Source organism: Fictibacillus arsenicus, assembly GCF_001999465.1.
In the GTDB taxonomy this organism is placed as follows: Bacteria; Bacillota; Bacilli; order Bacillales; family Fictibacillaceae; genus Fictibacillus; species Fictibacillus arsenicus.
The window spans coordinates 346028-403698 of record NZ_MQMF01000001.1 but is presented as its reverse complement, the minus strand read 5'-3'; the positions used below and the strand labels follow the sequence as shown (position 1 = coordinate 403698).

Sequence of the window (57671 nt, the reverse complement as noted above, 5' to 3'; positions counted from 1 at the left end):
TCATTTGTTCCTATGACTGTTAAAGAAGTAGGATGAAAATTTAATACGGCAACACCAAAGGGACCTCCGGCGAAGAGGTTCTTTTTTTATGTATACTTTTTACTTTTTCGAACACGACCTGTCGGCTTTGGGGGTTACTTCAATTTTTATGGTAAAAAAATTAACATTTTTATATACTTATAGTAGAAATTAGAATTTTTTGATAGTTTAACTTAATTATCGAGGAGACTAAAGTATGTTTCGGATAGAAGATCAAACAGAGATTAACACATTATTTAATGGATTTCTCGATATGATGTTTTTAATGAAAGTAGTGGATAAAGGAAAGAGATTTCAATATGCAGCAGCAAATGATTCAGCTCTTAAGTATGCAGGCATCAACAGAGATGTTATTGGCAAGTTTATGGATGAGGTACTTGATAGGGCGCTAGCAGAAGAACTGCAAGCGGTTTATGAACAAACCGTATTCTCAGAAGAATCGATTCAGTTTGAAACAGAAACTTTCCAAGATGGCATGCGCCAAACTGCCGTGACAAATTTAACTCCTATACATAATCAGCGTGGCGAGTGCACCCATTTATTAGCATCTGTTAAAGACATTACTGAAACAAAGATCATCGCAGAAAAATTAGAAAGATCTGAAGAACAATATCGTATTCTTTATGCAGAACAAAAAAATGCTGAATCTTTGCTTATCGGCCAAAAACTAATTTTGGAGATGATTGCGAAAGGAAGCAGCTTGCAGGATGTATTTAAAGCTATTTCTTTAAATTTCGAAGCAGCGATGCCGCAATCAGAAGTTTGCATTCACTTGGCTAATGAGCGGGATAAGAGACTTGAGTATGTATACTCAGCTAATCTGTCTGAATCATTCATTCAAGATATTCATCAGATTGAAATAAGTTCTGCTGAGGAGAGTTGCGGCAGAGCGGCGTTTACATACCAGCCAGTTATTTTAATGGACATAGAGAAGGAATTAAAAAATGATAAAAAGAAACGAATGGCTTTGCAGCATGGGGTAAGAGCCTGCTGGAGCAATCCGATTCTTTCATCTTCAAATCAGCTGCTTGGAATCTTAGCTGTATACTTTAATGCACCCTCTTCGCCTGATGAAAAAGATTGGGGAACAATGGAAGCGTTTACGCATCTCGCAGGTTTAGCGATTGAACAAAAGCAAAAAGAAGAGGCGCTTCGAAAAAGTGAAGCTAAATTCAGAGCAATGACTGAGAATGTAACTGACCTTATCGTTACACTTGATATGAGCGGAAAGGTCAAATATACATCGCCTTCTTACAAGCTTATTTTTGGAGCAGATGCCAATCTGGGGAACTCTTTTCTGACTTATACACATCCTGAAGATATTCCTGCAGTATCAGAAAAATTTAGAATTCTTTTAAAAGATAAAAAGCCGTCAGAAGTGCAGTTTCGTTACCTTCACGCTAGTGGGCATTACGTCACGATTGAAGCTAGAGCCATGCCAGTGCTGAAAGAATCAGGAGATATTGAGAACATTGTGGTCGTGGCGAGAGATATTACTGAAAGAAATAAGCACGAAGAACTCATAAAAAAAATGGCCTATCAGGACCAGCTTACAGGCTTGCCAAATAGAAGGTCATTTACAGAAGAATTTGAAGGTCATATACGCAGTGCTGAAAAAAAGAGCCAGCAGCTGGGAGTCCTGTTTTTAGACTTAGATCGTTTTAAATTTATTAATGATTCCCTCGGGCATTCCTTTGGAGACCTAGTCTTAAAAGAAGTTTCTTTAAGGCTATATCAGTTTACTAGAGGTTTTGGCAGAGTGTACCGCATGAGCGGAGATGAATTTACAATCATTCTTGAAGATATAAATAAAGAGAAGCTTAAGCAGAAAATGTCAGCACTTCTAGAAATATTTTCGGAACCTATTTTTATTAAGGACGAAATGATACATATTACAGCGAGTATTGGAGTATCTATATTTCCCTTAGATGGTCACGATCCGAAAGCTTTATTGAAGAATGCCGACCTTGCGATGTACAGGGCTAAGGAAGATGGTAAAAACACGTATCAATATTATAAAAGTACACTTGACAGCAACAGTTATGAAAGACTGCTTATGGAGAATGAACTGCACGGAGCAGTTGATAATAATGAACTGCTGCTTCATTACCAGCCAAGGTTTTCAATAGATCGAACATCTATCATTGCTATGGAAGCCTTAATTCGGTGGAATCATCCGAGATGGGGACTGATTTCTCCTGGGGAATTTATTCCCTTAGCTGAAGAAACAGGGCTGATTACTAAAATAGGAGCCTGGGTTATTCGCACTGCTTGCAGACAAACGAAAGAGTGGATGGATAGTGGATATCCCCCTGTAAGAATAGCGATAAATCTGTCTGCTAGGCAATTTTTACAAAGAGATCTTGTTGCATTCATTCAATCGGTTCTGAAGGAAACGGGTTTGCCTCCGGAATGTGTAGAGCTTGAGATTACTGAAAGTACATTAATGAAATATGAAGAAACTATACTTTACTCCATCGAGCAGCTAAAAAAAATGGGTGTGCATTTTGCGCTCGATGATTTCGGCACGGGGTATTCCTCAATGGGATATTTAAAGAAATTTCATATTGATACTTTAAAGATCGATCAATCCTTTATAAGAGGAATTGGTACGGAAACAGATGATTCTGCCATTGCAACTGCTATCATCACTTTGGCTCACGCATTAAAAATGAACGTGGTAGCTGAAGGTGTTGAAACGGAAGAACAATATACTTATTTAAAAGAGAAGAACTGCAATGAAATCCAAGGATACTATACATGCAGACCGATGGAAGCTGAAAAAATTGAGTTGTTGATGATGAAACATTTGAGTGGGGTAGAAGCAAACAAACCTATTACTGTATAAATAAAAAAGGGGCTTATTACAAAGCTCCTTTTTTTACGCTTTCTTTTCTTTTTCTGTTTTTTCTTTTAGTTCTTCCATTTCATCTGTAAATCTTTTTGTAAGAGAGTTTTTATTCCCGTATAGAAAAATCATATCTCCTTCTTGTATTTCAGTTGTATAACTATCTTTTCTTAAAGTAACATCACCGCGTTTAATGAATAGCACGAGCATATCATCTTCCATTTCAATAACGTTTTTTAATTTCTTGCCGATGACCGATGAGTTTTTATGGATTGGCAGTTCAATCACGACGTCATCTTCATCAAAATACATAACCTCACGCAGTGGCAAATCAGCTAGGTTATATTGTTTTTCAAGATGTCCCTCAAACGATTTTTCTAGATAACTTTTAAACTTCGGGGTAATAAGAATGAGATAAAGGCCTATGAGAACCAATGTAATTATGCCAAGTTCAATGGAACGGAATTCATCAGATAACATATTGCTGATCGAAGAAATGACTACAGCAAGAGAGAATACTCCAAAAAGAATGAGAAAAGTGCTCAGCCTTCTTCGGATTGGATGTTCTAAAATTAATTCTGATTCTCCAGTAGTAAATCCTGTCGCAGTAAACATAGAGATAACCTGAAAACGGGCAATTTCTTTTTTTAATCCTGTAAGTGTAAATAAAACAACATTAATTTCAATTACGACCGCAATAATTGTGAAATAGATTAAAGTAAACAATAGACCCACAAAGGCACCTCCGACTTATACTTTCTATCCTCTTATACCCTAAAAAATCTATATGTATTGATTTATTTTCCCTTTTTTCATAAAAAATTGCTGCTTCACATATAGTTTGGTACAGGAGGGGATGTAGATGACAGGCTTTCTTATTGCTCTATTACCCGCAGGACTATTATGCGGAGGAGTTGCTTTGCTCATACATTCATTTGTGAAAAAGGACACCTATCACTATGATAAAGATTACCTTTGGGAAGATGCACCGCAAACCTCAGAAGATTATCGTATTAAATAACACATTCATGACTTGATATTTTCCTCCATTATGGTAAAAAGTAATAAAACAATAATTAGAATTGAGGACGCAATGTGAGGAAAGTATCAAAAAAGTGGCTAATTGGAGGAGCAATACTTGCCATCCTTTTATTTGCTATTTTTCAAGCAGGAAAAACAGAAGGTTCTAATAAGATAAAGACAATAAAAATAGTCGCACTTGGTGATTCATTAACGTATGGCGTAGGGGACCCTTCAAAGACCGGATATATTGGCGTTGTACGTCAAAATATCCAGAAGCAAACCGGAAGAAATGTAATTGTAAATAATTTTGGAATTAGCGGACAACGATCAGATCAGCTGTTACGTCAATTGGACAATGGCGTCGTAATAAAAGCCCTCAAGCAGGCTGAATATGTGTTTGTATTTATAGGAACAAATGATTTTAGGCATGCTGCTGGCTGGAACTTCCGTCAGCTTCCGGAGCAGCCGCTATTGCTTGGAAAGGAAAAGCTTCAGAATAATTTAAGTAAAACACTTTCTGTTATTAGGGATAACAACTCTTTTGCACAAGTATATGTCTTAGGGTTATATAATCCCTATTTCGGTGAGGAGTATGACAAAAAAGCTCCTGAGAGTATACGATCGTGGAATGAAGCAATTATTGAAGCGAGTAAGGAAAGCACATTAACGAAATACATCTCTACGTATGAACTTTATGAAAATATTGATAAAGAAATGTATTTTGCTGATTCCTTGCATCCGAATCGAAGGGGTTATTATAAGATGGGGAACTGGGTATATAATCAGTGGAAACCATAAGAAAAAGCTGACCAAATCGGTCAGCTTTCTTCATACTATTTTTTAAATTGAGCATCTAATTTGCCATTCATGTCAATTAGGAATCCAATTTCGCGGCCTAATAACTCACCGAGTTCTTTAGCTTTTTTTTCACTTTCATTTTTTATCTGCTCAATCGTTAATTCACCTTTTAATTTGGAAGCACCAACGATAATGCTTAAATCACCTTTTTCATAAAATACGATCTTCATTTACAATACCTCCCTGAAAAATAGAACCTTTTACATAATTCGCTTACACGTTCTTGCTTATGGGGTAGAAAAGAAGTTTTGGAAAAACCTTCATGATAAAACATTTAAATGGAATAAATATGCATGTTCAGAAATCTTGACAAGTTTTTATGTATGTTGATAAGATTAAAGTACGTTAATATGATTCGCTGAATTCTTTTGTTCTATTCCGAACTAAAAAGAAGCGGGGGAACCACAACTATGGCACTAAAGCCTTGGGATGAATTTGTTAAAAGCAGAAGGGATAACTCTCAATTCCCTAATCCGACAGCTAACCTCGTAAGCGTTTTTGGAGAGAGAGCTTATATACATGGGCTAAGTCTATGTGTTGCAGTGTACCCCACGGAAAATTCCTCTCTACTTTTCGTGGGTTTTTATATGCAAACAAAAATTTAGGCATGTATTAGGACACACTCCTCATACTATAGTAACAATAGTAAGAATTTTCTAATAAAGGGGGATGCGTTTATGAAGTTATCAACAAAAATCTTGATTGCATTGGCACTTGGGGTTGTTGCGGGACTTATTCTCAACTTAGCCTTGCCTGATGCTTTCGCGACACTGGATAAGTATGTATTAAAACCAGTGGGAACATTATTCTTAAACCTTATTAAAATGCTCGTTGTACCTATTGTGTTCTTCTCAATCGTACTAGGTACCGCAGGTTTGGGTGATCCAAAAAAATTAGGACGTATCGGTGCAAAAACAATCGGTTTCTTCCTTGCAACTACAACAATCGCCATCATTATTGCTATGGCTTTAGCACTTATTTTTAAACCTGGCGTAGGTGACTTTGAAACCGAAGGAGCAAAATTTGAGGCTCAGGAAGCTCCGGCTGTAACAGATACATTGTTAGGAATTATTCCAACTAACCCTGTTCAAGCTATGGCTGACGGAAACATGCTTCAAATCATTGCATTCTCAGTATTTGTAGGATTCGCTTTAACGATGCTGGGAAGCAAGACAAAGGGTATTATGGATTTAATTGAGCAAGGTAATGATATAATGATGTACCTTGTTAATCTCGTAATGAAGTTCGCTCCATATGGTGCTTTTGCCTTAATTGCTTCAGCAATTGGAAGCCAGGGTATGGATGCAATTAAAGCGATGGGTCTTTATATGACTATTGTTATTGCAGCACTTGCGATTCATTCTATTGTCACATACGGTGGATCTGTTGCGCTATTAGGTAAAATGAACCCTATTGCCTTCTTTAAAGGGTTTGCACCAGCAATGTCTGTAGCATTCAGTACGTCGAGCTCAAATGCTACATTGCCGATCTCAATGAAAACAGCTCAAGAAAACCTGGGAGTTCGTAAGTCTGTAAGCGGTTTTGTTCAACCGCTTGGTGCTACGATCAACATGGATGGAACAGCAATAATGCAAGGGGTAGCAACGATCTTTATTGCACAAGTGTATGATGTGAACTTAAGCATCGGTGCAATGCTTACTGTTATCTTAACTGCAGTACTGGCAAGTATCGGTACAGCAGGTGTACCAGGGGTTGGACTTATCATGTTAGCGATGGTCCTAAACTCTGTAGGATTGCCTGTTGAAGGTATCGCATTAATTCTAGGTGTAGACCGTCTACTGGATATGCTTAGAACAGCTGTTAATATCACTGGAGATGCTGCTTGTGCAGTTATCGTTGACAAAGGTGAAGATAAGCATGTTGGGGAAAGAAAAGAAGAAGCGACTGCTTAATAATAGTCATTACGAGCCGCAGGAAATCCTGCGGCTTTTATTTATGCCTAAATCCCTAGTTTAGTTAAAATGAGTAAATAAATGTAAGCATAATCGGAACTTCATGTTAAAATAGATAAATACATAATGATGTTTCGGAGTGATATTTTTGGAAAAGTGGCTTGAATTAATTGTACTTGCTGGAAAAGTAATTTGGGTGCAGCTGCAAACAGTTCTTAATCCCGTTGTTGAGTTAATGGAAAGTGGTATGAATTCTTTTTGGTTCGTGTTTGCGTTAACTGTAATAACAGGTTACATCATCTTGGAGATGCTTTATAAAGCTATAACTTTTTATCAGGCTCATAATTTCATTCACCGTAAGATGGTAAAGGAACCTGTCCGTGATATTGAATTTAGCCTCTTTATAAAGACTCTTTGGCAAACAGACAGATCTAAGGGGTTAGTAGCAAATGCTAAAGCGGCTAAAAGCCGATATTTACAATTTAATTTACAAGAGAGACTTTTTATTCAGAATAATTTGCAGCAGCGAATGAGATTTCTTAGAAATAATCACCCCCTATTTTTATTGGCGGCACTTTTCGCGGGATTACTCTCGAGCATTGCAGCAAATGTGCTGCCTATCAACTCTGTTAGTTTTACCGGCGAAAGTGTTTTTAAAACTGTCTTATTCTTACTTGCTTGGCTTTTTATCATGCAATCAAAATATGTTTCCATGAAAAAGCAGACCTATTATCACCTTGCATGGATGCAAGAAACGAACAGGACTGCAGCTGTTGATTTAATCCAGGAGGATGCAGCTGTATCAATCAATGAAAGCAACCCTACGTATTAACGCGATACGTAAGGGTTGTTTTTTATCCAAAAACGATAAGGAAAATGTACTGCTTCTTCCGCGTATTGAATGCCTATCCTTGGTCCAGACTCTATTTCATGTGACTGAATCTCCATTTTTTCTTTAATGCTTATTCCGCCCATGTTCATTTTTTGACCTGAATGCTCTAGCGAAAATCCCATACTTTTTGAAAGCTTTCCAGGACCATTTGTGAGCTGTACCTCTTTTTTTACTTTACCTCTTCTTTCTTTCATGATTTCTATTCCTTTAACAGGCTGAATAGCTCTTATTAAAATTGCTTCAGGTTTATCTACCGGACCTGACACGATATTGAAGCAAACATGCATGCCGTATATGAAATAAGTATAAATTGTTCCTGCTTCATGAAACATGACTTCCGTTCTGGGGGTTCTCCGGTTTCCAAAAGAATGGGCCGCACGGTCTTCGGGGCCTAAATATGCTTCTGTTTCGACAATTATGCCAGAAGTTAATTCATGTTGATTTTTATGGATAAGTTCCATCCCAAGAAGTCTTTTTGCAAGTTCTAATGTTGGCAGATTCCATAAATTCATTTTTTTCTCCTATTATGTATGACATAACAATGAAAATAGTAAAATAACTTATAAATTTTGTAGTATTATGTTACCTTTTGTCGGAGTTTTACAAACGTAAAAAAAAGGAAATCATAAGTTTAGAAAGAAGTTTTTATAAAGCAAATAAATAGGAGGCGTTTAATGTGGATGGTTGGGTTAATGAAACAGGAATTTATGAGAATCTCTCCAAAAGACGCTGGGAATACTGGGAAGTGAGCCAGCACGGAGTAAAAACAATGGTTTCATGGCTTTGCTGGAATGCGCCTAATTCTGTTTATGAACAATGGAGTAAATCTGTCTTACATTAAACAAAGTAATTTTTAAAGTTCCTTTCTTATGGAAGGAACTTTTTTATTTCTCTTGAATGCTTGAGTCTTCTTTAATGTGGTTAAAATGGTTAACAAAAAGGAGATTGAGGAATGAATCATAATAAGGGTCAATTGAGGAGAGCTGTAGAAGGAAGAAAACAGCGTTTGATTCAGCATCTTATTCATAAAGGGTTGTACGGCTACGAAGATCATAGACACTTAACAGAATTTACATTAACAGAGTTAGAATCAGAGTGGAAAAATGCTCAGCTTTTAGGAAGAGAAGATCATATCAGTTAAATATTTTTTAAATATTTAAAAAATAGGTACTTCTTTACTTTGTTTTTGGTATAATAATCCTATGGGTAGGGAAAAGGATTTATTTTTACGACAAAATAACAGAAGAAATACCATAAATCGTTTGATAAAGGCAAATTCACTGAAAAGTGGGGACGCAAAGCTAAAGGGGCTTCATTTGTTAACAATATGCCAGCCAGCTACCTTACGAACATTATCCTTCGATTTATGAAGTAAAAGAAGGAGGATATGTATATGGAAAATCAAATTTTGTTCTTATCCTGGTCTGTGATCGGTTATTATTTAGCTATATTCTTTTGTTTTGGATTGCTTCTGTATTTTACAGCGACCATGGTTAAAAAAGATACAAGGATTATTGATTATTTTACTAATGTACTGATAATTATAGGTGCTATTGCTTGGGTGGTTATTACGAGTTAGTATTAGATTAGAAATTTCCAAATTTTTAGTAAGGATATACTGGAAAGCCCCGCGTTATAATGGATTCATACATGGAAGGGGGCTAAAACATTGAAATATAAAGAAAAACTTAATTTATCTGATGAAGATAAGGAACTACTAGTTGAAGCGTTACTTAGCCAAGGTTATGCATATGAGGTTGTAGATTCTGAATTAAAAGATCTTGAATATGAGCTGAAACCTGGTTATGAATCTAAAATGAGAAAATTGAACGTATTATTAAAAAAATTACATAGTTAAAAAATAAAGCAAAAGACCTTTTGGATCTTTTGCTTTTTACTATTTTTATATTAAGTATCAAGTAATCCTTTTCTTCTAGCTTCCATCCGCCATTCAGCTTCTTTGACTAATCTTCTAGGGAGTTTTCCTCTATTTTTCAAGAAAGACCAATATGTTAAATACTGTGGCGGTCTTGAAACAGGAGACACATTCCTCGCATATTCCCACCAAGAGATTTCATTTGCTTCTAGACGTATAAGAAAAAGATCGTCACCTTTTACCATAAAACTCACTCCTGTCTTGCCTTTCATTACCCATAGTATGGACCGATTTCATAAAAATAACCGAAAAAAATCATGGCACTTCAGTTTATGCAAAAAGGTGCAATATGATTAGGACAAAAAGTAATTTTTTAGTTAGGCAGGATTTAAGTTATGCAGCTTGAATCTTTAAAATACATAAAGGATGGAAGAACGTGCTGTGAAAAAAGAGGAGGTGGTCCAGTTGGAGCAGGTACTCATGTTTTCATCGCTTCTGGCCCCATTAGTTACTGCACTTATGGAGCTGTTAAAACGTACTTTCCCGATTCCTAAGAAATATATCCCTATTACCAGCTTTTTTGTAGGTTTAATAGTTGGAATTCTTGCTTCTCCTTTTACCGATATGGATGTTGAGCTAAGACTATGGTCTGGAGGAATAGCAGGTTTGGCAGCAACTGGATTGTATGAAATAGGGAAGAGAAGTAAAAAATCAAAAAGAACATGCTAAGACATACAAGTATTTATACAAAATGTTTAGAATTTGTAAGGCAGTGAATAGATTATAGTAAGAAAACAATGACGGGTGGTGGATCTCGTGAAGGCTTTTATAGCACTATGTTTTGCTGTTATGTTGTCCTTTCTGTTTGTCCCTAACATCCCAGACCAAATTCAAGAGAATTCCAATGTGAAAGATAAAGCGATCTCACAGCCGGTAAATGCTGAAGAGAAAAAGACGGGCGAGAAAAAAATTCCTGAATTCAATGAGGAACTTGCAAAGAAAAATGCAAACCTTTTCATGGAAGCTCTTAAGCAGGAAACAGATGAAAATTTTAAAGTAATAAACTATTCTTCAAAAGATGAACTTATAACTTATTTAACAAACTATGTTTCTGAAGATATTGCTGCATACTATACAGATGGTTTATTTGAAGAAAAGGAAAGTTCTTTGTACATTATTCCGACTGAATTACCCCCTTGGCTAGAAGAAGAGGAGCCGGTAAATATTAAGCAGCTTTCTGATACATCTTACCGCGTATATCAAAAGAACAGTTCTGATCTTTACGGTATTTATGAAATTACTCTAGGATATGAATATATTGATGGCAAATGGATCATTACATTTGCTTCAGTGGATTAAGCATGGGGCTACCCATGTTTTTTCACGATTAGAACAAACATTTAAATGTACGATTAAAACAAATGGACTTTAAATGTTGTGAACTTTACAATAGAGGAAATAGTCGAGATGGAGTAGTGCGATGGATATTATTACATTTAAAGATTTCTATAACAACACCGTACAATTGTCGTTTTCTGACCACCCATTTTCTGATACTCCAATGCATGTGTGGTGTATTTGTAAATTCAAGGACCAATGGTTATTAACCGAACATCCAAGGCGAGGTATAGAATTTCCCGGTGGGAAAGTAGAGCCTGGTGAAACGGCAGATGAAGCCGCAATCCGAGAAGTCTATGAAGAAACAGGCGGCAGAGTTTCTGAATTGAAATATATAGGCCAGTATTACGTAGACGGAAAAGGCGGAAAAATCATAAAAAATATTTATGTGGCTAACGTAGATAAAATCTTATTGAAACATCGTTATTTTGAAACAAATGGTCCAGTCCTAATGAGTCACCTGCCTGAAGATGTAGCAACCAATAAGATCTTTAGTTTTATGATGAAAGACCAGGTATTGTCAGAAAGCATGAAGTATGCTCTCGAACATTCCCTGGTCTGATCAGAGTTTATGAATGGTGTTTTATAAGTTTACTCTCAAGGTATTCGACTCCTTGATACATTAAGGTAGCCATTACAGCAATGATTAAAAGGCTCATCAAAACAAGTGTGAAATTAAACACCTGGAAACCGTAAATAATCATGTAGCCTAACCCTTGTTTTGAAACAAGAAACTCGCCGACAATAACTCCTACCCATGATAAACCGACGTTTACTTTCAGGGACGAAATAATACTTGGGAAACATGCGGGAAGGATAACCTCTTTAAAACATTGTTTTTTATCCCCGCCGAATGAACGGACTACTTTCACATAGTTTTCATCAACGTTTTGAAAAGCAGTATACACGACAAGTGTTGTTATAATAACCGAGATGAGAACTCCCATTGCTATAATTGATCCAAAATTAGGTCCGATCGCCACTATCAGTATAGGACCTAAGGCAACTTTCGGCATAGCATTAAGAACAACCAGATATGGATCTAATACTTTTGATAAAAAAGGTGACCACCATAGTAATGCTGCTAATAAGGTACCGAAAAGAGTTCCAAGAATAAATCCAAGAACGGTCTCGCCAAGTGTAAATGCAACATGGATATAAAGGGATCCATCACTTGCCTTCTCAAGAAACAAAGACCAGATTTTAGATGGAGAACTAAAAAGCAATGGATTGATCCAACCTTGAATTGAAGAGATTTCCCACATTGAAAAAAAACTTAGAAAAATGAGCAGCTGGACAATCCGGATGTTTCGTTTTTCTTTTTTTATGGCTAAAAGAAACTCAAGATGTTTCTTGTTCGTGATCATTTTGCTCAATGTGCTCCAACTCCTCCCATATTTGCTGAAATGTTGCTGAAAAATCAGAGTGTTGTCTCGCTTCGAATGGCAGGAGGCTTTTGAGCGTTTTTGGAATTTTAAACGTGCGGAAAATACGGCCGGGATTGCTTGATAACAATATGACATTATCACTCATAGCAATTGCTTCGCCAATATCATGGGTAACAAGAATAGCCGTCTTACCGTGTTCTTTTAGAGTAGAAGATACTAAGTCTTCCAGCTTCAGTTTTGTTTGGTAATCTAAAGCTGAGAAGGGCTCATCAAGTAAAAGCATCTTGGGCTGGGTTGCTAAAGTTCGAACAAGTGCTACCCTTTGCCTCATTCCACCTGATAGTTCTGAAGGGTATTTGCTTTTTGTATGTTCCAGTCCGATTTCTTTTAATAAACGAAAAGCTCCTTGAATGTGTTCATCTGTATTTTGATTTCTTAGCTTTAAGCCAAGCGTAATATTGTCTTCAATTGTCTTCCATGGAAAAAGATAATCTTGCTGAAGCATATAGCCAATCTTTGGGTGCGGATGATTGACTGGCTTATTGTTCACCATAACCGATCCAGCTGTTGGAATTAAAAGCCCTGCAATAATAGACAGCAAGGTGGATTTTCCGCACCCGCTCGGACCGAGAATGGAAGTGAACTCTCCTTCATTTATTGAAAGTGAAATATCTTCTAAGGCCGTTGTGGCGGATGTTCTTGAAAAGTAAGTTTGACCGACTGATTTTAGCTGCAAAAAAGCCACGACGATTCCTCCTGTACTTTATTTAATAGCTCTCTTCGCTAACGTTGTATCAACAAGAACATCATATTCGATCTTTTTTGGAAGTTCTCCGGCTTCATCCATTATGGTTTGCAGGTTGTTCCACTCTTCTTCATCCAATATTGGATTTAATGCAAAGCTATGCTGGCTCTTATAACGATCGACTACAGTTTCAATTAATTCGACAGGGGTATCTTCAAAATATGGTGCGATGACTTCAGCAATTTCAGCAGCTGAATGGTTTTCTACCCATAACTGTGCTTTGTATAAGCCTTTTGTGAATTTCTCAAGAGTATCTTTGTTTTCTTTCATGTAACTTTCTTTTGCCATGAATGTCGTGTAAGGGATTTTCCCTGATTCTGCTCCAAAAGAAGCTACGATGTGACCTATACCTTCTTGTTCAAAAAGACTAGCTTGAGGTTCAAACAATTGAACATAATCACCAGTACCAGACGCGAACGCATTAGCAATATTGGCAAAATCGATGTTTTGTATCATTGTCAGATCGTTTTTAGGATCAATCCCGTGTTTCTTAAGGCCAAATTCACCAGCCATTTGAGGCATACCGCCTTTACGCTGACCTAAGAATGTACTGCCTTTTAATTGTTCCCATGAAAAGAAGCCGGGCTTATTGCGTGCTACTAAAAAAGTTCCATCCGTTTGCGTAAGCTGTGCGAAGTTGATTACAGGGTCTGTAGATTCTTGCGCGTGAACATAGATGGTTGTTTCTGAACCTACGAGTGCAACGTCGGCACCGTCTGACAGTAAAGCAGTCATTGTTTTATCTCCGCCCCAAGTTGTTGTTAATTCAACGTTAATTCCTTCATCTTCAAAAAAACCTTTTTCAATGGCTACATATTGAGGGGCGTAAAAAATAGAGCGGGTAACCTCTGCTATACGGACTTTTTCTTGTTTAGAACTGGAAGTGCTGCAGCCAGCCAGAAGCAAGGAAAAGGCAAGCAGGAAAGTAAAAATTAAAGTGAATTTTCTTTTTATATTTTTCATTGCAATCCTCCTGCACAAATAGGGATGAAGTCATGACTTTTATGTAATAATGTATGTGATTACTGAAAATGTGTGTTTGCCCAACAAATAAACAAGGAGTGTCGGAATGAAACGAGCAAAAATCATAGAATGGCAGCGATTTCCTTCTCCACATCCAACCATTAAGCTTTATGTTGTTACATACTTAAATGACGGTTTGAGAATAAAAGGTCTCGCTGCTCTGCCGGAAGGGGAAGGTCCTTTTCCGGGATTTCTTTATTTAAGAGGCGGTATTAAGTCAGTTGGCATGGTTCGTATCGCAAGGATTATCCAATTCGCATCACAAGGATTTGCAGTAATGGCTCCCTATTACAGAGGAAACCTAGGTGGGGAGGGAAACGAAGATTTTGCTGGTAAGGACAGGACAGATGCCTTTGCTGCATTTGAAGTATTAAAACAGTTTCCAAAAGTTGATGAAGATGAAATTCATGTGTTTGGTTTTTCTAGAGGCGGACCTATGGCACTGTTTACTGCAATGAAGTACCCTGAGATCAAATCTGTAGTTACTTGGGGCGGTGTAACAGATATGGCTGTCACTTATGAGGAAAGAGAAGACTTGCGCCGGATGATGAAAAGGGTAATCGGCGGCACACCAGAAAAGTATCCTGAAGAATACGAATGGCGGTCACCCTTGTATTACTGTAGTGAATTGCAAGCACCTTTATTGTGTATTCACGGAATGAAAGATGAAAATGTGAGTGTACAGCACACTCTTAAGATTGAAAAAAGGTTAGAAGAACTCGGGAAGCCATGTGAAACTTGGATCTATCCTGAATATACGCATTACTTTCCCCCAAAGGAAAATAGAAAAATTACATATGCGTTATGTGAATGGATGAAAGAGCATGGAAAGGGGCTGTCCCAAAAGTAAGATAAACTTACTTTTGGCAGCCCCGATTTTTTATTTTTACAAAATAAAAAATAAAGAAAATCCTCCAATGCGAAAACAGGTTTATTAAAAGAGTGATGACCCAAAAGTTATATACTTTTGGGTTATCACTCTTTATTGTTTTACTACACCTAACATATTCTCTAAATGAGACAAGAAAATATCTATTTGAGCATTAAAGTTTAAATCTTTTTTATTAAGGAAAATTGTAGCTATATTTATTCCATCGTTAAAAGTTATAAAATACCTTGCAATTGTTTCTAAAGGATATTTAGGGTTGAATTCTCCATTTGTTACACCTTCATCAAATAACTTAATAAGATGTTCAATAGCAAATTTATAACGTTCTTTCATGTAGATTTTTTTCTCAGGCAGCAATCTATTGATTAAGAAATATTCGATTTGTACAGCTCCAAACAAATCTTCAGTATCACTCGCAGATTTATATTCTTCAAAATCTTTTACTAACGAATTCCAAATTGAAGGATGTTTAGCCATATCTTCAATCTCTTTGCTGTAAGTACTATTCGAATCTTCTAGTATGGATAAAAACAATTCTTCTTTATTGGAGAAGTAAGAATACACACCGCCTCTGCTTAAATCGACAGCATCAATTACATCTTGCATGACAAAGGCTTCGTATCCTTTTTTAATAAATATCTTCTTTGCTGCTTCAAGTATGCTGCGCTTCCGCTCTTCTTTGTAACTCTTCGTGACTTTCGGTGACATATGGTTCTCCTTTTTTTCCTTTAAACTGTGCTCTTAAAATAAAAGCTATCACACTTATAAAACACAATCCACTAGATGTAACGATAAAGATCGGGATTACTCCGAATAAATTTGCTAAAAATCCACCAGCAATAGGACCGACTAAAGAGGAAAACGTCATGATGCTTCCGATTGTACCGAATGTACGGCTTGTCATGTGTTGGGGAGTAAGCTTTAATACATTTGCCTGAAAAGGAATAAAAACATACCCAGCCCCAACACAAGCTAAAAATGTTATAGAAGGTGCCCAAAACATAGGATTGGAAAGGCTAATATCAGTAAGGATAGCAAGAGTTCCAAACCCTAAACCGAGTGCCAATATTCCGCCTGCCATAGCCTTAATAGCATTTTTAATTTCAAACTTGCTTAAGATGATTCCCGTAACTAAAAATCCTGCGCCAGAAGCAGTCATAACAGTCCCAATTAATCGGGGTGATACTTCTTTTAATTCTCTAAAGAGAGTAACGAACTGGGAATCTGACATCTGAATAACGAACATGGTAACAGCCATTAAAAGCGTTCCGTACATAATAGCGGGAATACCCTTAATAAATGAGAAGCCATCAAGCATTTCTTTGATAAAGTCCTTCTTTAGTTTATTCTCTTCGTTTTCTATATTTGAAATTTGTGAAGGGTTTGTTGGAATCTTAAGCAGGAGAAGAACGGATAGCAAGAAGGTTATTGCATCAAGAATAAAGATGATCTTGAAACTCCATAGTGCAAGAAGAAGGCCGCTTACTGCAGGTCCGATTATTTTCGTACCGCTCTCAATTATGGAACTGATTGAGGCAGCTTGTTGCATGTGGTGATCCTGCACAATTTCTTTCAGCTTTCCGTTTTTGGCCGGTGTAAAGAGAGCGGAAAAAATGCCTAATCCAAATAATAAAGAATACACATGCCACAATTCATTAGCAAAAACGAGACCGAAAATAATGAAACCTCTTGCCGTATCAGAAATAATCATAATGTATTTGCGTTCCCAACGATCAGCCAAGACACCTGTTACAGGTCCCAGTAAAGTCATTGGGAGGGCAAGAGATAAGATAATTAACGAAACTTGTAGTGGTGTGGCTTCCCATTTAAGCCCCACAAGAGTAAATACAGCAAGAATTGACAGCCAGTCTCCAAGATTGGAAATCAGTTGAGCAGAAATCAAAAATTGATAAGGTTTGTTTTTTAATAACTTTTCCGATTGTTCCATGTAATCAGCTCCCAGTTTTTAAAGTGACATCAATGTCATTATTATAAACGACAAACATGTCACTTTACAACTGTTTTTTTCTAATAAATTCCAAAAAACCCTCCCGCTTTGTAGCGAGAGGGTTGATTTAAGGTGATTATGCAAGTGGTCCTGCTTGTGTGATTTCAGAAGATACAGATTTGAATTTCTCAAAATTAGCCTTAAATTTAGCAGCAAGTTCTTTTGCTTTTACATCATACTGCTCAGGGTTATCCCATGTTTTCTTTGGCTGAAGGACTTGATCAGGAACACCTGGGCAATGAGTCGGAATGTGAAGTCCGAATACAGGATCTACAACAGTTTCAACAGATGTCAGTTCACCTTCAAGTGCCGCTTGAACCATAGCACGTGTGTAAGATAAGTTCATACGGCTTCCGACACCATACTCCCCGCCAGACCAGCCTGTGTTAACAAGGAATACTTGAACATTATGCTGATCGATTTTCTTGCCTAGCATTTCTGCATAAACTGTCGCAGGCAACGGAAGGAATGGAGCGCCAAAGCATGTTGAAAATGTTGCTTGCGGTGAAGTAACTCCTCTTTCAGTTCCAGCAAGTTTGCTTGTGTATCCAGATAAGAAATGGTACATCGCTTGTTCTTTTGTTAATTTACTGATTGGAGGCAAAACTCCAAAAGCATCAGCTGTTAAAAAGATAATTGTGTTTGGATGACCTGCCACACTTGGCTGAATGATGTTTGGAATAGCATCAACAGGATATGCCGCTCTTGTATTTTCAGTTAATGTGGAATCCTTATAATCCGCAATACGGGAATCATCATCGATCATTACATTCTCTAATACACTTCCAAAACGGATAGCGTTCCAAATCTGCGGCTCTTTTTCTTTAGAAAGATCAATTGTCTTTGCATAGCAGCCGCCTTCGACGTTAAACACTCCTGTGTTAGCCCATCCGTGCTCATCGTCACCGATTAAGCGCCGGTTAGGGTCAGCAGACAGTGTTGTTTTCCCTGTTCCGGACAAGCCGAAGAATAGTGCTACATCACCTTCGTTTCCAACGTTGGCTGAACAGTGCATAGAAAGAATACCTTTTTCAGGAAGCAAGTAATTCATAACAGAAAATACCGATTTTTTTATCTCACCAGCGTATTCAGTACCGCCGATTAATACGATACGTTTTTCAAAAGAAATAATAATAAACGTTTCAGAGTTTGTTCCATCCTCAGCAGGATTTGCTTGGAATCCAGGAGCTGAAACTATTGTGAATTGAGAGTCATGTGAAGCAAGTTCTGTTTCATTAGGACGCACAAACATTTGATGTGCAAATAAATTGTGCCAAGCGTATTCGTTAATAACTTGAATAGGAAGACGGTACTCTTGATCTGCCCCTGCGAATCCCTTAAATAAGAATAGCTCTTCTTTCGTGCCTAAGTATTGAAGTACTTTTTTATATAATTTATCAAAGTTTTCAGGTGAAAATGGTTTGTTTACTTTACCCCAGTCAATGGATTTTTTTACGGATGCATCTTCAACAATAAATTTATCCTCTGGGGATCGGCCTGTGTATTTCCCCGTGGTTGCTCGAAGTGCACCAGTAGAAGTAAGTATGCCTTCTTTTCTTGTTAATGATTTTTCTACTAAAACCGGAACAGGCAAGTTCTGGTGAGTTGTTTCACGGGTCACAAGTTCATTTAAGGTTGTCGTAAATTCCAAAGTATTCATATCAGACAGTACCATCCTTTATCCTAGAGTGATATATTCGAAAATTAGTATAACACATTAATTTAAATAATGTATACTATTTTATGAAAGCGCATCAGAAAAGTTCTTAATCCTGAAAAAAAGGCTTAAATACTTCAGGAATCTCCATCATATTGAAAGCGATGTCAAAAAAACGCGATAATCTGCTTCTTCTTATTGATATTAAAGGGATTTCTATTGACATCATAAAGTCATTGCGCTATTATATTTCGAGAACGGCTACTCTTATTCTGAGTAGGTGGAGGGACAGGCCCTATGAAACCCAGCAACCGACATGAAAGCGGAGATTATGATCTGCTTAAAATGAAAAGGTGCTAACCTGCAAGGTGAAAAAAACCTTGGACAATAAGAGGATGAAGGCATTTTTATTTTAAACCTTTTCCCTCGTGAATGATAATGTGAAACAGGGAAGGGCTTTTTTTATGCCTTTTTCAAGTTAAGAACATAAACAATGCAAAATAGATAAGAATAAAGTACCGTATCATACTGAAAGCAATTAAGGGAGGATATTAATTTGTCCAAAAAAGTTAGTCGTCGTTTATTCACATCTGAATCGGTAACAGAAGGTCATCCGGATAAGATTTGTGACCAGATTTCAGATGCCATTCTAGATGAAATTTTAGCTAATGATGCTAATGCACGTGTAGCATGTGAAACATCTGTTACAACAGGTCTTGTACTTGTTGCTGGTGAGATCACAACTTCTACTTATGTAGATATCCCAAAAGTTGTCCGTGAGACAATTAAAGAAATCGGTTATGACCGTGCAAAATACGGGTTCGATTCTGAAACGTGTGCTGTATTAACCTCTATCGATGAGCAATCTGCTGATATCGCGATGGGTGTAGACCAAGCGCTTGAAGCAAGAGAAGGTTCTATGACAGATGCTGAGATTGAAGCAATCGGTGCAGGTGACCAAGGTTTAATGTTCGGATTTGCTTGTAACGAAACAGAAGAGCTTATGCCTCTTCCGATTTCATTAGCACACAAATTATCTCGCCGTCTTACTGAAGTTCGTAAGTCTGAAGAAATTCCTTACTTGCGTCCAGATGGAAAGACTCAAGTAACAGTTGAATATGATGAGAACGACAAGCCAGTACGTATCGATACAATCGTTATTTCTACTCAGCACCACCCTGAGAACACACTTGAAGAAATTCAAAAAGACATTAAAGAAAAAGTAATCAAGCCAGTTGTTCCTGCTGAGTTAATTGATGAAAACACAAAATATTTCATCAACCCTACAGGACGTTTCGTTATCGGCGGACCACAAGGTGATGCTGGTCTAACTGGACGTAAGATCATCGTTGATACTTACGGTGGTTATGCACGTCACGGTGGCGGTGCATTCTCTGGTAAGGATGCTACAAAAGTTGACCGTTCTGCTGCATACGCTGCACGCTATGTTGCGAAAAATATCGTAGCTTCAGGTCTTGCAGACAAAGTTGAAGTTCAGCTTGCATACGCGATCGGTGTGGCTCAGCCTGTATCCATCGCTGTAAACACATTTGAAACGGGTAAAGTATCAGAAGAAGTTCTTGTAGAATTAGTTCGCAACAACTTTGATCTTCGTCCGGCTGGAATCATCAAGATGCTTGATCTTCGCCGTCCGATCTACAAGCAAACTGCTGCATATGGTCACTTTGGCCGTACAGATATCGACCTTCCATGGGAGAAGACTGACAAAGCAGAAGAGCTTAAGAACCAAGCAAATATTTAATGTGTTAAAACAGACTCCTGTTAAATGGGAGTCTGTTTTTTTAGTATGAGAGAGGGTATTTTAACTGCGAAATTTGACTGAATGTGTCGGCTTGTGGTTATTTTACAATTAACGTGGGATTATTCAAATTATCGTGAGAATAAACTCATTTAACGTGGGATTTTTAGCGTTTTTCGTGAGATTTCTAAGCGAAATACCTAGCGGGGTAATCCTGGAGTTGTAATTTTACTTATATAAAACTGCAGTTAATGATTCCCGAGATGATATTTAGAAAAAAGCCTGCCATTTTTTCTCTGGCAGGCTGTCTTTATATTAAAATTTGATTTTTAACACTTAGATTGCTGACGGGAGGTCTCCCAATTGATTCATAATGGAGCGTTAATTGATTAGATAAATTTTTTATTTCCTCCAATGAAAACATGTTTCTTCCATCAAAAATAACAGGTTTGCTCATATTTTCAATATTTTCGATCCGTAGTAGTTTCTTAAACTCTGGCCATTCTGTTACTAAAACCGTAATATCTGCATCTTTTATTGCTTCTTCTAGTGAAGCAGCGACCTGTACCCCTGAAACAGGAAAAATCCTTACAAGGGGATCGAAAGCTGTAATTTGAGCACCTTCGCTTATTAGTCTATCAGCTAAAGCAAGTGATGGAGCAGAGCGTAAGTCATCTGTAAATGGCTTAAATGAAAGACCAAGAAGAGCAATTTTTTTATTATTTAGCCCTTTACTGAAAACCTTAATTTTTTCGAAAAACAGTTCCCCTTGTTTTTTATTTATTTCGGATGTCTGTTTAATAAATGGTAATTCGACCTCAATTTCAGCAGCCGCATTTCCTATTGCCTGTAAATCTTTCGGAAAACACGATCCTCCAAAACCGATTCCAGCTTTTAAAAAGTCACCGCCGATTCTTGGGTCAAGTCCTATGCCGGCTGCTATGTCATCAATGTTTGTTCCTAATTGATCGCTTAATTGTGAAATCATATTGATGTAAGATATCTTCATTGCTAAAAAGGAGTTCGCTGCATACTTTAGCAGCTCAGCACTTTTGCAATCTGTTTCAATAATTGGTGCATTCCAATTTTGATATAGATCGTTTATTATGTTAAATGATTCTTTATCAGATGTGCCTATTACAATTCGTGAAGGATTTAAAAAATCATAAACTGCTTTTCCTTGTCTAAGGAATTCAGGGTTATGAACAAAGGAATACTTTAATGAATTTTCTTTTTGGTTATTTGCAAGTTGTTCCATTTTTTCAGTAGTACCTGGTGGCACGGTACTTTTAATAACAATAATTTTATCTGAAGTGCTCAGTCTGCTTATCTCTTTTGTAACTGCCTCTACCTGTGATAAGTCTGCTTTACCGTTCTCGTCTTGCGGGGTGCCAGCACAAATGAAAATGACATCACATTCGGAGATAACTTTGCTGACATCATGAGTAAAGTGTAATCTCTTGGAATTCTGCTGAAGCATATTCTCTAGACTTTCTTCAAAAATGGGCAGTCCGCCAGATTGCAAAGTAGCTATTTTCTCCTTTGCGATATCCTGAATAATTACGTCGTGCCCTTTTTCAGCAAAACAAACAGCCGTTACAAGTCCAACATATCCAGCGCCAAAAATGCCAAGTTTCATTTTCTCCCCCCTTAAGAGATTATTGTTTTCTTATTTGCTTTCTTAAAAGCCGCCTCTTCGTATTGTAACAACAGATTACCAAAGATGGTAGACCACGATTGAGTCAGCGCATAATTCCTTGCTTTCCAACCCATCATGTCAAGAGTAGCAGGGTTTTCGAGAATAGCTGCTATTGTTTTTGTGAAAGAATCTGCATTTCTCGCTTTGCAAATCATACCTGTTACATGGTCTTCTACAATTTCAACTACACCTCCTGTATCAGACACTACAGCAGGAACTCCTGATGCATGTGCTTCTAATACTACATTTCCGAAGGTTTCTGTTGATGAAGGAAAAACGAAAAGATCGGATGAAGCATATGCTTGGGCGAGTTCATTGCCCGATAAATAACCTGCACATGTAATATTTCTATGTTTCTTTTCCCATTCGTTAACTTCATGTCTGTTCGGACCATCCCCTACAATTAGCCAATGTACACATTCGTTCAATGGTGGGGGCAATTTTTTTATGATTTCATAAAGAATATCCAAGTCTTTTTCTGGTGCTAGCCTGCCAACAAATAAGAAGATATATTTTTCAGTTATTTTATACTTTTCACGTATTGAACCATCTCTGTTTTTTTGTGAAAACAAATCACAGTCAACTCCTCTTTTCCATATAGAAACATCGGTAAATCCACGGGTGATGAGGGTCTGTCTCGTTTCTACTGCTGGGACAAAAATTTTCTGGAAGGGGCTATGAAACCACTTAAGGTAACGCCAAAGAAGAGGAGAGAGAAATTCTAGATGATAGTATGAAAGATAACGGTAAAAATGTGTGTGATAGGAAGCGATCATGGGGATGTTTTCTCGTTTCCCGTAACGCAGTCCGAATAGACCAATATTAAAGGGAGTAACGATATGGAGGAGGTCTGGATTAAAATGTATTCAATTCATGATTTAACGCTCGCCATTGGGGAATGGCAAGCCTGCACTCAGGGTATAGAAAAAAAGGCAGGCTTTTCATTAAAAAATAATGAGTAATTACTTCATCTGGAAAGCCTTCGATAGAAGGCATAATTACTTTATGAGGTATATCATTCTTTTCTAAATAATGAGTAAGTCTTTTTAATGTGCGGGCAACGCCGTTTACCTGCGGATGGAAGGTATCAGAGAATAGAGCAAGCTTCATTTACTTCATCTCCTCTTTTTATAAATAAGGAATGATAAAAGCATTTACTAGAAATAAAGAAAAGAAGCTGGAACTTATACCTAGAATCATACCTGCCAAAACATCAGAAGGATAGTGAAGCCCAAGGTACATTCGAGAAATTGCAACCAACAAAGCGGAGAAAAGTAAAAACATGCCGATGAACGGATTTAAGATAATTAACGGAGTAACGATTGAAAAAATAGCCGTTGTATGCCCCGAAGGAAATGAATGATCTTTTAAAGGATTGTCTCCTATATTCGTATCTGGCAACCTTAAGTATGGCCGTTTTCTAGGATACATTTTTTTTGAAATAGCAACAGGAATATGACTGATGGTAAGTGATACAATACAAACGATTCCCCATGACTTTAAGTGTGCAGGGAGGAGTATTAAGAGCAGAACAGCTGTTGAGGTCGTAGCAGTTGCGCCGCCAAGATGAGTCCACACATGAAAGAAACGATCCATAGAACTTCTGTGCATACGACCATTAATAAGCCGGAAAAAAGTACATTCTTTTTCATACAGCCAATTCATAACTTTTGCCATTCATATCCCCTCCTAGTTTTATTAGCTTGATATGTTCATCATAAAATATAATTGTTATGGGGGAGTGAAGGCAGTGTAAAAATTTATAAAAAAAACCGCCCAAAAAAGCTGGACGGTAAAATTAAAAAAATATTTTTCGGTCTCGTTCTTCTTTCAAAATTTCAACAGCTTCCCGGAAACGCTGGGAATGGATAATCTCTCTTTCTCTTAGGAAGCGAAGGGAATCGTTCAGATCGGGATCATCTGACATGTTTATAATCCATTGATAGGTAGCACGCGCCTTTTCCTCTGCAGCAATGTCTTCATAAAGGTCAGCGATCGGATCCCCTTTTGCTGCTATGTAACTTGCAGTAAAAGGTACGCCTGCCGCATTGTGATAGAACAAAGCACTGTCATGGTTAACGTAGTGATCTTCTATTCCTGCAGCTTTTAATTGTTCAGGGGTTGCATCTTTGGTCAGTTTGTAGATCATCGTTGCGATCATTTCAAGATGCGCAAACTCTTCAGTACCGATATCCGTTAATAGACCGATTACTTTATCAGGAATCGTATAACGCTGATTTAAGTAACGAAGAGCGGCAGCAAGTTCTCCATCAGCACCGCCGTATTGTTCAATTAAATATTTTGCTAGTCTTGGATTGCATGATGTTATTTTTACCGGGTATTGTAGTTTCTTCTCATAAACCCACATTAAAGTGAACCTCCCTTAACCTTTTTATAGCTGCCACGGCCAGGGACCGCTGCTCCAGTTCCATGGCATTCCGGAATAACTGTTCCCGTATTGCTGAAGCGGACCATATTTTGATTCTATCGCCCGTTTTATTTTTTTCCTTTGCTGCGCATATTGGTTGAATTGTTGAACGGCATTTTGATCTTGAGGGTGAGTGTCTAAATACAAAGTAAGTTCCACAAGTACAAAATCAACAGCTTGGAGCTCTTCCATCCATTGATAGAACTCTTCTGGCAATGTTTGCTGCACCTCAATTACCCCCTTCTTTCATACGGATTTTCATAATAATCGTAAAAGGCAGGCCAAAGTGTACCTTTTCGCAATGCTTCTTTTGGCGGAAACTGCGGAAGATCATACGGCTGAAAACCCATATATAAATTTGGAGGAGTCGAATAAAACTTTTTTCCGATAGGCGGGCAAGGATCCAAAGGACTATGATAAGGAGTATATGATTTCACAGGTGTGTTTCTATTCATCTAAAACCATCCCTTCATAAAGTTTACTTTTATATAGATATTCATAAAGGGGGGTGTTTAAGCACTTATAAATCTCAATTTAGGTTTATTTGTGATAAAATAATGGGCAAAACATGACATGAAAATGAGGTGTTGAGCACATGTACAAAGGAATACATCATGTTTCACTGCTAGTTACAAACTTGAAGGAATCCTTGTATTTTTACGAAGGAATCTTAGGTTTTAAACAAAATAAAAAACGCCCTCAATTTGATTTTCCGGGCGTTTGGTATGATATTGGCGATACTCAGCTTCATTTAATTGTTCACAATAAAGGAAAAGCCAGAAGAAACACGACCGAAATTGACAGCAGAGACGGTCATTTTGCAGTCAGGGTTGAAGATATGGATAAACTAATCAAGACTTTAGACGCACACGGGGTTAAATATGTAAACAAACCAAACAATAAGACAGATTGGCATCAAGTTTTTGTCAGTGATCCTGATGGTAACTTAATCGAATTTAACGTTTAGCCTGAAGTGTCTTATAATATTGTCCTTTTTCATAATATTCCCGACGTATACGATTCATATCTTTAATATCTTCTTCGGTCAATTCGCGTATTACTTTTGCCGGCCGACCGAATGCAAGAATGTTTGGCGGGATCACTTTTCCGGGAGGTACAAGACTTCCTGCACCTATAAAAGCACCTTGACCGATATGTGCTCCGTCAAGCACCAATGAACCCATGCCGATTAATGCATTTTCCTCAATCGTACAGCTATGCAGAATAACGCTATGGCCGACTGTTACCCCATCCTTTAAATGAAGTGTGCGGTTCGGACTTTGATGAAGTACAGAATTATCTTGTACATTTACATAATTGCCGATTATTGTGGGGGAAACATCCCCCCGTATTGATGTGTTAAACCAAATTGAAGAGTATTCTCCAATCTGAACATCACCGGTAATTGTTACATAGTCTGCAATAAAGGCAGTTTCAGAAATCTTAGGCTGTTTGTCTCCATAAGGATAAATCATTGTATACACATCCTGTATTTTTATTAAATTAGGCTGTTTTCGTAAACATTGTGGCTACTAGATGTTGTTGATTTCCGCTCCAGGTGCTCGCTTTCCGCGGGGCGGGCGGTGAGCCTCCTCGCGCTTTGCGCGTTTAGGAGTCCCACCTGTCCCACTGATCCCGCAGGAGTCGTCTCGCACCTTCTACTCCAATCAACTAGTCAAAGAAGCGAACTCAACATTAAATGTTCATAAGCACAGCAACAATCTTTTAGAAATGGTCATTAATTAAGTATAGTTTAGCAAATCGGATACCTTTATGAATAGGAAAGAGGGTGGAATATATGTGGACATGGACAACAGATCGGGAAGCTAAAGGTACGATTGTAGTCGTACATGGTGCAAACGAACATCATGGAAGATACGACTGGGTTATAAAGCAGTTAAATGAGTCCGGTTTTCACTGTGTTTCTGGAGATCTGCCTGGTCAAGGTACAACGACGAGAAGAAGAGGACACATCGATACATTTGATGAGTACATCTTTACAATTGAGAACTGGTTTCTAGAGGCTAAGAAACTTGGATTGCCCGTGTATATATTAGGTCATAGTATGGGAGGACTGGCTGTAATCCGCACATTAATGGAGAGAAATTTGGATGTTCGGGCTGTTGTTTTATCATCACCTTGTCTCGGGTTAGTTCATTATCCATCAAAAGGCAAGGAAGCTCTCTCACTGTTATTGAACAAACTCGCACCTGGAGTAAGACTTGCGACTAACTTGCCAGAAGGCAGTGCTACTCGAAATGAAGAGATACGAGTCAGGGATAAAGCGGATAAATTGATCGTTAAAAAAGTTTCGGTAAGGTGGTACCGGGAACTTACGGCTTCAATTAAGCATGCATTTGACCATTATAAATCATTCCCGAACATCCCATTACTGCTGCTTCAGGCGGGTGATGATTTAATTGTAGATAAAGAAGCCGTAAAACGCTGGTTCAACGGAATATATCTGGAAGAGAAATGGTATAAAGAATTTCCTTCACTGTATCACGAAGTTTTAAATGAACCAGAGCGGGAAAATGTTTTTGAATACGTAAAAAGATTTTTATATCTGCATAGTGAAGCCAATAAAGGAAAAAGGTAAAGAAAGAATAATTAAAAGGAGCATCTATATGAACAAGGTTCCGGTTCACCCATGGGGATTGATGTATTCCGTTTATACGAAAGTTTTTCCTGCTGTTGGCCAGCTGCTTCAAAATTGGCATGAAAAAGCAGAAAAAATACCTGACCCTGAATTAAGGCAGCAGGCTTTAAGCAGCATCTCCAATAAGATGTTTCATTGTGAAGGCGGTGCTATCCTTACTCTTCTCGCAGGACAGCATCGAAAGAAAGCAATAGAATTTGTAGTAGCTTACCAAACGATCAGTGATTATTTAGATAACCTCTGTGATCGGAGCACCTCTCTTAGTGATAAGGACTTCAGGGCACTTCATGAAAGTATGTTTCATGCACTTAGTCCAGGGGTAAAACCTGTTAACTACTACAGATACAGAGATGAGCAAGAGGACGGCGGATATCTTGCTGATCTTGTATTAACCTGTCAAAAAGTATTATCAGAAATGCAGGCATACCCAAACATTGCAAGTGAGCTGATAGGACTTGCCCAAATTTATTGCGATCTTCAAGTTCATAAGCATGTTGTTGTACAGGAAAGGGAACCTCGCCTCATTAGCTGGTTTGGAGAATATCAGTCTTTTCTGCCTGATATCACATGGTATGAATTCTCCGCTTGTGCGGGTTCGACACTTGGTATCTTTTGTCTCGTCAGCTATGCTTTTCAAGGCGATTTTACAAAAGAATCTGCACAAACCATCACAAAAGGTTATTTCCCTTGGCTCCAGGGATTACATATTCTGCTGGATTATTTTATTGACCAAAATGAGGACAAGCTTGAAGGGGATCTTAACTTTTGTACGTACTATAAAAATGAGCAGCACATGCTTGAACGCATGGTTTATTTTGCAAAAGAAGCGGAAAGCAGCTGTTCAAAATTACCCAATTCGAAATTTCATCGTCTTATCCAAAGAGGTTTGCTCGGAATTTATTTAGCAGACCGCAAAGTTTCTGAATGCCCTGTGATTAAAAAAATGGCCTCACAACTTGTAAAAGTAGGAGGTGCAACAAGTTACTTCTTTTACGTAAACCGAAAAGTGTATCAAAAAATAAAACCGTCTCTTTCATAATAAAAAGGCTAGTATTGCAGGTTGCTGCTCTTGGAAGTAGTTGAATTCCGCTTCAGATGCTAGCTTTCCGCGGGGCGTGCGGTGAGCCTTCTCGGCGCTCCGCACACATAGGAGTTTCATTCAAGGAAGCATTTGTGCTCCTGCGTCTGCAGGCAAATCCTGCCGAGGTGGGATTCCTCGTCACATGCCTTGCAAGAAGAAGACTCAAGTAGCTGTCCCGCTGCTCCCGCAGGAGTCTCGCATCTTGCGCTACAATAAACTTAGAATGAAGAGAATGATTTTAATAAGCCTATAGCAAAAACAAAGGCTGAATCAACATTAGTACGTTGATATCAGCCTCTTTTTTCGATCGCTACAACAAATGGCGGATCGTTTTTTTGATTAATGAAATCATATTGCAGAACTTGTGCTTCTTTCTGATCAAGGTTTTTAACAAAGTCCAAAACAAGATCTTTCTCACGTTTTCCTTCTTCATGACCATGATAGATTACTAATATGATAATTCCTTCAGGTTTTAAAATTTCAAGCAGCTGTTCGATCGCTTCGATTGTAGAAGAACCTTTTGTTGTGATCGACTTATCACTTCCAGGCAAGTAGCCAAGGTTAAAGATAGCAGCAGAGGTTTTACCGATTGCGAACTCAGGAAGATGTTTTATCATCTCATTATGTGAAGCCTGAAAAAATGTTACATTTTCATCTGCTTGGTTTTCAGTTAACCGCAGCTTAGATTTTTCAATCGCCTGTTCTTGAATATCAAAAGCAAATACTTGACCATCTTTACCTACAAGTTTTGACAAAAATAATGTATCATTTCCGTTTCCGCATGTCGCATCAATTACGATTTCTCCTCGCGCGCAAAATGAACGAAGAAGAGCTCTTGCATAAGGGAGAACACCTTCTAATTTCATAAAGAGTCCACCTCTTCTTTTAAATAAAATTTCCCTTGAAAGCTATTTCTGCGTTTCAGTTCACTTTCAATGGCATTAAGTACTTTCCACTTATTTAAACTCCACATCGGCCCAATCAAGAGATCAGAAGGACCATCGCCCGTTAAACGGTGAATCATCATATCTGGAGGAATGATTTCGAGCTGATCGCATACAAGGTTTACATACGTATCAAAATCAAGAAAATCAAGCATTCCCTGTTCATATTGCTTAACCATTGGAGTCTTTTTTAATAGATGCAATAGATGTATCTTAATTCCCTGAACATCCAGTTTTGCAACTTCACGTGCAGTTTCCATCATCATTTCAGGCGTTTCGAGCGGCAGACCATTAATGATATGAGAGCAGACTCTAATATTGTGTTTTCTTAATTTGTTTACACCATCAACGTATGTTTGATAATCGTGCGCACGATTAATAAGCAAAGCCGTTCTTTCATGTACGGTTTGAAGACCGAGTTCAACCCACAAATACGTACGTTTATTTAAATCAGCCAGATATTCCACGACATCATCAGGAAGACAATCAGGCCGTGTAGCAATAGCCAGACCAACAACATCTTCTTGCTCGAGAACTGTTTCATACATTTCTTTTAGCTTTTCAACAGGAGCATAAGTGTTCGTAAAAGCCTGGAAATAGCCGAGATACTTTCCTTTTTTCCACTTAGCATTCATGCGTTCTTTTACTGTATGAAACTGTGTGATTATATCGTCTCGTCGATTCCCGGCAAAATCTCCTGAACCGCTTTGGGAACAAAACGTACAGCCGCCGTAAGCTGCTTTTCCATCTCGATTTGGACAATCAAATCCTCCGTCTAGAGGAATTTTTATAATTTTTTCTCCGAAGTGAGATTTTAAATGGTGGTTCCATGTGTAATATCTTTTATCGCCAAAATAAGCCGGCTTTTCTGTAAGGTGTGTCAACCTGTTCACTCCTTTATTTACGGTGATAAGCACCAAGCCAATTGTAGCATGTACAAGGAATGAGCGGCAAAATAGATGTGATTTATTTTCGTTGTAAAGTTCAGGAAAAAGGACTAAAATACAGAAGGGTTTTTATGACATCATTGTAAGCGGGGGATCTTCATGCCAGCGAAAGTGTGGCTGCTCATTATAGGTATGGCACTGAATGTTACAGGCTCAAGTTTTCTTTGGCCGATCAATACCATCTTCATGCATGAGCATTTAGGTAAATCTTTAACTATAGCCGGAATCGTGTTATTACTGAATTCTGGTGCGGGCATTATAGGGAATTTAACAGGCGGTTTGCTGTTTGATAAACTAGGCGGCTATCGCACGATCATACTGGGTGTTTCCATTTCATTTACCACTTCTTTTTTATTGATTTGGTTTCATGATTTCTGGTCCTACAGCATCTTGCTTGTCTTTATGGGATTTGGAATGGGAATTGTTTTTCCTTCCATGTACGCACTTGCTGGAACGATGTGGAAAGAAGGAGGAAGAAAAGCGTTTAATCGCATTTATATCGCGCAAAATGTGGGTGTAGCTTTAGGTGCAGCGCTTGGCGGATTAGCTGCCTCTTATTCTTTTACATTATCATTTATCAGCTGTTCTGCTCTTTCATTTCTTTTCTTTATGATCGTATTTTTTGGTTATAAAGGGATAGATGAAAAGGAAAGCGGAAGTGTTCAAACTGTTTTCTCGCAAAAAAAGCGTATTCATAATAAACAAGCTTTCCTTGCTTTGCTAATCCTTTGCGGGGGATACCTGTTAGCCTGGATCGGGTATGTTCAATGGCAATCTACCATTGCTTCATACACGCAGGACTTAGGTGTGACATTAAAAATGTACAGTCTCTTGTGGACCGTCAACGGATTGTTCATCGTTCTCGGACAGCCGCTAATAAATGTTTTTCTGAAAAAATGGCTGCAGTCAACAACAAGCCAAATACTTGTCGGATATGTCATATTTATTATCTCATTTGTGATTGTAGGAAACGCTCAGGACTTTAGCGGATTTATGATTGCAATGATAGTATTGACAATCGGTGAAATGCTAGTTTGGCCAGGTGTACCAAGTATTGCAGCAGACCTTGCTCCTAAAGGAAGGGCAGGGTTCTACCAAGGAATTGTGAATAGCACAGCGACTGGCGGAAGAATGCTGGGTCCTTTATTTGGGGGAATGATCGCAGACATCTTTAACATTAGTATACTTTTTCAAACGATTATTGGGTTAATGGTCCTTGCTTTTATGTTGACTATTGTTTACAGTCGAAACAGTCAATCTATTAGTAATCCATCTCAATCTGCATCGGCGTAAAAAATATTGGCAGATCATTTTGCCTAGTAGAATTTGAGTTTAAAAAAGGAAAATTTAGGCTATAATAGTTCAAACAACCTTGACATTTTTTAAAAGAATTCATAAAATACAAATTAACATCTATTATTCGTTAATAACGATGAGAGGGACTAGTAAAAAAAGAATGGCATTTAGAGAGTTGACGGCTGGTGCAAGTCAACCCGGACTTTTTTGAACTCACCCTTTAGTTGCAAGTGTGAATGAAGTAATGCTTGCCGTTCCGCCGCGTTAAGGTTAGTTTGAGTGAACGTGATTTTTGCGTTAATCAGGGTGGTACCGCGGCAGGTTTAAAATTGTGATCTAACCTTTCGTCCCTAATGTTTTATTAGGGGCGGGAGGTTTTTTTATTTGCTTTTCTCTTTAAATAATTGATGTTCTGGATCGTTCTTGGCATCCTTGAAAGTTGGTTGGAGCGGAAGGTGCGAGACTCCTGCGGGATCAGTGGGACAGGTGAGACTCCTAATGGTGCAAGGCGCCAAGAAGGCTCACCGCACACCCCGCGGAAAGCGAGCATCCTGGAGCGGAGATCAACAACATCTTACAGCAGGAGAGATTGCTAAAAAGCCTTATATACTTAACAAGAAGCAGGGTCAATGAAGGAGGAAGGGTTATGTATTATAACCACAAAACAATCGAGAAAAAATGGCAGCATTTTTGGGATGAAAACAAGACATTCCAAACGAAAGAAGAATATGACAAAAAGAAGTTTTACGCATTAGATATGTTTCCATACCCATCTGGAGCAGGTCTTCACGTTGGGCACCCGGAAGGATATACAGCAACCGACATTCTATCACGCATGAAACGCATGCAAGGCTATAATGTACTTCACCCAATGGGCTGGGACGCATTTGGTCTTCCTGCTGAACAATACGCACTTGATACAGGTAATGACCCTGCTGAGTTTACAGAGCAAAACATTAATACATTCCGCAGACAGATTAAAGAATTAGGTTTCTCTTATGATTGGGACCGTGAAGTTAATACAACAGATCCGTCTTATTACAAGTGGACGCAATGGATTTTTATCCAGCTTTATAAAAAAGGTCTGGCGTACGTTGATGAAGTTCCGGTTAATTGGTGTGAAGCGCTTGGAACAGTTCTAGCTAACGAAGAAGTTATCGATGGAAAGAGCGAACGCGGAGGTCACCCAGTAGTTCGTAAACCTATGAAACAATGGATGCTTAAGATTACAGCTTATGCGGACAGACTTTTAGAGGACCTTGAAGAATTGGATTGGCCTGAGAGTTTGAAAGATATGCAGCGTAACTGGATCGGACGTTCAGAAGGTGCTGAAGTTCATTTTGATGTAGATGGTCATTCTTCTAAAATTACTGTTTTTACAACAAGACCGGACACACTATTTGGTGCAACGTATCTTGTGCTTGCACCTGAAAATAAGCTTGTAAAGGAGATTGTTACTGATGAACAGCTTGAAGCAGTAACAACTTATCAAAAACAAGTAGAAACGAAGTCTGACCTTGAGCGTACTGAGCTTGCAAAAGAAAAGTCTGGCGTGTTTACTGGAGCATATGCGATCCACCCGGTTACAGGTGCTAAGCTTCCGATTTGGATAGCAGACTATGTACTAGCTAGCTACGGAACTGGCGCTATTATGGCTGTTCCTGCTCATGATGAGCGCGATTACGAGTTTGCTGTTAAATTTGAGCTTCCGATTGCAGAAGTGGTTGCTGGCGGAAATGTAGCTGAAGCTGCTTATACAGGTGACGGCGAACATGTGAACTCTGACTTCTTAAACGGTATGCAAAAAGTCGAAGCCATCGAAAAGATGAATGCATGGCTTGTGGAGAACGGTAAAGGTGAAAAGAAAATCACTTATCGTCTTCGTGACTGGCTATTCTCCCGTCAGCGTTATTGGGGAGAGCCTATCCCAGTCATCCATTGGGAAGACGGTACAATGACAACTGTCTCTGAAGAAGAACTCCCATTGCTTCTTCCAGTAATGAAAGAGATCAGACCTTCAGGAACAGGCGAATCACCACTTGCTAATGAGGAACAATGGGTGAATGTTATTGATCCTGCAACAGGCAAGAAGGGACGCCGTGAAACAAATACAATGCCGCAGTGGGCAGGAAGCTGCTGGTATTATCTTCGCTATATCGATCCTAAAAATGAAGAGCAGCTGGCATCTCCTGAAAAACTGGAGCATTGGCTGCCGGTAGATATTTATATTGGCGGAGCTGAACACGCAGTATTGCATCTTCTATATGCGCGTTTCTGGCATAAAGTGCTGTACGATCTTGGCGTTGTTCCAACGAAGGAACCTTTCCAGCGTTTGTTTAACCAAGGTATGATTCTTGGTGAAAACAACGAAAAGATGAGTAAGTCAAAAGGCAATGTCGTTAATCCAGATGAAATTGTTGTGAGTCATGGTGCGGATACACTTCGCTTATACGAAATGTTTATGGGACCGCTGGATGCTTCGATCGCATGGAGTACGACAGGCCTTGATGGTGCCCGCCGTTTCCTTGACCGAGTATGGAGATTATTGGTTTCCGAAGATGGAGAGAGCTTGAATCCTGCGATTCAAGATATTAAAGGAACAGATGCTTTTAACCGTCTTTACCATTTAACTGTTAAAAAAGTAACGGAGGATTATGAAGGTCTTCGTTTTAATACGGCTATCTCGCAGCTTATGGTATTTGTTAACGAAGCCAATAAGCAAGAGACACTTCCTAAGGATTTCGTTCAAGGCTTTGTAAAAATGCTTTCTCCGATCGCTCCGCATATTAGTGAGGAACTATGGGAAAAGTCAGGTGGTACCGGAAGCATTGCATATGAAGCTTGGCCAGTATGGGATGAAGCGCAGCTCGTTGAAAATGAAGTTGAGATTGTTGTTCAAGTAAACGGTAAATTAAAAGCAAAGATGACGATTCCGGCAAACAGCAGCGGACAGGATATGGAGCAAGTCGCTTTAAAAGAAGAAGCTGTTCAACAAAGCATCGAAGGCAAAACGATTCGTAAAATAATCACTGTACCTGGTAAACTCGTAAATATCGTTGCAAACTAAAGGAGGCTTTTAAATGGACTATGAATTAGAAGAAATTTCACCATCTGAGGTGAAACAATTACTAAAAGATGGCAAGAAGGTATCCTTGATTGATGTTCGTGAAGACGAGGAAGTTGCTGTAGGAAAGATTCCTGAAGCAGCCCATATTAAAATGGGTGAGATACCAGACCGATTAGCTGAAATCGATAAAAATGAAGAGCATATTATTATTTGCCGTTCTGGTAGAAGAAGTGAAAATGTAGCCTATTTCTTATTAGACGAAGGCTATAAAGTAAAAAATATGACTGGCGGCATGCTTGAATATAATAAAGAATAATCATGAAACTCCCTGCTTTAATAAGCAGGGGGTTTTTTACATGAAGAAAAAATTTAACATATCTAATTATCAGGAATAGTGAAAAACTAAGGAGTCTCAGCCGATAGTAAGGGTATACTGTTTACCCTGGAGGCTCTCATGGCATTTATTCATTCTAATAAAAAGAAGTGGCTAAGCATAATTGCTGCTTTTTTCACCATTCATTTAGCGGGCTCAATAGGGTCGATTTATTCTCATAATATATGGATGTATGTTTTAGATATCGGAGCTGTTTTTGTGTTTGGAATTTTTGTCTATAAAATGCTGAAGGAAAAAGACAGCTATTCTATAGACCTTGAGCAGGAAATAAAAAAACATAAAGAGACCCATGCAGAATTAGAAGCAAGCAGGGGCAATCTTCAAAACGTTTTTGACAGCATCGATGTTGCGATATGGTCACATAACTTGCAAACGAATAAGCTTCTAATTACTTCTGGTATTGAGAAACTTTATGGATATCCGCTTCAAGCTTTTTATGATGATGTGGATTTATGGAAAAAAGTGATCCATCCTGATGATCTTGAGATTACGGTTATGCGTGCAACTGATATTCAAAAAGGGATAATTACAACAAGTGAATACAGAATACTTCGTCCTGACGGAGACATCAGATGGATTCAGGACAGAGGAATTCCCTTTTTAAATGAGAAGGGAGAATTAGTTGATTTTAATTCAATACTGATCGATATAACAGAACGCAAGCATGCTGAAATGACCATTAATCAAATGGCATATTTTGATGAGTTAACAGGTCTCCCAAATCGTAACGGATTTATGGAGACCATCGAACAGAAAATGAATGAAGTCGATTTGAAGCAAGGGAACCTGGCACTGCTGTATTTGGATCTAGATCGCTTTAATGTACTAAACGATACACTGGGTCATAGCTTTGGAGATCTTTTGCTACAAAAGGTTGCTGAATTACTGAAATCAACAGTATCAGGAAAAGGTGAAGTGTTTAGAAGAAGCGGAGACGAGTTTATAATTCTGCTGGAATTCAAAAGTACAACAGAAGTAATAACAGTTGCTGAGGATATCATATGTTCTTTTACAAAGCCATTCTTATTGAGCGGTAAGGAAGTTTTCACAACACCAAGTATCGGAATAAGTTTATACCCAGGAAACGGATCTGACAGTGATACTCTTTTAAAAAGAGCAGACTCAGCTCTGTATCAGGCAAAAGACCGTGGCCGAAACACATATCAATTTTTTACCGAACAGCATGATGGCAAAATGGAAAGAAGGCTGAACCTTGAACACGGGCTGAGAAAAGCATTGAAGAAGAATGAATTGTTTCTTGTCTTCCAGCCGCAAGTCCAATTCCACACAAAAAAAATAACTGGTGTGGAAGCTTTATTAAGATGGAACAAAGATACGGAAGGACTCATTTCTCCAGGAGAATTTATTCCTATTGCAGAAGATACGGGTATGATTTTACCAATAGGTGAATGGGTATTAAAAAATGCTTGCTCGCAAGGTTCCAAATGGCATCAAAACGGCTATAATGACTTGCTGATATCAGTAAATATTTCGGTACGGCAGCTATTGGAAGAATCGTTCGTAGACAGAGTGGAAAGTATTTTAATCGAGACCCATTTTCCAGCATCTTCTCTAGAACTCGAGATTACAGAGAGTACAACGATGGAAAGCCTGGAAGAAACATTGCCTGTTCTTAACCGTTTAAGAGAGAAAGGGATTCGCATATCAATTGATGACTTCGGTACTGGCTATTCTTCCTTAACGTATTTAAGGCAGCTGCCTGTAGATACTCTAAAGATTGATAAAACGTTTATCGATGATATTCTGACAGATCCTAAAGCAGGTGCAATCGTAAAAACTATAATTGATATGGGTCATAATCTTAGTTTTCATGTTATTGCAGAAGGAATAGAAAGCTGTAAACAAATTGACTTTCTATTAGAACAAGGCTGTATGTACGGACAAGGATATCATTTGTTTAAGCCATTAAAATCTGAAGAACTAGAAGAGCATCTTCAAGAGAATATGGTAATCAATTAGTAAAAGACTTAAAAAGCCAGTCGAAAACGGCTTTTTGGGTCTTTTTTTGTTTTTGGGAATCAAACGCATGCTATTTTATGAGCTGTTCTCGTGATTAAAAGTGACTCTCATAGAATTACTCACCCTACTCTCACCACATACTCCTTTACTAGCGATGTTTTGCAATAGCCTTTTAGTGAAACAATACATAAGTACTTAAGTTGAAGGAGTGGATGAAAATGAACGTGCTTATTATTGGAGCAAATGGAAATATCGGAAAACTTACAAGTGTCATGCTTGCTGAGCAAGGTCATACAGTTAAAGCGATGGTTAGAAAAGAAGAGCAGCAGGAGCACTTTAAACATGAAAATATTGAGGCTGTGCTTGGTGACTTAGAAAAAGATTTTGAACATGTATTTGATGGGGTTGACGTTGTTATATTTACAGCTGGTTCTGGCGGGCATACAGGTCCTGAGAAAACAGATGCGGTTGACTACGAGGGAGCTGTAAAATCGATCAAGCTTGCTGAAAAGCATTCTGTTCAGCAATTTATTATGGTGAGCTCACTAGCGGCAGATACACCAGAAAAAGGACCGGAAAGTCTTCAACACTATTTAAAAGCAAAGGGAAATGCTGATCAGGTACTAATGGAAAGCTCATTAAACTACACGATCTTGCGTCCTGGTGCTTTGACAGATGAAGACGGCATGGGATTAATTAATGCACAGCAGAAATTAAATGAACACGGATCAATTCCAAGAGCTGATGTAGCAAGAACAATCGCAGCATGTTTGGGAAATGAGCGTATGTACCGCAAAGTTTTTGAACTGATAGAAGGGGAAACAGCAATTCAAAACGCAATCGAAAATATATAGACAAAACTAGTCAAAGTCCAACAAAGGAAAAGCATCCTCACTGAACGAATGCTCATGCAGAGACTCATTCTTTAGGAGGATGCTTTTTATGATACAGGTAAAAGTTTTTGATGAAGAACATGAAGATGACCTTGAAGAAAGTGTCAACGAATTCTTAAGCGGACTTCCTCAAGATCATGTTATTGATATTAAATATCAAATTGCAGTATGTGAAAATGCACATGAGGAAAACGAAACAATGTTTTCATTTTCAGCCATGATTATTTATAAAAAATAGAATTATCCTAGAGCATGATAAGCGGCATTTGTACCAGCTATATTGCCGGTTACAAAAGCTACTGTTATATTGTAACCGCCTGTGTATCCATGCAGATCCAGAATTTCCCCGCAAAAGAATAAGCCTTCTTGAATCTTAGAAGCCATTGTTTGAGGTGCGATTTCTTTTACTGAGACGCCGCCGCCTGTTACAAAAGCCTTTTCGATGGATAGCGTTCCATTAACTTGAAACGAAAAACCTTTCATTTGCTGAGCTAGATTACGCAATGACTGCTTTGGAATTTGATCAGCTGAAATATCACCATCAATCCCTGCTTTTTCAATTAAGAAAAATAGATACTTTTCAGGAAGCATTCCTTTCAGAACGTTTTTCACAGCCTTTTTTGGTTCCTCATCTACTCTTTTTTGAATAGAGGAAAGAAGAGCATCTTCATTTTCATCCGGAAATGAGTCAATTCTCATTTCAATCGAAGGGGCACCAAATTTTTTGAGAGCTTTTACAACATACTGGCTGCAGCGCAATGCGGCTGGTCCGGAAATCCCGAAATGAGTGAAGATCATATCCATCTGATGGGCTTTTATCATTTTTCCTTTAGGATTCCAAACAGATAGCGCCACGTTTCTTAATGAAATACCTTGCAATGTTTTTTGTTTTACAAAGCTTTCATTTGAAGTGATCGGTACTTCTGTCGGATACAATTCTGTAATTGTATGGCCAGCTTTTTTTGCCCATGCATAACCATCACCAGTTGATCCTGTATGTGGAACAGACTTGCCTCCAACAGCGATAACTATAGATTTTGTTTTTAGTACTTCTCCATTCTGTAAAATTATTTCATGTAATTCTTCTTTATAATTTATAGTCTTTACAGGTGTATTCGTCCGGATTTGAACACCTAGTTCATTAATCTTATTTAAAAGTGCTTGTACAACATCCGTTGCTTTATTTGAAACAGGAAACATACGCCCATGATCTTCTTCTTTAAGCTTAATTCCTAAACTTTCAAAGAATGAAATAATATCCTCATTGTTGAAAACCGAAAAGGCACTATAAAGAAAACGGCCGTTGCCAGGAATGTGCTTAATGATCTCATCTACAGGCAAACGATTAGTAACATTGCACCGTCCTCCGCCGGATATGGCCAGTTTGCGGCCAAGCTTTTCTCCTTTATCAATCAGAAGAACACGAGCGCCGTTCGATGCAGCTCCAACACTGGCCATTAGCCCTGATGGACCACCGCCAATGACAATACAATCATAAATCATAACATCCCAACTTTCTTAGATCGTTCAGTTAAAAATCATTTCATACAATAGCACAGCTTTATAAAAAAGGCTATGTATTTTCAATTCCTTACTTTTTTGCAAAAAGTTAAATGAGGTTACACGAGCTTTTTATGTGATACAATACTAATAATGTTTTTTAGTTAATGTATTAAACCTGACAAACACTAGAATGTCAGGGAAATCTCTCGATTGATTTTAGTAGGAGCTGAAAAAGTTTGTCGCGATTACTTCGTGGAACATTGATCTTATCTGCAGCTACATTTTTCTCGAAATTTATTGGATTGATCTTTGTTATTCCATTTGCCAATTTAGTTGAAGAAAAAGGTATGGCTTTATACGGCTATGCTTACATTCCATATACGATATTACTAAGTATCTCTACAATGGGCTTGCCACTTGCGGTTTCTAAATTTGTCTCTAAATATAATGCTTTAGGCGATTTTGCAGCAGGAAGAAGATTGCTCAAATCTGGATTGCTAGTTATGACGATAACTGGCTTTCTAGCATTCCTTATCCTGTATATGCTAGCCCCAGCACTTGCCCATCAGATTATTGATGAACGTGGCGGAAAAGGGAATAGCATTGAAGATATAACCTTGGTTATTCGAATGGTTAGTACGGCTTTAATAATCGTACCATCCATGAGTTTAATCCGCGGGTATTTTCAAGGCTTTCAATCTATGGGACCTACAGCTGTCTCGCAGGTCGTTGAACAGATTGTCAGAATTCTATTCATTCTTATTGCCAGCTTTATTGTAATAAATATTTTAGATGGAGAGACTACAACTGCTGTTGCTTTGTCTACATTTGCCGCAACACTCGGTGCTGTTGCAGGGCTTATTGTCTTAATCTGGTATTGGGCAAAAAGAAAGCCCCATCTGCAAAAAATGTATGATAACAGCAAACCTGTTGCAGATATTTCATTAAAAGATATTTATTTAGAAACGATTAAATATGCGATCCCTTTTATAGCGGTAGGTCTTGCTATACCGCTGTATCAAATGGTTGATCAATTTACAATTATAAATACACTATCAGACTATGGTTATACACAAGAAGAATCAGAGTCTGTTTTCGCGATTATCACACAGATCGCACATAAGCTGGTGATGATTCCTGTATCTCTTGCTACTGCACTTGCACTGACTTTGATTCCTGTCATCACTAAATCATTTACACAAAACAATCAAGATCTATTGCATAAACAGATCACCCAAACATTTCAGATGGTATTGTTTTTAACAGCACCAGCAGCAATTGGTCTAGCTGTGCTGGCATATCCTGCATATGGAGCACTGTTTGGCCTGCCATCAATGGAAACGGGAGGTTTCTACCTTAGGTGGTATGCGCCTACAGCAATTTGGTTTGCGTTATTTACTGTGACAGCAGCAATTTTACAAGGTTTGAACCAGCAGCGTTTTGCCTTTATTAGCTTAAGCGTTGGTTTTTTAGCTAAACTGCTGCTTAACAAACCTCTTCTACTAGTATTTGCCGGAACAGGATCAATCATCGCAACTAATATCGGATATACCTTATCTATATTGTTTAACCTGTATATCATCAAAAAATACAGCGGATTTTCATTTAAATGGGTTTATCGAAGAACGGTCTTAATGACAGTATTTATCGTAATCATGTCGATCGCAGTTGTTGTGATAACGTCACTTTTAGGAAAGCCTGTAACAAGGCTGGATACTATAATAGAACTGACAGTGGGAATTCTTACGGGAGGAGCGGTATACCTCTTCCTAAGTTACCGTTCAGGACTGCTTACAATTATTTTAGGAGACCGGATACGATTTCTTAAACGAAGGAAATAAGGATAACAAAAAAGAAGGCTGATGCAGCCTTCTTTTCCCTTGAATAATACTATTATTTATTTACCTCTTGCTGTTGTTCGTCGTACCACTTAAGCTGATTGCCAATGCTGTAGCCTTCAAGCGGCACTTCGTATTCAAAACCGGCTTTTTCTAATGCTGGCTGAAGATACTCCCGGTATACCCAGCCGCCATGAATGAAGATTCTGCATTGAGAAGGTTTAACATGCTGTTCTAAAGAAGTAATTACTTGATCTGCCCACTCCCTTTTTTCAGAAGTGGATAAATTTTTGATGGACACATTATATGGTTCAATGTATTGATCTTTCGTTAAAAGTCCTTCTTTTGCACTATAAAAGTAGAAATCATCATATTGATTCTGTGCGTATTGAACGGACTTAACGAATAACGGGCTTATGTATAAATCTATAGCTGCCGAAGGGTTTGAAGCTTTTTTCCGTGCAGTTGCTAGAAGACCTATTTTCCTTTTCATTCCAATTCCTCCTATAGTACTAAATTACCCCGTTTATATAAAATTAAATCAATTTTTTACAATAATATAGGAAGAATAGATCATATAACAGGAGGTTCTTATGAGAATTGATAAATGGCTTTCCAATACAGGATTTGGAAGCAGAAAAGAAGTGAAACAATTATTAAAATCTGGTGCAGTTACATTGAATGGAACTGTAATTAAAGATCCGAAAACTCAAGCCAATCCTGATAAAGATCTTGTAGTCGTGCATGGTGAAGAAGTAATTTACAAAGAATTTATTTACTTAATGATGAATAAACCGCATGGTGTTATATCTGCTACTGAAGATTCAAGGCATGAAACAGTAATCGATCTATTAGAACTGGAGGATCAAGGCTTTGAGCCGTTTCCTGTTGGGAGATTGGACAAGGATACAGAAGGACTTCTAATTTTAACGAATGATGGCCAGCTGGCACATTCACTGCTTTCACCTAAAAAACATGTACCTAAAACATATTTTGCAAAAATAAATGGATCTATTCCTGAACATACTTATGAAAAATTTAAAGAAGGTATTGTTTTAGATGATGGCTACCATACGCAGCCTGCAAAATTAAAAATTGTTCAGAACTCAATGGATGAATCAGAAATCTACTTAACCATTACAGAAGGGAAATTTCATCAAGTAAAAAGAATGTTTGAAGCGGTGGACAGAAAAGTCACATATCTTCAAAGGGTCCAAATGGGTAACTTAAAACTTGATGAAACATTGCCAATAGGGACATATAGAGAGTTAACGGATGAAGAACTCTCTCTGCTTTCTGAAAGAGAGAATGTTTTTGAATAAATTATAAGGGGTATCTTCCAATAAAAAGGAGGATGATTCCTAATGAGGTTATATGCTGAAAAAATAATTGGTGCAAAAGCTGAACATGATGCTGCTCCTCTTGATGAACATAAAGTAAACGATATTCTTTTCAACATGTATGATCATCGTTTATGTTATTTTACTTTTACAATTGAAAACAGAAGTCCTGAACGTGAAGAGATGCCAGCCGACCGGCATATGGAATCTGTTGTTGCGGCAACATCAGGTATTGGAACACAAAACACACCTATGACCGGGAGTGCTTATACCGAAACGAATTATAGCGAGGTTAAAGAAACTTACTTTATTCCTTGGCACCAGATCGTAGACATTCATGAAGATAAGCTTGTGTTTGAGGGTAATGAACGGCAAAAGGAAGAACCGATTGAATGCTATTCTTATCTTGCGGTGAAGGATTGGCCAGTAATTGACCAGAGTGGTGAAAAAGTTGGGAAGATTAAAGATCTTGTCATGGATACTGAAAGAAAACAGGCTGTTGGTTTTGTCCTTTCTGAAGGATTCTGGAAAAGTTTATTAGGCCACGACGAAAAATATATGCCGATTACAGGACAGCCAGATTGGAAAACACAAGAGTGGAAAATAGAACGTACTCCTGATTTGCTTCTCAAAAATACACCTGAAGAGTTATAAATAAAAGGGCTGTTTTGCAAACTTTGTAGCTCTTGAAAGTGGTTAATTTCCGCTCCAGGCTGCTCGCTTTCCGGGGGGCGTGCGGTGAGCCTCCTCACGCTTTGCGCCTTAAGGAGTCTCACACCTTACGTTCTAACCAACTTGAAAATGAAGAGAATGAAAAATAACCTAAAAGCCATAATATTTTAGAAATGAACAAATAAAAGAAACAAAAAAGTTCCCGCACTCATTCAGCGGGAACTTTTCTTATGCTTATCCATATATGATACTGATTTGTTTATGATACTTTTACTTTTTTTGCTGTTGTTTCCCACATTCCGCGGGCAGGACTTGTTACTAAATTGTTATAAGAAAGTACATTCAAATCCCTCTGAATTGTTCGCTGCGTAGTTCCAAATTCTTCAACTAATTCTCGTGTTGTTACAGTACCTTTCTTGCGTATAAACAAATACAGGGCTTTCACACGATTCAACATTCTGTCAGTTGAAGGACTCAAAAAACCACTCCTTGTTTAAGTTAGTTGTTAACATACTATATGATAGCAATCAAAAGTTAATGAAGTATGAACGTTAGGTTACAATCTCTTTAATTCGTAAGACCCATCCTTTTAAAAAAGCTCTGTTCTTAGTGAAGATTTTCAGAACCATATAAAAAAGCGAAGAATCCATATCGGTTTCTTCGCTGCGTAAGCCAATTGTTAATAATGTGTGAGTTCAAAAAGATGTCTGTGCGGCTATGCAGCAAAACCTTATAACGAACATATAATCCTCATTTAAGGAATATTTGTCAGTACAGGTAACACACCACACCTCCCATTTACGCATCATTATACACGAAAATCCGAAAATGTCAATGTTGTTTATTTTCCAATACTTTGAAAAAGAACGATAACAAAAAAGAATGATATAAGGTACAATGAAAAAGTTATAAATACCGTTTAGAGTTCGGAGGGAGATATGTGTATATCTTGCAAAAATTTTTCAAGCAGCTAGTTGTAAACAAACTAGGAATTTTCTCCTTTACTTTTTTTATCGTCATTATTTCTTCAATTGTTATGCGCATATTAGAACCGGAAACATTCCCTGGATGGTTTGATGCTTTGTGGTATGTAATGACAACCGTTACGACTGTTGGGTACGGGGATTTCTATCCGGTAAGTGTAGCTGGAAGAATTTACGCAATTTTTATTTTTTTGATTGGAATTGGCATAGCGGGCTTGGCGATTGGAAAATTGGTTGAAGCTTTAGGAGCTCACCGGAAACGTAAGGAGGAAGGAAGGTTGAACTTTAAAGGAAAAGGTCATTTTGTTATTATTGGGTGGTCTGAGAAGGCAAAATATGCGATTTCTGAGATTATTGAAACTCACCCGGAATTAGACATCGTTCTTATCGATCAATTAAATGTAACTCCTATAACACATAAAAATGTACATTACATACAAGGCGATCCTTCAAGTGAATCTGTACTGCTGCAGGCAAATATTAACGATGCTCAATCCGTTCTTGTCTTCTCAGATGATTCTATCCAAGATTCTGCTTTGGCAGATGGGAAAACGCTATTGGTAGTAACATCGGTTGAGCGGCTTAATCAACAAATACATAGTACCGTTGAGATAAAAAAAGAGGAAAATATTAAAAATTTCAGGCATGCTAAAGTTGATGAGTTTGTTTTGAGTCACGAAACCGTTTCTCGAATGGCTGTACGCTCGGCCTTCTCAAGAGGCATTACTGAAATTTATACACAGCTTTTGTCATATAAAGAGGGCGAAAACCTTTTTGAAGTAAGAAAAAAAGGTGAGTGGAAGACATATAAAGATGCTTTTGAAGGCCTTTTGAAGGAAGGGGCCACATTGATCTCTGATGGTAGTGATTTAGGTATAAATAAAAAATTAAATGAACCTATCCGTGAAGATGCAAGACTTTATATAATTTGCAGTAAAGAAGTGTACGAATCTCTCACTTAGACTCTATTTGAAAGGGTGTAACGCGTGTCAAATATTAATTGGACAGAAGAAGTGGAAAAAAGAAAAGAGCAGCTTATGGAAGATACAAAAGGTCTTTTAATAATTCCGAGTATCTTGGATGAAACGAAAGGAACAAAAGAAGCTCCGTTTGGTCCAGAAATTCATCAGGCATTAATGTACTTACTGGACCTAGGAAAAGAAACTGGCATGTCAGCCAAAGATGTTGATGGATATGCGGGACACTTGGAAATAGGAAGCGGAGAAGAATTGGTCGGTATTCTTTGCCATGTGGACGTTGTGCCTGCAGGGGAAGGATGGACGGTCGATCCTTTTGGAGCTGAAATAAAAGACGGAAAGATTTTTGCAAGGGGCGCAATCGATGACAAAGGTCCAACGATGGCTGCTTTTTATGCTATGAAGATTATACAAGAATTAAATCTTCCTTTATCGAAAAGAGTTCGTATGATAATAGGCTGTGATGAAGAGAGCAATTGGCAATGTGTAAGACATTATTTTAAAAATGAAGAAATGCCTGATTTCGGATTTGCTCCTGATGCAGATTTTCCAATCATTAATGCCGAAAAAGGTATCTTTGATGTTGAATTCACCTTATCTGAAGGTAGCGCAAACCGAGATGGCCTTCAGCTCACGTTATTCGAATCTGGTCAGCGTTTAAACATGGTTCCGGATCGTGCTGTTGCGAAAATAAATGGAACCGATCTAGAAAATATCGAAAAAGCATTTGCTAGTTATGCAGAAAATAAGGGAATTCAATATAATTCTTTTATTGAAAACGGGGAATTAACACTAAAGACAGAAGGAAAATCTGCGCATGGCAGCACCCCGGAAATCGGGATTAATGCAGGCTTAGAGCTTGCAGAATTTTTGAACGGATATGCTTTTGCTGGTCATGGAAAAGCGTTTTTATCCCTGCTCGAGGCGGTAACAGGAGAACATACAGGCAATAAGCTAGGAATTGCAGCTGAGGATGAAGCCAGCGGTAAATTAACTGTAAATGCCGGAGTTATGAAGTTTAATTCTGAAGGCGGCAAAATTGGAATGAACATCCGTTATCCGGTTACACATAACAGTGAACAGATTGAAGAGACCCTATTTAAGAGAGCGAAGGATCATAGTTGGGATCTCAGGATCATCGAAAATAATCCTCCAAATTATGTTGATGATAAACACCCTCTGATTAATACACTGCAAAAAGTATACGAAGAACAGACTGGCGAAAAAGGTGAATTGATTGCAATCGGAGGAGGCACTTATGCCAGATCGCTTAATACTGGAGTTGCTTTCGGTGCATTGTTCCCAGGCAGAGAAGATGTGGCTCACCAAAAAGATGAGTATATGTATATTGAAGATTTATTGCGTGCTTCAGCTATTTACGCTCAAGCTATTTATGAGCTGGCAAAATAGGTAAGAAAGAGAAGAGGGAATCATCATGAACAAAACTTTTGATCAAACCTCAATTAGTCTAAAAGGATTTTATTTGCTTTTCTTTTTTGGTCTTGGAAGTTTATTTCCTTTATTGGGTGTTTATTTTAAAGAAGAAGTGGGACTTAGCGGGACAGAAATCGGTACATTGATGTCAATCAGTCCAGTAGTAATGATATTTGCACAACCGCTTTGGGGGATAATCACCGACTTATCCAGACGTCCGAGGTCAGTACTGGGCTTAACCTTATTATTAACAGCTGGATTGGGATACAGTATATTATTGCTGGATTCGTATTTGTGGCTCTTACTGCTGCTCATATTATTCTCATTTATGCAGAGTGCTCTTGTACCTGTATCAGATAGTATATTGCTTAATTATGTTCAAAAAGAGAACAAGCAGTATGGAAACTATCGGCTATTCGGAGCTGTAGGGTTCGCGATAGCGGTATATATCGCAGGAGGACTGGCTGAAACTTTTGGAACACAAGTTATATTTTATATGTTTACAGCTGTTCTTATTCTGTGTATTTTGTTTGTATTTAAAATGCCAAAAGAAAATAAGTCACTAAAAACGGATATGAAAAAGGGTATTGATAAGCTGATAAAAATGCCATCATTTATCATTTTTCTTACAGCTACATTCCTTGTTTTTGGACCGATTTTCGCAAATAACTTTTATTTTGGTTTTTATATCCAAGAAACCGGAGGCACTTTAGCTGGGGTAGGATTAGCTTTTTTATTAGCTGCAGGAAGTGAAGCTCCATTTATGAAATTTGCAGGACTTACGATCAAAAAATGGGGTATGATGCAGATCATGATGTTTGCAGCAGCAGTCTCTGCTGTACGTTGGACGTTCTACTTTTTCGAACCCTCTTTTCCGGTAGTATTAGCTACAACAATTGCACAAGGGTTTTCTGTTGGTCTATTCATTCCAGCAGCTATGGAGTATGTACGAATGTATACGCCTAGTGAAGTAAGAGCGACTGCTGTCTCATTATATTCAGCCGTGGGGAACGGACTAGGTTCTTGGTTCTGCACGTTTGTTGGAGGAATAATTTTTGATAAATACTCCATCTTTTATACGTACCTGTTCTTTGGTGTTCTTTCATTTGCAGGTTTATTGATGGTTATTATTCTCTCAAAAATGGAACAAGAACCCGTTCTTGTACACAGATCTATTTAAAGAACTGTAGATCCTTCTTTGATGAATTTGTACCGCAGTGAAAAAGCACAGCCATTTTACACGGGGTGTCTTTTGCAGGCGGACATTTTTGGATATAATTTATTTTTTTGTTTGGTAGAGAGGGGAAATTGTTCGGTTAAACCTCTTTTTTGTATGGTTAAGGATAATTTTTGTTCGGTTAGCAGCCATTTTTGTTCAGTTCCCAATTTATTTGTTTTTTCACGAAGAAATAATAGAACAAAACTAGTGTTAGAGACATTTAAGCGTTTAAAAAGACATCCCCTTCGTATTCCGGGATGTCTTTTGTATCTCTTATGAATTAAATTGAAACAAATCGCTTGAGAGATATCGTTCGCCTGAGTCACATGTCATGCAGATCACGACCTCTCCCTTTTTTCGTTTCTCAGCAATCTTTAAAGCTGCGAAAACAGCAGCACCAGAAGACGGACCAACAAGGATGCCCTCTTCTGAAGCAAGACGTCTTGTAATGTTATAAGCATCCTCATCATTTACCTGAACAATTTCATCATAGACATTTTGATTTAAGATCGAGGGAATAAAGCCGGGGCTTGTTCCCACGAGCTTATGTTTTCCAGGTTTTCCGCCTGAGAGTACAGGAGATCCTTTAGGTTCTACAACGTGGACGGTTAGGTCAGGAAACATTGATTTAAGCGTTTCACCTGTACCCGTTATTGTTCCGCCAGTTCCAGCGGGTGCAATAAATGCAGTAAATGGTTTCCCTATTTCTTCAATGGCTTCTTTTATTTCAATCGCTGTACTATGTCGGTGGGCATCTGGATTAGAAGGATTTTCGAATTGCATAGGCATGAAGCTGTTAGGAATTTCTGCTACAAGCTCTCTTGCTTTCTTTATTGCTCCAGGCATTTTTTCATCCCCGGGAGTCAGTACTACTTTTGCTCCATAGGCTTTTAATAAATTTATTCTTTCTTCAGTCATGGTATCTGGCATAACGATTATAGATTTATAGCCTCTTGCTGCAGCATTCATAGCTAGACCGATTCCTGTATTTCCGGAAGTAGGTTCAATAATCGTTGAGCCTTCTTTTAAATCGCCTTTTTTCTCGGCTTCAATAATCATATTATATGCAGCTCGATCTTTCAGACTCCGGCTCGGATTATAGTACTCAAGCTTAACGTACACATCTGCACCTTCTGAATGAGGCAAGCGGTTTAATTTAACTACAGGTGTATCTCCAATTAGTTCCGCGATGTTAGTTACGACTCTCATAATTTGCACTCCCTTTTTATTACTCTCATTAGTATAACAAATAATCTATTCGGTAAAAAAGCAGATAGAGGGATACGATTATCTGATAAAATAAATAATGGAAAGCGGTGGATTTTATGGAAAGGCATTTATTTATTGCTCTGGAGCTTCAGGCTGAAGTGAAATCAACACTTGATCAAATGTGCCAAGAAATAAAAAAGGAGCACTCATTTAAAACATGGGTTTACCCTGATGATTATCATATTACACTCGCATTTTTAGGGAAAACATCACGTGATCAATTAAAGAAACTGACTCCGTTATTACAAGAAGCCGTTCAAAAAGATGAAGTTTTTGAATTAAATATTAACCATTTTGGTTTCTTTGGAAACAAAGAGAACCCAAGAATCTTTTGGGCTGGTGTTGAAGAACAGGTTAAATTATATAACCTGCAAAAACAAGTGGCATATTCATGCAAACAAGCTGATTTCATTCTAGAGAAAAGGTCTTACTCTCCGCATATTACGCTCGCACGAAAACTATTGGATTCCTCAACACTGCCTGTTGATTCAGAGAGATGGTGGTATACCTATGGGAGAGAAGTTCAGTTTCTGGCAGAAAATGTTGTTCTTTATGAAACACATTTTGAAAAGCAGCCGAAATATCAAATTTTACAGTCCTTTTCTTTAAAGAGATAAATAGTAAAAGGAGGAGGGGGAAAAATGGCACAACTAGTCAAAATACAAGATTATGTTTCACGTTATGAAAAGAACCTTTATCATTATCAATCTCTATTTATGCGTATTAAAGAAAACCGCAGAAAAAGTTTTAACCCTGATATAAATGAAGAGGACCGGAAACATTTGCATAAGGAATTCAGAAAAATCCTTTTTCAAAACCAAATGAAATGGGCAACTTCTACTGTAAAAGAAGTCTCAAACGTTGATGAGAAATATTTTAGAGACCAGAAGCTGCAATTTCTGACACGGGAAATCCCTGATAATTATTTTTTATTTTATGAGCCTGTATTACGGATTAAAAGTGCTCCGGTTGAACTAGATGTAATCTTAGTGGGCCCAGCAACGATATCACTTATTGTCTGGATGAGCGGTGAAGGGATCTGGCAGGAAGCGGAAAATAAGCGCTTTTGGAAAAATGTCAGCCCTGAACAAAAAGAAACAAGATTAAGTCCTGTTATCAGGCTTGAAAGGATGAACAGTATAATCAAAGGATGGGCTGAACCATATAAAGAACAGCTTTCAATCCAGCAAACAATAATAGCGCCGGATGCATTTATTGATCTTTCAAACGACTGGAGAAAGATCAACTTTGTTGATAAACGGAATTTTAAAGAATGGCATATGCGAATCGTGAATGAACCAGCTCCGGTAAAGAGTCAGCAATTAAAATTTGTTTCAGATATATTAAGTATTGGTGTAACTAATTCTCTATATAGAAAAGATCCTTTAACAAACGAGTCTGAGTTAAGTTTTGAAGGAATTTGATACATATTGTCGAATTGAATGTAAAACAAACAATCGAGGACTCAATCAATGAAAAGATACTTTTTTATAATTAATACAAATAACTCAAAAGCAGTTAGAACATTCAATCGTTTAAAAAAGGAATTAGATAAAGAAGAGATTTCCTATCGAACTTTCTATACAGAGCACAAAGGTCATGCTGTTGAAATAGCAAAGAAAATTATATATATAAACAAAGATTCTATAAAAGCAATTATCGCTGTAGGCGGAGATGGGACCATCCATGAAGTGTTCAATGGGATAAAAGATTATCCTGATATACCTATTGGCTTTATTTCGGGCGGTTCAGGAAATGATATTGTTCGTGTACTTACCAAAAAAATAAAAGGTGTTAAACGCCAAATTGCTTATTTAAAAAGGAAAAGGCTAATCAAAAGTGATGCCGGGATTATTCATATGATCGGAAGAAGCATGAAGGATCAGGTTTTTCTAAGTGCCATCGGAATTGGTCTTGACGGAGAAGTTGCGAAATATACAAATGAAGCCCGTTACAAAAAAGTGCTTCACAAGATGAGGTTAGGGACTTTTGCATACGTTATTACATTGTTTAAAGTTTTGAAATCCTATAAACCAGCTTCTATTGAATTAGACATCGATGGACAGGTTCATACTTTTGACACGGTTTGGCTTGTAGCGGTTGGAAACATGCCCTATTATGGAGGGGGCATGAAAATCTGCCCAGAGGCTCGTTACAACGATGGGAGACTCGATGTTTGTGTTGTACATACTATCTCTTTAACAAAACTTCTTATGCTTTTCATTTCAGTCTTTTGGGGCGGACACGTAAAGGTGCAAGGAGTTTCACAGTTTACCTGCCGTAATATCACAGTGAATACTAATAGACCAGTTGCGATTCATGCTGACGGTGAATATAAAGGAACAACACCAGTTTCCATTGAAATAAATCCTCTGTCTGTACAGATAAAAGTTTAAAATCTATGAATACTTGAGTGGTGAAGAAAATGAAATGGACAGACCTTTTTAATATTGCACTTTTTTCAATCCTTTGGGTTGCGCTGATTCAAAAAAAAACAGGCATAAAAGAATGGGTGTCTGAAATAACTAACGGTAACCTTATGTGGGGTATTATTATTCCAATAATCCTTTATGCAGCTTTGGTGATCGCGGGAAGAATACTTAAAAATAAATATTTAAATGATTAATGAGAGCGGGTAATCCCTCTCTCTTTTTCGTATTTACGAATAACAAATTGAATTTAAGTTCAATATGATGTAATAGCTGCCAGAAGGAGTGTGAACACAGGTTGAAGAACTTTGAAGCAAAAGCTTATATGGATGACTTTTCACTAATAACAATAGTAGCTAAAAAGCCTTTTTCAATCGTACCGTCATTTGGTTTGTTACAAACAGATGGTATTGTACATTCCTTAACGATACTTAAACAAGAAAATTATAACCAGCAATATATTTATAAATGTAAATCTCCTATTCAATTAAATCTAGGCAGAGATTATTGGATCAAAATTAACGAAAAACAAATCCCCCTTCAAATAGGAAGTATTGTCAGGACAAATCAATTTGATTCGCTCTTCTTTGATGATGGTCATCTTGGTGCTCATTATACACCTGACTCAACAGTTTTTAGAGTATGGTCTCCTGTAGCGGTTGAGATGAAAATCATGTATAAAGGGTTCGGGGAATCAGATGTATCAGAAGCAATTATGGAGAGAACAGAAAAAGGAGTTTGGCATTTTACCTTAAAAGGGGATCGCCATTTAACTGAATACATTTACAGAGCCAAAATTAATCACGAATGGGTTGAAGCACCAGATCCATATGCACGCTCCGTAACAATCAATGGGGAGAGATCGGTTGTTGTTGATCTGAAAAAAACAGATCCTGACCAGTGGCAGCGTTCTGAAAAAAGAATGAATCTTCGTTCAAAAACTGACAGTATCATCTATGAACTTCATATTAGAGATTTTACAATACACCCTGAAAGTGGTGTGAGAAACAAGGGTAAATATATTGGAATGACGGAAAGAGGTACCAAAACATCCAAAGGAAATATTACGGGGCTGGATTATTTAACAAGCTTGGGTATTACGCATGTTCAGTTAATGCCGGTCGCAGATTTTGGAAGTGTTGATGAAACAAAACCAGATACCCAATATAACTGGGGATATGATCCTGTTCATTTCTTTGCTCCAGAAGGATCATATGCCACCGATCCAAATGACCCGGCCTTGAGGATCAAAGAGCTGAAAACTTTAATTCGAACAATTCAGGACAATGGCCTTTCCGTTATCTTGGATGTCGTATTTAATCATGTATATAAATTGGAAGAGTCATCTTTTGAGAAGCTGGTTCCAGGTTATTATTTTCGATATGATGGCGGCGGCAATCCCGTAAACGGTACAGGTGTTGGCAATGATACAGCCTCAGAACGTAAAATGGTAAGAAAGTTTATTATAGATGCGCTTTTATATTGGTTAAATGAGTATAAAGTCGACGGTTTTCGCTTTGATTTAATGGGAATACATGATGTAGAAACGATGAATATAGCTGCTCAAAAGCTAAAATCATTGAACCCTGGAATTTTTTTGCTAGGAGAAGGCTGGGATCTAAATACGAATCTCGAACCAGAGAAGAGAGCTACGCTATCTTCCGCAAAAGTTCTTCCTGACTATTCATTTTTTAACGATTCATTTCGCGATAGTGTAAAAGGAAGTATCTTTATTGACGGTACTGCAGGGTTTATAAACGGAAATCAGGAACATTCGGTTAAGGACCAAATTCTGAGATCTATAAATGGATATGCCGGTAAAAATGACAAGTTTTTATCTGCGAAACAAAGCATCAACTATACTGAATGCCATGATAATCATACTTTATATGATCTCCTGAAAATTCGTCACCCGTACGAAAATGAAAGCCAACGAAAAAAACGGCAGCAGCTTGCACTGGCATTTACTCTGTTTTCACGCGGAGTTCCATTTATTCATTCAGGGCAAGAATTTTATCGTACGAAGTATGGAGTTGAAAATAGCTACAATATGCCTGACCGAATAAATGCTTTTAATTGGCACGATTGTGAAAAACACAAAAACGATATTAAGTACTTTCAAGAGCTAATAAAAATTCGCAATGAACAGCCTGTCTTTCGTCACGAAGCAGGCAGGATTAATTTATTGCATGAACTTCCAGAAGGTGCTTTTGGAGTGGAAATCAATCATTCTCTGACCGATAAAAAAGGAAAGTGTTCTAATTGGCAAAACGTATTACTTCTCTTTAATCAATCTCTCAAAGCCCTAGAAATACCAATCCATGGTTCTTGGAAAATAGCAGTTGAAAACGAAAAATGTGCTGTGAGAAATTTGAATTCAAATACGTATCTTATTCATCCATTGTCGTTTTCGTTGTTATTTGTATAGTTTTTTACTGTAAAACATTGTTGCTTTTGAATGTGGTTAATTTCCGCTCTTTGTGGCTCGCTGTCCGCAGGACATGCGGGTTGCCCCCTCCGTACTTCGTACATTGAGGGGTCTCACCTACAAAAAAGTTCGTGTGCTCCTGCGTCTACAAGAAAATCCTAACGAAGTATGTTCCTCGTCGCATGCCTTGCAAGAGGCATATTCATGTGACTGGCATGCAGGAGTCTCGCCTTTACGCTCCAATTAACTATTGAATGAAGTACTTTGAAATCTCTCGGCAGTAATCTTTTAGAATAGAGCGTTTGTATTAGATATAATTGAAGTTGTAATATTCAAGTGCTTTTATTGATTATTTGTGTTAAAATAATGACTTCGCAGTATTTTATTTTGATACGGAAATTTATACTCTTTGCTGAATGAACATAAATGAAAAACGGATCTAACTAGACAAGAAGGTGAACATTTTGGAACAGATTTTGGGAGAAGATTGGCAGGTTTCCCCTGCTGGCGGAGCAACAGGAGAAGCATATATAGCTGAATACGGGAACCAAAAACTGTTCTTAAAGCGTAACTCCTCTCCGTTTTTAGCTGTTCTTTCGGCTGAAGGCATTGTACCCAAATTGTTATGGACAAAAAGGCTTGGCAACGGTGATGTTATTACTGCACAGCAATGGCTGAATGGTCGGGAATTAAAAGCAGCTGATATGAAGAGCAAAAACGTTGCAGAACTGTTGGCAAAAATTCATCAGTCCCAAGAGCTTCTGGGAATGATGAACCGATTAGAAAAAAAGAGACTGACACCAGTTGATATGCTGAATGATATCCAAAAACAGATGCGAAAAGAAAAGGATTATCTCGAAATAATCAATGATTCATTTGCTTATCTAATGGAAACTGCATCAGAAGTTGAAGTTGAGAATATGGTGGTATGTCATTGTGATGTAAATCATAATAATTGGCTCTTAAGTGATGCAAATGAATTATTTCTTATTGACTGGGATGGTGCAATGATTGCAGATCCTGCTTTGGATTTAGGAATGCTGCTATATAGTTACATTCCATATGAAGAGTGGGATAACTGGCTGGAAATCTATGGCGAGACTCTGGATGATAGTTTAGAACGCAGAATGCATTGGTATGTTCTAGCACAAACAATTAGTTCTTTCTTCTGGTACAAAGAAAAAGGACAGTCAAAGGAAACTGCCCAGTTAGCTGATAGTATTAAAAAACTTGCGGGTACGATCTGACAATTAAGAAGTAAATCTGACACTATTTCCTAGGGAATAGTGTCTTAATATGGATGATGTGTCTGAATCGTATTAATCCACGATTCAAGATGTGGAAGATGATTAGAAATATGTTCTTCTAAGTGTTGATGCGAGGAACCTGTATGACTATATTCATTAATATTTGCTAAAATATTTCTAACTTCTTCGTGAATTTCTCCATTTTCTATCAAATGTGCAGCCAAGCGTTCAATTTGTGCACATTCTGATGGTGAACCGGCACAATCCGTGTAATGGTCTTGCAGTAGATCTCTGATTATATGCAATTGATCATTATGATTTAATGGCATTTGCTGCACATCCTTTCATTGCATAGGTTATGGAGTTAAGAAAAAAATATCCTTAAAATATACCTGATCTAATAAATAACATCAATGCAAAAAACATAAAGTAAGGCGGGAGAAATTGTTATGCGTCAACGATTTAAACCTTGGGCTAAAGAAAAATTATTGGATAATCCCGGAGTAGTATCACTTGAACCTGAATCCATGAAAGGAAAGTGGAGTTCTTTCTTTGGAAATGATAATCCGATTCATATTGAAGTTGGAACAGGTAAAGGTCAATTTATTAAAGGCATGGGTAAACAGAATCCATCAATTAATTATTTGGGAATGGAGCTTTATGACAGTATCATCATTACTGCATTGGACAGAATCTTAGAAGATGGAACGTCCAATGTTAAATTAATTCGTGCAGATGCCACCCATATTTTAGATTATTTTGATAAGGGAGAAATTGATCGTGTTTATCTTAATTTCTCTGATCCATGGCCAAAGAAAAAACACGCAAAAAGAAGACTTACACATGAAAGTTTCTTAGAACGTTATGAATTCATCCTTAAAAAGCAGGGTGAAATTCATTTTAAAACGGATAACCAAGGTTTATTTGAATATTCACTTCATAGTATGTCTAAATACGGCATGATTTTTCAGGATGTAAGTCTTGATCTTCATAAAAGCGATATGGAAGATAACATTATGACTGAATATGAAGAAAAGTTTTCAGAAAAAGGATTTCGTATATACCGAATGGAAGCTCAATTCCGTTCATAAAAAACTCGGTGATAATACCGGGTTTTTCTTTTATTCCGAATCAAGTTCTTATGATACACTTGTAAAAGGAGTGAAGAGAAAGGAGATATGATATATATGGATCAGTGGAAAATCGGTGAGATTACATTAACTTGGCTTGATGGCGGAGTAACACATATGGACGGCGGTGCGATGTTTGGAGTTGTTCCTAAACCTTTGTGGGAAAAAAGATATCCTGTTAATGAAAAAAATCAGATTGAGTTAAGAACTGAACCCATTCTTATTCAAGGACTTGGAGGTAAAAATATCTTAATTGAGTCTGGAATAGGGGCTGGTAAATTAACAGATAAACAGTTGAGAAACTATGGTGTTTCTGAAGAATCTCTAATACATAAGAGCCTTGAAAAAGAAGGTCTGACTCCTGGTGATATTGATATCGTCCTCATGACACATATGCATTTTGACCATGCATGCGGACTATCCAAATGGAAAGAAGGTAAATTGGTATCGGTTTTCGAAAACGCTGTCATCTATACATCGGAAATAGAATGGGAAGAGCTTAAAAATCCTAATGTACGTTCTCAAAATACTTACTGGCGTGAAAATTGGGAGCCAATTGCCCACCAAGTTAAGACCTTTGAAAAAGAGTTAGTACCTGTAGAAGGGATTAAGATGATTCATACTGGCGGCCATAGTGATGGACATTCCATCATCGAGCTAACTGTTGGCAATGAAAAGATATATCATCTTGGTGATATCATGCCAACTCACGCTCACCATAATCCTCTATGGGTTTTAGCCTATGATGATTATCCAATGACATCTATTTTTGCAAAGCAAGAATGGATCAAACCTGATACATGGTATTTCTTCTATCATGACTGCATTTACAGAGCAGTAAAATGGGACGAAAAAGGGAACTTATTGGAAAGAGTACCGCGTTCTCCAAAAATGTGAAAAAAAAGTCATACAATTTCCATTTTCAAGTGAATGTCGAAAGCGACAGGATATGTTAAAATATGAAAGGTATGAAATTATATATATTTCTATAAGCAATTTTAGAGGTGAATTGAAAGGGGATTAAAAAATGAAAAAGCAGTTAATTGCCATGTTTACCGTTTTTGCACTGTTTTTATCTATTGGATCTTTTGCATCCGCAGAAACAGCTACTGATGAAATGAAGAAAACAATTGAAAAAGGAATTAAAAGCGAGCACAAAGACTACAAAAAAGGTTCTTTAACGCTAACGGACGTACAGTCTTTCCCAAATGAAGACCCTGAGTTAGAGGCTTCTGAGGTTACAGTTGCTGTCGCTAACTATGATACTGTGAGAGATAATATTTTTTACTTTGACCATACTGAAGTTGTGTATTATGATGCAGACAAAAATGAATTATTAGCCGAAGGTGCAGTTGCAAAAGCTAGTGATAAGATTAAAGATTATAAAAAGAAGCATGAGTCTGATTTAGGAACTCATATGGATGTCATTGTTGTTACG

The 57671-nt window shown here is 37.8% G+C and carries 64 protein-coding genes, 1 pseudogene, 3 riboswitches and 1 other annotated feature (2 of these 69 running past the window's edge); of the genes and pseudogenes, 39 read left to right on the top strand and 26 right to left on the bottom strand.

The window, feature by feature from the left end:
* Together UN64_RS01975 and UN64_RS01970 are read left to right on the top strand one after the other, a co-directional pair.
* Positions 1-36: the 3' portion of a hypothetical protein gene (locus UN64_RS01975; RefSeq protein ID WP_077359419.1), read on the top strand. It extends 195 nt beyond the left edge of the window; 36 of the gene's 231 nt are visible here — the last part of the coding sequence; the start codon falls outside the window, past its left edge; it ends in the stop codon at positions 34-36.
* Positions 37-235: 199 nt separating this feature from the next.
* On the top strand, positions 236-2887 hold the full coding sequence (locus tag UN64_RS01970; protein WP_077359418.1) for a sensor domain-containing phosphodiesterase: 2652 nt from the start codon (positions 236-238) through the stop codon (positions 2885-2887).
* A gap of 33 nt (positions 2888-2920) precedes the next feature.
* Here the strand turns inward: UN64_RS01970 and UN64_RS01965 are convergent, their stop codons facing one another.
* Complete coding sequence (locus tag UN64_RS01965) at positions 2921-3622, bottom strand: TrkA C-terminal domain-containing protein (protein ID WP_077359417.1); 702 nt, start codon at positions 3620-3622, stop codon at positions 2921-2923.
* A gap of 127 nt (positions 3623-3749) precedes the next feature.
* Between UN64_RS01965 and UN64_RS20730 the strand changes: the two genes are divergently transcribed.
* Both UN64_RS20730 and UN64_RS01960 read left to right on the top strand, forming a co-directional pair.
* Entirely contained in the window at positions 3750-3908 is a 159-nt protein-coding gene (locus tag UN64_RS20730; protein ID WP_171978772.1) for a hypothetical protein, read from the top strand.
* Between the two features lie 74 nt (positions 3909-3982).
* Positions 3983-4708 (top strand): GDSL-type esterase/lipase family protein, encoded by a 726-nt coding sequence (locus UN64_RS01960; protein ID WP_077359416.1) that lies wholly within the window; start codon positions 3983-3985, stop codon positions 4706-4708.
* Positions 4709-4743: 35 nt separating this feature from the next.
* On the opposite strand, the gene UN64_RS01955 is transcribed toward UN64_RS01960, so the two are convergent.
* Positions 4744-4938: a hypothetical protein gene (locus tag UN64_RS01955; RefSeq protein ID WP_077359415.1), complete on the bottom strand. Its 195-nt coding sequence runs from the start codon at positions 4936-4938 to the stop codon at positions 4744-4746.
* A 176-nt stretch (positions 4939-5114) separates the two neighbouring features.
* A riboswitch (cyclic di-AMP (ydaO/yuaA leader) is annotated at positions 5115-5278 on the top strand.
* 167 nt (positions 5279-5445) lie between these two features.
* On the opposite strand from UN64_RS01955, the gene UN64_RS01945 reads away from it, so the two are divergent.
* Both UN64_RS01945 and UN64_RS01940 read left to right on the top strand, forming a co-directional pair.
* On the top strand, positions 5446-6681 hold the full coding sequence (locus UN64_RS01945) for a dicarboxylate/amino acid:cation symporter (protein ID WP_077359413.1): 1236 nt from the start codon (positions 5446-5448) through the stop codon (positions 6679-6681).
* Positions 6682-6829: 148 nt separating this feature from the next.
* Complete coding sequence (locus tag UN64_RS01940; RefSeq protein WP_077359412.1) at positions 6830-7513, top strand: hypothetical protein; 684 nt, start codon at positions 6830-6832, stop codon at positions 7511-7513.
* Here the strand turns inward: UN64_RS01940 and UN64_RS01935 are convergent.
* Positions 7510-8085, bottom strand: coding sequence for a DNA-3-methyladenine glycosylase (locus UN64_RS01935; RefSeq protein WP_077359411.1), 576 nt, complete (start codon positions 8083-8085; stop codon positions 7510-7512). The genes UN64_RS01940 and UN64_RS01935 overlap by 4 nt on opposite strands.
* A gap of 164 nt (positions 8086-8249) precedes the next feature.
* On the opposite strand from UN64_RS01935, the gene UN64_RS20725 reads away from it, so the two are divergent.
* The 4 genes from UN64_RS20725 to abbA all read left to right on the top strand — a co-directional run bounded on the left by UN64_RS20725 (position 8250) and on the right by abbA (position 9431).
* The gene (locus UN64_RS20725; RefSeq protein ID WP_171978771.1) at positions 8250-8414 is read left to right on the top strand and encodes a hypothetical protein; all 165 of its coding nucleotides are present in this window, start codon (positions 8250-8252) and stop codon (positions 8412-8414) included.
* A gap of 111 nt (positions 8415-8525) precedes the next feature.
* Complete coding sequence (locus UN64_RS01930; protein WP_066291913.1) at positions 8526-8714, top strand: Fur-regulated basic protein FbpA; 189 nt, start codon at positions 8526-8528, stop codon at positions 8712-8714.
* A 119-nt stretch (positions 8715-8833) separates the two neighbouring features.
* Positions 8834-8919: riboswitch (cyclic di-GMP riboswitch) on the top strand.
* A gap of 47 nt (positions 8920-8966) precedes the next feature.
* Positions 8967-9152 (top strand): hypothetical protein, encoded by a 186-nt coding sequence (locus tag UN64_RS01925; protein WP_077359410.1) that lies wholly within the window; start codon positions 8967-8969, stop codon positions 9150-9152.
* A 90-nt stretch (positions 9153-9242) separates the two neighbouring features.
* Positions 9243-9431: an antirepressor AbbA gene (gene abbA, locus UN64_RS01920; protein ID WP_077359409.1), complete on the top strand. Its 189-nt coding sequence runs from the start codon at positions 9243-9245 to the stop codon at positions 9429-9431.
* 50 nt (positions 9432-9481) lie between these two features.
* Here the strand turns inward: abbA and UN64_RS01915 are convergent, their stop codons facing one another.
* On the bottom strand, positions 9482-9694 hold the full coding sequence (locus tag UN64_RS01915) for a hypothetical protein (protein ID WP_066291901.1): 213 nt from the start codon (positions 9692-9694) through the stop codon (positions 9482-9484).
* 220 nt (positions 9695-9914) lie between these two features.
* Here UN64_RS01915 and UN64_RS01910 point away from each other — a divergent pair, with 220 nt between their 5' ends.
* The 3 genes from UN64_RS01910 (at position 9915) to ytkD (ending at position 11409) form a co-directional block, all read left to right on the top strand.
* Entirely contained in the window at positions 9915-10178 is a 264-nt protein-coding gene (locus UN64_RS01910) for a holin (RefSeq protein WP_077359408.1), read from the top strand.
* A gap of 87 nt (positions 10179-10265) precedes the next feature.
* Positions 10266-10808: a hypothetical protein gene (locus UN64_RS01905; RefSeq protein ID WP_077359407.1), complete on the top strand. Its 543-nt coding sequence runs from the start codon at positions 10266-10268 to the stop codon at positions 10806-10808.
* A 121-nt stretch (positions 10809-10929) separates the two neighbouring features.
* The gene (gene ytkD, locus UN64_RS01900; protein WP_077359406.1) at positions 10930-11409 is read left to right on the top strand and encodes an RNA deprotection pyrophosphohydrolase; all 480 of its coding nucleotides are present in this window, start codon (positions 10930-10932) and stop codon (positions 11407-11409) included.
* Positions 11410-11416: 7 nt separating this feature from the next.
* Here ytkD and UN64_RS01895 read toward each other — a convergent pair whose 3' ends face one another.
* From UN64_RS01895 to UN64_RS01885, 3 genes are read right to left on the bottom strand one after another with little or no spacing between them, the layout of a single operon-like run.
* A complete protein-coding gene (locus UN64_RS01895) occupies positions 11417-12214 on the bottom strand; it encodes an ABC transporter permease (protein WP_077361081.1) in 798 nt (265 codons plus the stop codon).
* A complete protein-coding gene (locus UN64_RS01890) occupies positions 12189-12980 on the bottom strand; it encodes an ABC transporter ATP-binding protein (RefSeq protein ID WP_077359405.1) in 792 nt (263 codons plus the stop codon). The genes UN64_RS01895 and UN64_RS01890 overlap by 26 nt, the downstream gene beginning before the upstream one ends.
* Before the next feature lie 18 nt (positions 12981-12998).
* Positions 12999-14003 (bottom strand): ABC transporter substrate-binding protein, encoded by a 1005-nt coding sequence (locus UN64_RS01885; protein ID WP_077359404.1) that lies wholly within the window; start codon positions 14001-14003, stop codon positions 12999-13001.
* A 106-nt stretch (positions 14004-14109) separates the two neighbouring features.
* Here UN64_RS01885 and UN64_RS01880 point away from each other — a divergent pair, with 106 nt between their 5' ends.
* Positions 14110-14913, top strand: coding sequence for an alpha/beta hydrolase family protein (locus tag UN64_RS01880; RefSeq protein WP_077359403.1), 804 nt, complete (start codon positions 14110-14112; stop codon positions 14911-14913).
* A 132-nt stretch (positions 14914-15045) separates the two neighbouring features.
* Here the strand turns inward: UN64_RS01880 and UN64_RS01875 are convergent, their stop codons facing one another.
* From UN64_RS01875 to pckA, 3 genes are all read right to left on the bottom strand, one after another.
* Positions 15046-15660 carry a TetR/AcrR family transcriptional regulator gene (locus UN64_RS01875; protein ID WP_077359402.1) on the bottom strand — a complete coding sequence of 205 codons (615 nt, stop codon included), beginning with the start codon at positions 15658-15660 and terminating at the stop codon, positions 15046-15048.
* The gene (locus tag UN64_RS01870) at positions 15605-16900 is read right to left on the bottom strand and encodes an MFS transporter (RefSeq protein ID WP_077359401.1); all 1296 of its coding nucleotides are present in this window, start codon (positions 16898-16900) and stop codon (positions 15605-15607) included. Before UN64_RS01870 ends, UN64_RS01875 begins: the two co-directional genes overlap by 56 nt.
* A gap of 136 nt (positions 16901-17036) precedes the next feature.
* A complete protein-coding gene (gene pckA, locus UN64_RS01865) occupies positions 17037-18620 on the bottom strand; it encodes a phosphoenolpyruvate carboxykinase (ATP) (RefSeq protein WP_077359400.1) in 1584 nt (527 codons plus the stop codon).
* A 261-nt stretch (positions 18621-18881) separates the two neighbouring features.
* A riboswitch (SAM riboswitch) is annotated at positions 18882-19011 on the top strand.
* A 162-nt stretch (positions 19012-19173) separates the two neighbouring features.
* Between pckA and metK the strand changes: the two genes are divergently transcribed.
* Positions 19174-20379, top strand: coding sequence for a methionine adenosyltransferase (gene metK, locus UN64_RS01860; protein ID WP_077359399.1), 1206 nt, complete (start codon positions 19174-19176; stop codon positions 20377-20379).
* 307 nt (positions 20380-20686) lie between these two features.
* Here metK and UN64_RS01855 read toward each other — a convergent pair whose 3' ends face one another.
* The 8 genes and pseudogenes from UN64_RS01855 to UN64_RS01830 all read right to left on the bottom strand — a co-directional run bounded on the left by UN64_RS01855 (position 20687) and on the right by UN64_RS01830 (position 24958).
* Positions 20687-22015 (bottom strand): UDP-glucose dehydrogenase family protein, encoded by a 1329-nt coding sequence (locus UN64_RS01855; RefSeq protein WP_077359398.1) that lies wholly within the window; start codon positions 22013-22015, stop codon positions 20687-20689.
* An 11-nt stretch (positions 22016-22026) separates the two neighbouring features.
* The gene (locus UN64_RS21440) at positions 22027-22647 is read right to left on the bottom strand and encodes a glycosyltransferase (protein WP_306460350.1); all 621 of its coding nucleotides are present in this window, start codon (positions 22645-22647) and stop codon (positions 22027-22029) included.
* A 60-nt stretch (positions 22648-22707) separates the two neighbouring features.
* A pseudogene (locus tag UN64_RS21435) lies at positions 22708-22881 on the bottom strand (glycosyltransferase); the annotation flags it as partial.
* A 49-nt stretch (positions 22882-22930) separates the two neighbouring features.
* On the bottom strand, positions 22931-23185 hold the full coding sequence (locus UN64_RS21430) for a glycosyltransferase family protein (RefSeq protein WP_306460349.1): 255 nt from the start codon (positions 23183-23185) through the stop codon (positions 22931-22933).
* 18 nt (positions 23186-23203) lie between these two features.
* The gene (locus tag UN64_RS01845) at positions 23204-23752 is read right to left on the bottom strand and encodes a phosphatase PAP2 family protein (RefSeq protein ID WP_077359397.1); all 549 of its coding nucleotides are present in this window, start codon (positions 23750-23752) and stop codon (positions 23204-23206) included.
* Positions 23753-23873: 121 nt separating this feature from the next.
* Positions 23874-24443, bottom strand: coding sequence for a spore coat protein CotJC (gene cotJC, locus UN64_RS01840; RefSeq protein ID WP_077359396.1), 570 nt, complete (start codon positions 24441-24443; stop codon positions 23874-23876).
* Between the two features lie 24 nt (positions 24444-24467).
* Positions 24468-24695 (bottom strand): spore coat protein CotJB, encoded by a 228-nt coding sequence (locus UN64_RS01835; protein ID WP_077361079.1) that lies wholly within the window; start codon positions 24693-24695, stop codon positions 24468-24470.
* Positions 24696-24736: 41 nt separating this feature from the next.
* Positions 24737-24958, bottom strand: a complete 222-nt coding sequence (locus tag UN64_RS01830; RefSeq protein ID WP_077359395.1) for a spore coat associated protein CotJA — start codon at positions 24956-24958, stop codon at positions 24737-24739.
* A 140-nt stretch (positions 24959-25098) separates the two neighbouring features.
* Between UN64_RS01830 and UN64_RS01825 the strand changes: the two genes are divergently transcribed.
* Positions 25099-25470 carry a VOC family protein gene (locus UN64_RS01825; protein WP_077359394.1) on the top strand — a complete coding sequence of 124 codons (372 nt, stop codon included), beginning with the start codon at positions 25099-25101 and terminating at the stop codon, positions 25468-25470.
* Here UN64_RS01825 and UN64_RS01820 read toward each other — a convergent pair.
* Entirely contained in the window at positions 25460-25978 is a 519-nt protein-coding gene (locus UN64_RS01820) for a gamma carbonic anhydrase (protein WP_077359393.1), read from the bottom strand. The genes UN64_RS01825 and UN64_RS01820 overlap by 11 nt on opposite strands.
* A 323-nt stretch (positions 25979-26301) precedes the next feature.
* On the opposite strand from UN64_RS01820, the gene UN64_RS01815 reads away from it, so the two are divergent.
* Both UN64_RS01815 and UN64_RS01810 read left to right on the top strand, forming a co-directional pair.
* Positions 26302-27102, top strand: a complete 801-nt coding sequence (locus tag UN64_RS01815) for an alpha/beta hydrolase (RefSeq protein ID WP_077359392.1) — start codon at positions 26302-26304, stop codon at positions 27100-27102.
* Positions 27103-27130: 28 nt separating this feature from the next.
* Positions 27131-28201, top strand: coding sequence for a tetraprenyl-beta-curcumene synthase family protein (locus UN64_RS01810; protein WP_077359391.1), 1071 nt, complete (start codon positions 27131-27133; stop codon positions 28199-28201).
* A gap of 332 nt (positions 28202-28533) precedes the next feature.
* On the opposite strand, the gene mnmM is transcribed toward UN64_RS01810, so the two are convergent.
* The gene (gene mnmM / locus UN64_RS01805; protein WP_077359390.1) at positions 28534-29109 is read right to left on the bottom strand and encodes a tRNA 5-(aminomethyl)-2-thiouridylate-methyltransferase MnmM; all 576 of its coding nucleotides are present in this window, start codon (positions 29107-29109) and stop codon (positions 28534-28536) included.
* A complete protein-coding gene (mnmL, locus tag UN64_RS01800) occupies positions 29106-30071 on the bottom strand; it encodes a tRNA modification radical SAM protein MnmL/YtqA (protein WP_077359389.1) in 966 nt (321 codons plus the stop codon). Before mnmL ends, mnmM begins: the two co-directional genes overlap by 4 nt.
* 162 nt (positions 30072-30233) lie before the next feature.
* Here mnmL and UN64_RS01795 point away from each other — a divergent pair, with 162 nt between their 5' ends.
* The 6 genes from UN64_RS01795 to UN64_RS01770 all read left to right on the top strand — a co-directional run bounded on the left by UN64_RS01795 (position 30234) and on the right by UN64_RS01770 (position 38002).
* Complete coding sequence (locus UN64_RS01795) at positions 30234-31427, top strand: MDR family MFS transporter (RefSeq protein ID WP_077359388.1); 1194 nt, start codon at positions 30234-30236, stop codon at positions 31425-31427.
* Positions 31428-31557: 130 nt separating this feature from the next.
* Positions 31558-31785: a binding site (T-box leader), on the top strand.
* A 291-nt stretch (positions 31786-32076) separates the two neighbouring features.
* On the top strand, positions 32077-34497 hold the full coding sequence (gene leuS, locus UN64_RS01790; RefSeq protein ID WP_077359387.1) for a leucine--tRNA ligase: 2421 nt from the start codon (positions 32077-32079) through the stop codon (positions 34495-34497).
* Positions 34498-34510: 13 nt separating this feature from the next.
* Positions 34511-34813, top strand: coding sequence for a rhodanese-like domain-containing protein (locus UN64_RS01785; protein ID WP_077359386.1), 303 nt, complete (start codon positions 34511-34513; stop codon positions 34811-34813).
* Between the two features lie 138 nt (positions 34814-34951).
* Entirely contained in the window at positions 34952-36871 is a 1920-nt protein-coding gene (locus UN64_RS01780) for a putative bifunctional diguanylate cyclase/phosphodiesterase (protein WP_077359385.1), read from the top strand.
* 218 nt (positions 36872-37089) lie between these two features.
* Positions 37090-37725, top strand: coding sequence for an SDR family oxidoreductase (locus tag UN64_RS01775; protein WP_077359384.1), 636 nt, complete (start codon positions 37090-37092; stop codon positions 37723-37725).
* Positions 37726-37813: 88 nt separating this feature from the next.
* Positions 37814-38002, top strand: a complete 189-nt coding sequence (locus tag UN64_RS01770; RefSeq protein WP_077359383.1) for a sporulation protein Cse60 — start codon at positions 37814-37816, stop codon at positions 38000-38002.
* A gap of 2 nt (positions 38003-38004) precedes the next feature.
* Here the strand turns inward: UN64_RS01770 and UN64_RS01765 are convergent, their stop codons facing one another.
* Positions 38005-39267, bottom strand: a complete 1263-nt coding sequence (locus UN64_RS01765) for a BaiN/RdsA family NAD(P)/FAD-dependent oxidoreductase (RefSeq protein WP_077359382.1) — start codon at positions 39265-39267, stop codon at positions 38005-38007.
* A 236-nt stretch (positions 39268-39503) separates the two neighbouring features.
* Here UN64_RS01765 and UN64_RS01760 point away from each other — a divergent pair, with 236 nt between their 5' ends.
* A complete protein-coding gene (locus UN64_RS01760) occupies positions 39504-41108 on the top strand; it encodes a putative polysaccharide biosynthesis protein (RefSeq protein ID WP_077359381.1) in 1605 nt (534 codons plus the stop codon).
* 52 nt (positions 41109-41160) lie between these two features.
* Here UN64_RS01760 and UN64_RS01755 read toward each other — a convergent pair whose 3' ends face one another.
* Positions 41161-41598 (bottom strand): DUF6884 domain-containing protein, encoded by a 438-nt coding sequence (locus UN64_RS01755; RefSeq protein ID WP_077359380.1) that lies wholly within the window; start codon positions 41596-41598, stop codon positions 41161-41163.
* Between the two features lie 100 nt (positions 41599-41698).
* Between UN64_RS01755 and UN64_RS01750 the strand changes: the two genes are divergently transcribed.
* Positions 41699-42427 carry a pseudouridine synthase gene (locus tag UN64_RS01750; protein WP_077359379.1) on the top strand — a complete coding sequence of 243 codons (729 nt, stop codon included), beginning with the start codon at positions 41699-41701 and terminating at the stop codon, positions 42425-42427.
* A gap of 42 nt (positions 42428-42469) precedes the next feature.
* Positions 42470-43099 (top strand): PRC-barrel domain-containing protein, encoded by a 630-nt coding sequence (locus UN64_RS01745; protein WP_077359378.1) that lies wholly within the window; start codon positions 42470-42472, stop codon positions 43097-43099.
* 277 nt (positions 43100-43376) lie between these two features.
* Here the strand turns inward: UN64_RS01745 and UN64_RS01740 are convergent, their stop codons facing one another.
* Positions 43377-43595: a DeoR family transcriptional regulator gene (locus UN64_RS01740; RefSeq protein ID WP_066291818.1), complete on the bottom strand. Its 219-nt coding sequence runs from the start codon at positions 43593-43595 to the stop codon at positions 43377-43379.
* A 462-nt stretch (positions 43596-44057) separates the two neighbouring features.
* On the opposite strand from UN64_RS01740, the gene UN64_RS01735 reads away from it, so the two are divergent.
* The 3 genes from UN64_RS01735 to UN64_RS01725 are packed head-to-tail and all read left to right on the top strand — an operon-like array spanning position 44058 to position 47691.
* On the top strand, positions 44058-45062 hold the full coding sequence (locus UN64_RS01735; protein WP_077359377.1) for a potassium channel family protein: 1005 nt from the start codon (positions 44058-44060) through the stop codon (positions 45060-45062).
* Positions 45063-45086: 24 nt separating this feature from the next.
* Positions 45087-46487, top strand: coding sequence for a dipeptidase PepV (pepV, locus tag UN64_RS01730; RefSeq protein ID WP_077359376.1), 1401 nt, complete (start codon positions 45087-45089; stop codon positions 46485-46487).
* A 25-nt stretch (positions 46488-46512) separates the two neighbouring features.
* Complete coding sequence (locus UN64_RS01725; RefSeq protein ID WP_077359375.1) at positions 46513-47691, top strand: MFS transporter; 1179 nt, start codon at positions 46513-46515, stop codon at positions 47689-47691.
* A gap of 312 nt (positions 47692-48003) precedes the next feature.
* On the opposite strand, the gene cysK is transcribed toward UN64_RS01725, so the two are convergent.
* A complete protein-coding gene (gene cysK, locus UN64_RS01720) occupies positions 48004-48939 on the bottom strand; it encodes a cysteine synthase A (protein ID WP_077359374.1) in 936 nt (311 codons plus the stop codon).
* Positions 48940-49055: 116 nt separating this feature from the next.
* Between cysK and thpR the strand changes: the two genes are divergently transcribed.
* From thpR to UN64_RS01690, 6 genes are all read left to right on the top strand, one after another.
* On the top strand, positions 49056-49616 hold the full coding sequence (thpR, locus tag UN64_RS01715; protein WP_077359373.1) for an RNA 2',3'-cyclic phosphodiesterase: 561 nt from the start codon (positions 49056-49058) through the stop codon (positions 49614-49616).
* Positions 49617-49640: 24 nt separating this feature from the next.
* Positions 49641-50423: a hypothetical protein gene (locus tag UN64_RS01710; RefSeq protein WP_077359372.1), complete on the top strand. Its 783-nt coding sequence runs from the start codon at positions 49641-49643 to the stop codon at positions 50421-50423.
* A 48-nt stretch (positions 50424-50471) separates the two neighbouring features.
* Positions 50472-51395 carry a diacylglycerol/lipid kinase family protein gene (locus UN64_RS01705; RefSeq protein WP_077359371.1) on the top strand — a complete coding sequence of 308 codons (924 nt, stop codon included), beginning with the start codon at positions 50472-50474 and terminating at the stop codon, positions 51393-51395.
* A 29-nt stretch (positions 51396-51424) separates the two neighbouring features.
* On the top strand, positions 51425-51625 hold the full coding sequence (locus UN64_RS01700) for a hypothetical protein (RefSeq protein WP_077359370.1): 201 nt from the start codon (positions 51425-51427) through the stop codon (positions 51623-51625).
* 101 nt (positions 51626-51726) lie between these two features.
* The gene (gene pulA / locus UN64_RS01695) at positions 51727-53856 is read left to right on the top strand and encodes a type I pullulanase (protein WP_077359369.1); all 2130 of its coding nucleotides are present in this window, start codon (positions 51727-51729) and stop codon (positions 53854-53856) included.
* Positions 53857-54320: 464 nt separating this feature from the next.
* Positions 54321-55103: a phosphotransferase family protein gene (locus UN64_RS01690; RefSeq protein WP_077359368.1), complete on the top strand. Its 783-nt coding sequence runs from the start codon at positions 54321-54323 to the stop codon at positions 55101-55103.
* Between the two features lie 44 nt (positions 55104-55147).
* Here the strand turns inward: UN64_RS01690 and UN64_RS01685 are convergent, their stop codons facing one another.
* Positions 55148-55432, bottom strand: coding sequence for a YtzH-like family protein (locus UN64_RS01685; protein ID WP_077359367.1), 285 nt, complete (start codon positions 55430-55432; stop codon positions 55148-55150).
* 120 nt (positions 55433-55552) lie between these two features.
* Here UN64_RS01685 and trmB point away from each other — a divergent pair, with 120 nt between their 5' ends.
* From trmB to UN64_RS01670, 3 genes are all read left to right on the top strand, one after another.
* Positions 55553-56194: a tRNA (guanosine(46)-N7)-methyltransferase TrmB gene (gene trmB, locus UN64_RS01680; RefSeq protein ID WP_077359366.1), complete on the top strand. Its 642-nt coding sequence runs from the start codon at positions 55553-55555 to the stop codon at positions 56192-56194.
* 96 nt (positions 56195-56290) lie between these two features.
* Complete coding sequence (locus UN64_RS01675) at positions 56291-57130, top strand: YtnP family quorum-quenching lactonase (protein ID WP_077359365.1); 840 nt, start codon at positions 56291-56293, stop codon at positions 57128-57130.
* Positions 57131-57260: 130 nt separating this feature from the next.
* A protein-coding gene (locus UN64_RS01670) for a hypothetical protein (protein ID WP_077359364.1) crosses the window boundary here: on the top strand, positions 57261-57671 show its 5' portion. It continues 126 nt past the right edge of the window; only the first 411 of its 537 coding nucleotides appear in the window; it begins with the start codon at positions 57261-57263; its stop codon lies beyond the right edge, outside the window.

Coding starts and splice junctions, on each gene's coding strand:
- UN64_RS01770 (WP_077359383.1), top strand. CDS start 37,814: ATGATACAGGTAAAAGTTTTTGATGAAGAACATGAAGATGACCTTGAA.
- UN64_RS01785 (WP_077359386.1), top strand. CDS start 34,511: ATGGACTATGAATTAGAAGAAATTTCACCATCTGAGGTGAAACAATTA.
- UN64_RS01855 (WP_077359398.1), bottom strand. CDS start 22,015: ATGAAACTTGGCATTTTTGGCGCTGGATATGTTGGACTTGTAACGGCT.
- UN64_RS01685 (WP_077359367.1), bottom strand. CDS start 55,432: ATGCCATTAAATCATAATGATCAATTGCATATAATCAGAGATCTACTG.
- UN64_RS01705 (WP_077359371.1), top strand. CDS start 50,472: ATGAAAAGATACTTTTTTATAATTAATACAAATAACTCAAAAGCAGTT.
- UN64_RS20730 (WP_171978772.1), top strand. CDS start 3,750: ATGACAGGCTTTCTTATTGCTCTATTACCCGCAGGACTATTATGCGGA.
- UN64_RS01880 (WP_077359403.1), top strand. CDS start 14,110: ATGAAACGAGCAAAAATCATAGAATGGCAGCGATTTCCTTCTCCACAT.
- mnmM (WP_077359390.1), bottom strand. CDS start 29,109: ATGAAATTAGAAGGTGTTCTCCCTTATGCAAGAGCTCTTCTTCGTTCA.
- UN64_RS01830 (WP_077359395.1), bottom strand. CDS start 24,958: ATGAATAGAAACACACCTGTGAAATCATATACTCCTTATCATAGTCCT.
- UN64_RS01925 (WP_077359410.1), top strand. CDS start 8,967: ATGGAAAATCAAATTTTGTTCTTATCCTGGTCTGTGATCGGTTATTAT.
- UN64_RS01775 (WP_077359384.1), top strand. CDS start 37,090: ATGAACGTGCTTATTATTGGAGCAAATGGAAATATCGGAAAACTTACA.
- UN64_RS01870 (WP_077359401.1), bottom strand. CDS start 16,900: ATGGAACAATCGGAAAAGTTATTAAAAAACAAACCTTATCAATTTTTG.
- UN64_RS01930 (WP_066291913.1), top strand. CDS start 8,526: ATGAATCATAATAAGGGTCAATTGAGGAGAGCTGTAGAAGGAAGAAAA.
- UN64_RS01845 (WP_077359397.1), bottom strand. CDS start 23,752: ATGGCAAAAGTTATGAATTGGCTGTATGAAAAAGAATGTACTTTTTTC.
- UN64_RS01895 (WP_077361081.1), bottom strand. CDS start 12,214: ATGATCACGAACAAGAAACATCTTGAGTTTCTTTTAGCCATAAAAAAA.
- UN64_RS01875 (WP_077359402.1), bottom strand. CDS start 15,660: ATGTCACCGAAAGTCACGAAGAGTTACAAAGAAGAGCGGAAGCGCAGC.
- UN64_RS01725 (WP_077359375.1), top strand. CDS start 46,513: ATGAACAAAACTTTTGATCAAACCTCAATTAGTCTAAAAGGATTTTAT.
- UN64_RS01935 (WP_077359411.1), bottom strand. CDS start 8,085: ATGAATTTATGGAATCTGCCAACATTAGAACTTGCAAAAAGACTTCTT.
- UN64_RS01825 (WP_077359394.1), top strand. CDS start 25,099: ATGTACAAAGGAATACATCATGTTTCACTGCTAGTTACAAACTTGAAG.
- UN64_RS01945 (WP_077359413.1), top strand. CDS start 5,446: ATGAAGTTATCAACAAAAATCTTGATTGCATTGGCACTTGGGGTTGTT.
- trmB (WP_077359366.1), top strand. CDS start 55,553: ATGCGTCAACGATTTAAACCTTGGGCTAAAGAAAAATTATTGGATAAT.
- leuS (WP_077359387.1), top strand. CDS start 32,077: ATGTATTATAACCACAAAACAATCGAGAAAAAATGGCAGCATTTTTGG.
- cotJC (WP_077359396.1), bottom strand. CDS start 24,443: ATGTGGGTTTATGAGAAGAAACTACAATACCCGGTAAAAATAACATCA.
- UN64_RS01750 (WP_077359379.1), top strand. CDS start 41,699: ATGAGAATTGATAAATGGCTTTCCAATACAGGATTTGGAAGCAGAAAA.
- UN64_RS01820 (WP_077359393.1), bottom strand. CDS start 25,978: ATGATTTATCCTTATGGAGACAAACAGCCTAAGATTTCTGAAACTGCC.
- UN64_RS01710 (WP_077359372.1), top strand. CDS start 49,641: ATGGCACAACTAGTCAAAATACAAGATTATGTTTCACGTTATGAAAAG.
- UN64_RS01745 (WP_077359378.1), top strand. CDS start 42,470: ATGAGGTTATATGCTGAAAAAATAATTGGTGCAAAAGCTGAACATGAT.
- UN64_RS01700 (WP_077359370.1), top strand. CDS start 51,425: ATGAAATGGACAGACCTTTTTAATATTGCACTTTTTTCAATCCTTTGG.
- UN64_RS01955 (WP_077359415.1), bottom strand. CDS start 4,938: ATGAAGATCGTATTTTATGAAAAAGGTGATTTAAGCATTATCGTTGGT.
- UN64_RS01755 (WP_077359380.1), bottom strand. CDS start 41,598: ATGAAAAGGAAAATAGGTCTTCTAGCAACTGCACGGAAAAAAGCTTCA.
- UN64_RS01970 (WP_077359418.1), top strand. CDS start 236: ATGTTTCGGATAGAAGATCAAACAGAGATTAACACATTATTTAATGGA.
- ytkD (WP_077359406.1), top strand. CDS start 10,930: ATGGATATTATTACATTTAAAGATTTCTATAACAACACCGTACAATTG.
- UN64_RS01675 (WP_077359365.1), top strand. CDS start 56,291: ATGGATCAGTGGAAAATCGGTGAGATTACATTAACTTGGCTTGATGGC.
- UN64_RS01765 (WP_077359382.1), bottom strand. CDS start 39,267: ATGATTTATGATTGTATTGTCATTGGCGGTGGTCCATCAGGGCTAATG.
- UN64_RS01915 (WP_066291901.1), bottom strand. CDS start 9,694: ATGGTAAAAGGTGACGATCTTTTTCTTATACGTCTAGAAGCAAATGAA.
- thpR (WP_077359373.1), top strand. CDS start 49,056: ATGGAAAGGCATTTATTTATTGCTCTGGAGCTTCAGGCTGAAGTGAAA.
- pckA (WP_077359400.1), bottom strand. CDS start 18,620: ATGAATACTTTGGAATTTACGACAACCTTAAATGAACTTGTGACCCGT.
- cysK (WP_077359374.1), bottom strand. CDS start 48,939: ATGAGAGTCGTAACTAACATCGCGGAACTAATTGGAGATACACCTGTA.
- UN64_RS01815 (WP_077359392.1), top strand. CDS start 26,302: ATGTGGACATGGACAACAGATCGGGAAGCTAAAGGTACGATTGTAGTC.
- UN64_RS01795 (WP_077359388.1), top strand. CDS start 30,234: ATGCCAGCGAAAGTGTGGCTGCTCATTATAGGTATGGCACTGAATGTT.
- UN64_RS01885 (WP_077359404.1), bottom strand. CDS start 14,003: ATGAAAAATATAAAAAGAAAATTCACTTTAATTTTTACTTTCCTGCTT.
- UN64_RS01780 (WP_077359385.1), top strand. CDS start 34,952: ATGGCATTTATTCATTCTAATAAAAAGAAGTGGCTAAGCATAATTGCT.
- UN64_RS01835 (WP_077361079.1), bottom strand. CDS start 24,695: ATGGAAGAGCTCCAAGCTGTTGATTTTGTACTTGTGGAACTTACTTTG.
- UN64_RS21430 (WP_306460349.1), bottom strand. CDS start 23,185: ATGAAGCTTGCTCTATTCTCTGATACCTTCCATCCGCAGGTAAACGGC.
- UN64_RS01810 (WP_077359391.1), top strand. CDS start 27,131: ATGAACAAGGTTCCGGTTCACCCATGGGGATTGATGTATTCCGTTTAT.